Annotated in this window: 52 protein-coding genes and 1 pseudogene (2 of these 53 cut by a window edge); 46 read left to right on the top strand and 7 right to left on the bottom strand. The window is 39.7% G+C overall.

Annotation, left to right across the window (positions count from 1 at the left end; all coding sequences use genetic code 11):
• Positions 1-1,524: the 3' portion of a HAMP domain-containing sensor histidine kinase gene (locus DWY07_RS03395; RefSeq protein WP_117822202.1), read on the top strand. 129 nt of this gene lie to the left of the window's left edge; 1,524 of the gene's 1,653 nt are visible here — the last part of the coding sequence; the start codon falls outside the window, past its left edge; it ends in the stop codon at positions 1,522-1,524.
• A 150-nt stretch (positions 1,525-1,674) separates the two neighbouring features.
• Here the strand turns inward: DWY07_RS03395 and DWY07_RS03390 are convergent, their stop codons facing one another.
• Positions 1,675-3,003, bottom strand: a complete 1,329-nt coding sequence (locus DWY07_RS03390) for a sodium-dependent transporter (protein WP_117822201.1) — start codon at positions 3,001-3,003, stop codon at positions 1,675-1,677.
• 219 nt (positions 3,004-3,222) lie between these two features.
• On the opposite strand from DWY07_RS03390, the gene DWY07_RS03385 reads away from it, so the two are divergent.
• Genes DWY07_RS03385 through sufU form a run of 6 tightly spaced genes read left to right on the top strand, consistent with a single transcriptional unit; the run spans position 3,223 to position 8,580 of the window.
• The gene (locus tag DWY07_RS03385; protein ID WP_021943695.1) at positions 3,223-3,648 is read left to right on the top strand and encodes an Rrf2 family transcriptional regulator; all 426 of its coding nucleotides are present in this window, start codon (positions 3,223-3,225) and stop codon (positions 3,646-3,648) included.
• A gap of 23 nt (positions 3,649-3,671) precedes the next feature.
• Complete coding sequence (gene sufC, locus DWY07_RS03380; protein WP_008399954.1) at positions 3,672-4,433, top strand: Fe-S cluster assembly ATPase SufC; 762 nt, start codon at positions 3,672-3,674, stop codon at positions 4,431-4,433.
• Between the two features lie 25 nt (positions 4,434-4,458).
• Positions 4,459-5,865: a Fe-S cluster assembly protein SufB gene (gene sufB / locus DWY07_RS03375; protein WP_117822200.1), complete on the top strand. Its 1,407-nt coding sequence runs from the start codon at positions 4,459-4,461 to the stop codon at positions 5,863-5,865.
• Between the two features lie 13 nt (positions 5,866-5,878).
• Positions 5,879-6,970, top strand: coding sequence for a SufD family Fe-S cluster assembly protein (locus DWY07_RS03370; protein WP_117822199.1), 1,092 nt, complete (start codon positions 5,879-5,881; stop codon positions 6,968-6,970).
• Entirely contained in the window at positions 6,951-8,168 is a 1,218-nt protein-coding gene (locus tag DWY07_RS03365) for a SufS family cysteine desulfurase (protein ID WP_117822198.1), read from the top strand. The genes DWY07_RS03370 and DWY07_RS03365 overlap by 20 nt, the downstream gene beginning before the upstream one ends.
• Positions 8,158-8,580 carry a Fe-S cluster assembly sulfur transfer protein SufU gene (gene sufU, locus DWY07_RS03360; protein WP_008399947.1) on the top strand — a complete coding sequence of 141 codons (423 nt, stop codon included), beginning with the start codon at positions 8,158-8,160 and terminating at the stop codon, positions 8,578-8,580. Before DWY07_RS03365 ends, sufU begins: the two co-directional genes overlap by 11 nt.
• A gap of 335 nt (positions 8,581-8,915) precedes the next feature.
• Here sufU and DWY07_RS03355 read toward each other — a convergent pair whose 3' ends face one another.
• From DWY07_RS03355 to DWY07_RS03340, 4 genes are all read right to left on the bottom strand, one after another.
• Positions 8,916-9,740 (bottom strand): amino acid ABC transporter ATP-binding protein, encoded by an 825-nt coding sequence (locus DWY07_RS03355; protein WP_117808308.1) that lies wholly within the window; start codon positions 9,738-9,740, stop codon positions 8,916-8,918.
• Positions 9,724-10,434 (bottom strand): amino acid ABC transporter permease, encoded by a 711-nt coding sequence (locus DWY07_RS03350; RefSeq protein WP_117785562.1) that lies wholly within the window; start codon positions 10,432-10,434, stop codon positions 9,724-9,726. The genes DWY07_RS03355 and DWY07_RS03350 overlap by 17 nt, the downstream gene beginning before the upstream one ends.
• 145 nt (positions 10,435-10,579) lie before the next feature.
• Positions 10,580-11,452 carry a transporter substrate-binding domain-containing protein gene (locus DWY07_RS03345; RefSeq protein WP_044944546.1) on the bottom strand — a complete coding sequence of 291 codons (873 nt, stop codon included), beginning with the start codon at positions 11,450-11,452 and terminating at the stop codon, positions 10,580-10,582.
• A gap of 108 nt (positions 11,453-11,560) precedes the next feature.
• Positions 11,561-12,439: a YitT family protein gene (locus DWY07_RS03340; protein WP_044944542.1), complete on the bottom strand. Its 879-nt coding sequence runs from the start codon at positions 12,437-12,439 to the stop codon at positions 11,561-11,563.
• Positions 12,440-12,684: 245 nt separating this feature from the next.
• On the opposite strand from DWY07_RS03340, the gene DWY07_RS03335 reads away from it, so the two are divergent.
• The 23 genes and pseudogenes from DWY07_RS03335 to guaA all read left to right on the top strand — a co-directional run bounded on the left by DWY07_RS03335 (position 12,685) and on the right by guaA (position 37,849).
• Positions 12,685-13,908, top strand: a complete 1,224-nt coding sequence (locus tag DWY07_RS03335; protein ID WP_117822197.1) for an SLC13 family permease — start codon at positions 12,685-12,687, stop codon at positions 13,906-13,908.
• A 774-nt stretch (positions 13,909-14,682) separates the two neighbouring features.
• A complete protein-coding gene (locus tag DWY07_RS03330; protein WP_181983871.1) occupies positions 14,683-15,426 on the top strand; it encodes a LytTR family DNA-binding domain-containing protein in 744 nt (247 codons plus the stop codon).
• Between the two features lie 7 nt (positions 15,427-15,433).
• Positions 15,434-16,753 (top strand): GHKL domain-containing protein, encoded by a 1,320-nt coding sequence (locus DWY07_RS03325; protein WP_117822195.1) that lies wholly within the window; start codon positions 15,434-15,436, stop codon positions 16,751-16,753.
• Between the two features lie 250 nt (positions 16,754-17,003).
• Complete coding sequence (locus DWY07_RS03320) at positions 17,004-18,530, top strand: DNA methylase (RefSeq protein WP_117822194.1); 1,527 nt, start codon at positions 17,004-17,006, stop codon at positions 18,528-18,530.
• Between the two features lie 15 nt (positions 18,531-18,545).
• Entirely contained in the window at positions 18,546-18,980 is a 435-nt protein-coding gene (locus DWY07_RS03315) for a hypothetical protein (protein ID WP_117822193.1), read from the top strand.
• 150 nt (positions 18,981-19,130) lie between these two features.
• On the top strand, positions 19,131-20,018 hold the full coding sequence (locus DWY07_RS03310; protein ID WP_021945016.1) for a sulfide/dihydroorotate dehydrogenase-like FAD/NAD-binding protein: 888 nt from the start codon (positions 19,131-19,133) through the stop codon (positions 20,016-20,018).
• Positions 20,018-21,406, top strand: coding sequence for an NADPH-dependent glutamate synthase (gene gltA / locus DWY07_RS03305; RefSeq protein ID WP_117808316.1), 1,389 nt, complete (start codon positions 20,018-20,020; stop codon positions 21,404-21,406). The genes DWY07_RS03310 and gltA overlap by 1 nt, the downstream gene beginning before the upstream one ends.
• A gap of 144 nt (positions 21,407-21,550) precedes the next feature.
• Positions 21,551-21,811 (top strand): annotated as a pseudogene (locus DWY07_RS03300) (hydrolase); the annotation flags it as partial.
• A 221-nt stretch (positions 21,812-22,032) separates the two neighbouring features.
• On the top strand, positions 22,033-23,379 hold the full coding sequence (gene gdhA / locus DWY07_RS03295; protein WP_117822192.1) for an NADP-specific glutamate dehydrogenase: 1,347 nt from the start codon (positions 22,033-22,035) through the stop codon (positions 23,377-23,379).
• 257 nt (positions 23,380-23,636) lie between these two features.
• Entirely contained in the window at positions 23,637-24,302 is a 666-nt protein-coding gene (locus tag DWY07_RS03290) for a phage holin family protein (protein ID WP_117822191.1), read from the top strand.
• A 137-nt stretch (positions 24,303-24,439) separates the two neighbouring features.
• Entirely contained in the window at positions 24,440-24,874 is a 435-nt protein-coding gene (locus DWY07_RS03285) for a transcriptional repressor (protein WP_117808319.1), read from the top strand.
• 134 nt (positions 24,875-25,008) lie between these two features.
• Positions 25,009-26,133, top strand: a complete 1,125-nt coding sequence (locus tag DWY07_RS03280; protein ID WP_226801056.1) for a putative manganese transporter — start codon at positions 25,009-25,011, stop codon at positions 26,131-26,133.
• Positions 26,134-26,160: 27 nt separating this feature from the next.
• Positions 26,161-26,895, top strand: coding sequence for an SDR family NAD(P)-dependent oxidoreductase (locus DWY07_RS03275; protein WP_117822190.1), 735 nt, complete (start codon positions 26,161-26,163; stop codon positions 26,893-26,895).
• Positions 26,896-26,995: 100 nt separating this feature from the next.
• A complete protein-coding gene (locus tag DWY07_RS03270) occupies positions 26,996-27,238 on the top strand; it encodes a hypothetical protein (RefSeq protein ID WP_117808322.1) in 243 nt (80 codons plus the stop codon).
• A 350-nt stretch (positions 27,239-27,588) separates the two neighbouring features.
• Positions 27,589-28,146 carry a LytR C-terminal domain-containing protein gene (locus tag DWY07_RS03265; RefSeq protein WP_021943140.1) on the top strand — a complete coding sequence of 186 codons (558 nt, stop codon included), beginning with the start codon at positions 27,589-27,591 and terminating at the stop codon, positions 28,144-28,146.
• 159 nt (positions 28,147-28,305) lie between these two features.
• Positions 28,306-29,178, top strand: a complete 873-nt coding sequence (locus tag DWY07_RS03260) for a YitT family protein (RefSeq protein WP_117822189.1) — start codon at positions 28,306-28,308, stop codon at positions 29,176-29,178.
• Positions 29,179-29,375: 197 nt separating this feature from the next.
• Positions 29,376-30,488, top strand: a complete 1,113-nt coding sequence (gene ugpC / locus DWY07_RS03255) for a sn-glycerol-3-phosphate ABC transporter ATP-binding protein UgpC (RefSeq protein ID WP_021943138.1) — start codon at positions 29,376-29,378, stop codon at positions 30,486-30,488.
• A gap of 207 nt (positions 30,489-30,695) precedes the next feature.
• Positions 30,696-31,784 carry a helix-turn-helix domain-containing protein gene (locus tag DWY07_RS03250; RefSeq protein WP_021943137.1) on the top strand — a complete coding sequence of 363 codons (1,089 nt, stop codon included), beginning with the start codon at positions 30,696-30,698 and terminating at the stop codon, positions 31,782-31,784.
• Positions 31,785-31,912: 128 nt separating this feature from the next.
• Positions 31,913-32,599 (top strand): cell division ATP-binding protein FtsE, encoded by a 687-nt coding sequence (gene ftsE, locus DWY07_RS03245; RefSeq protein ID WP_021943136.1) that lies wholly within the window; start codon positions 31,913-31,915, stop codon positions 32,597-32,599.
• On the top strand, positions 32,589-33,497 hold the full coding sequence (ftsX, locus tag DWY07_RS03240) for a permease-like cell division protein FtsX (protein ID WP_117822188.1): 909 nt from the start codon (positions 32,589-32,591) through the stop codon (positions 33,495-33,497). Before ftsE ends, ftsX begins: the two co-directional genes overlap by 11 nt.
• Positions 33,498-33,510: 13 nt before the next feature.
• Positions 33,511-34,734: a M23 family metallopeptidase gene (locus DWY07_RS03235; RefSeq protein ID WP_021943134.1), complete on the top strand. Its 1,224-nt coding sequence runs from the start codon at positions 33,511-33,513 to the stop codon at positions 34,732-34,734.
• Between the two features lie 222 nt (positions 34,735-34,956).
• Entirely contained in the window at positions 34,957-36,225 is a 1,269-nt protein-coding gene (locus tag DWY07_RS03230; protein WP_226801055.1) for a S41 family peptidase, read from the top strand.
• Between the two features lie 82 nt (positions 36,226-36,307).
• The gene (guaA, locus tag DWY07_RS03225; protein ID WP_044944527.1) at positions 36,308-37,849 is read left to right on the top strand and encodes a glutamine-hydrolyzing GMP synthase; all 1,542 of its coding nucleotides are present in this window, start codon (positions 36,308-36,310) and stop codon (positions 37,847-37,849) included.
• Between the two features lie 292 nt (positions 37,850-38,141).
• Here guaA and DWY07_RS03220 read toward each other — a convergent pair whose 3' ends face one another.
• The gene (locus tag DWY07_RS03220; RefSeq protein WP_009247529.1) at positions 38,142-38,672 is read right to left on the bottom strand and encodes a helix-turn-helix transcriptional regulator; all 531 of its coding nucleotides are present in this window, start codon (positions 38,670-38,672) and stop codon (positions 38,142-38,144) included.
• A gap of 448 nt (positions 38,673-39,120) precedes the next feature.
• Here DWY07_RS03220 and DWY07_RS03215 point away from each other — a divergent pair, with 448 nt between their 5' ends.
• The 16 genes from DWY07_RS03215 (at position 39,121) to DWY07_RS03140 (ending at position 56,594) form a co-directional block, all read left to right on the top strand.
• Positions 39,121-39,309, top strand: a complete 189-nt coding sequence (locus DWY07_RS03215; RefSeq protein WP_009247528.1) for a transcriptional regulator — start codon at positions 39,121-39,123, stop codon at positions 39,307-39,309.
• Positions 39,310-40,401 carry a site-specific integrase gene (locus DWY07_RS03210; RefSeq protein WP_009247527.1) on the top strand — a complete coding sequence of 364 codons (1,092 nt, stop codon included), beginning with the start codon at positions 39,310-39,312 and terminating at the stop codon, positions 40,399-40,401.
• The gene (locus tag DWY07_RS03205; RefSeq protein WP_009247526.1) at positions 40,391-40,726 is read left to right on the top strand and encodes a hypothetical protein; all 336 of its coding nucleotides are present in this window, start codon (positions 40,391-40,393) and stop codon (positions 40,724-40,726) included. Before DWY07_RS03210 ends, DWY07_RS03205 begins: the two co-directional genes overlap by 11 nt.
• Positions 40,716-41,870 (top strand): AAA family ATPase, encoded by a 1,155-nt coding sequence (locus tag DWY07_RS03200; protein ID WP_009247525.1) that lies wholly within the window; start codon positions 40,716-40,718, stop codon positions 41,868-41,870. The genes DWY07_RS03205 and DWY07_RS03200 overlap by 11 nt, the downstream gene beginning before the upstream one ends.
• 355 nt (positions 41,871-42,225) lie before the next feature.
• Positions 42,226-43,365: a plasmid recombination protein gene (locus tag DWY07_RS03195; protein WP_019190307.1), complete on the top strand. Its 1,140-nt coding sequence runs from the start codon at positions 42,226-42,228 to the stop codon at positions 43,363-43,365.
• A gap of 26 nt (positions 43,366-43,391) precedes the next feature.
• Positions 43,392-43,769 (top strand): TnpV protein, encoded by a 378-nt coding sequence (locus tag DWY07_RS03190; protein ID WP_009247523.1) that lies wholly within the window; start codon positions 43,392-43,394, stop codon positions 43,767-43,769.
• A 453-nt stretch (positions 43,770-44,222) separates the two neighbouring features.
• Positions 44,223-45,767, top strand: a complete 1,545-nt coding sequence (locus DWY07_RS03185) for an ATP-binding cassette domain-containing protein (RefSeq protein ID WP_009247522.1) — start codon at positions 44,223-44,225, stop codon at positions 45,765-45,767.
• Positions 45,768-45,851: 84 nt separating this feature from the next.
• A complete protein-coding gene (locus DWY07_RS03180; RefSeq protein ID WP_009247521.1) occupies positions 45,852-46,349 on the top strand; it encodes an aminoglycoside nucleotidyltransferase in 498 nt (165 codons plus the stop codon).
• Between the two features lie 466 nt (positions 46,350-46,815).
• Positions 46,816-47,283, top strand: coding sequence for a hypothetical protein (locus tag DWY07_RS03175; protein WP_147340237.1), 468 nt, complete (start codon positions 46,816-46,818; stop codon positions 47,281-47,283).
• Between the two features lie 146 nt (positions 47,284-47,429).
• Positions 47,430-47,933: a hypothetical protein gene (locus tag DWY07_RS03170; RefSeq protein WP_147340236.1), complete on the top strand. Its 504-nt coding sequence runs from the start codon at positions 47,430-47,432 to the stop codon at positions 47,931-47,933.
• A gap of 171 nt (positions 47,934-48,104) precedes the next feature.
• The gene (locus tag DWY07_RS03165) at positions 48,105-49,352 is read left to right on the top strand and encodes a type I restriction endonuclease subunit R (protein ID WP_117822185.1); all 1,248 of its coding nucleotides are present in this window, start codon (positions 48,105-48,107) and stop codon (positions 49,350-49,352) included.
• A 30-nt stretch (positions 49,353-49,382) separates the two neighbouring features.
• On the top strand, positions 49,383-53,111 hold the full coding sequence (locus DWY07_RS03160) for a hypothetical protein (RefSeq protein WP_117822184.1): 3,729 nt from the start codon (positions 49,383-49,385) through the stop codon (positions 53,109-53,111).
• Positions 53,112-53,121: 10 nt separating this feature from the next.
• Complete coding sequence (locus tag DWY07_RS03155; protein ID WP_117822183.1) at positions 53,122-53,676, top strand: hypothetical protein; 555 nt, start codon at positions 53,122-53,124, stop codon at positions 53,674-53,676.
• Between the two features lie 223 nt (positions 53,677-53,899).
• A complete protein-coding gene (locus DWY07_RS03150; protein ID WP_117822182.1) occupies positions 53,900-54,283 on the top strand; it encodes a C-GCAxxG-C-C family protein in 384 nt (127 codons plus the stop codon).
• Positions 54,284-54,306: 23 nt separating this feature from the next.
• On the top strand, positions 54,307-56,019 hold the full coding sequence (locus DWY07_RS03145) for a hypothetical protein (protein WP_117822181.1): 1,713 nt from the start codon (positions 54,307-54,309) through the stop codon (positions 56,017-56,019).
• Between the two features lie 269 nt (positions 56,020-56,288).
• A complete protein-coding gene (locus DWY07_RS03140; protein WP_117822180.1) occupies positions 56,289-56,594 on the top strand; it encodes an HIRAN domain-containing protein in 306 nt (101 codons plus the stop codon).
• Positions 56,595-56,651: 57 nt separating this feature from the next.
• Here the strand turns inward: DWY07_RS03140 and DWY07_RS03135 are convergent, their stop codons facing one another.
• Positions 56,652-57,671: the 3' portion of an MATE family efflux transporter gene (locus tag DWY07_RS03135; protein ID WP_117822179.1), read on the bottom strand. 345 nt of this gene lie beyond the right edge of the window; the window shows 1,020 of its 1,365 coding nt (coding positions 346-1,365); its start codon lies beyond the right edge, outside the window; the stop codon is at positions 56,652-56,654.

Raw genomic sequence — 57,671 nt, 5'->3', positions numbered from 1 at the left:
ACATTTCAGAATAATATATCGAGCAATGTGCAGGCAGCAGAAAAGACGATCCGTCAGGCAGGCGTGAAATACTGGGATATTTATCAGACGGAGCTTGAAGAACAGAAAGACGCAGAGTACGAGTTCCAGACACCGTATAATCATTATATTGGAAATATGATATATTTGAATAATCTGGCAATGGCTGTGTTAAATGACAGCGAGGTGGTCAGTATGCAGGGATTTATTCATCTGTATCAGAAGGACGATGCCGGTAATCTGACCGAGATCACGGATCAGAAGGATAAGGTATTTCTTCAGATCAATGATACATCTGAGAACAAATATATGTTGTATTGTGATAATGATATATTTGGAACTGCTGTTCCTGAAATGAAGGATATGTCTGCGGATTTTTCATTCGATAAAATGAATGAGGTCTATGTGTCAGGAATGCAGTTTTATCCGGCTTCCTATACCTGTTTTGCAGATGGGGAGGAACAGGAAAGAACGGTATCAGAGATACCGGATGGTTATGTGAAGCTGGATCAGAGTTCGGAATTTACCATTCCGCATGGAGTCGTTGGCTGTATACCAACATCGTTAAAGGTTGATCGGTATACAGGTACGGATGATATCGTGAATGATTATCAGAATAATTCCAATTGGGAATATGTGGAAGATATAGAAAAATGTGCATACGGCACACATACAGTCTATGCATTTCCTATCAACAATGATAATACTGCTTTTGCGGTCATAGATTATCATTATAATATTGCAAAGTCATTGATGGGACATATGATCATTTACACATGGCTTGGAGTAGTGCTTGGAAGTGCATTGATCTCACTTGTGATCGCATATATAATGTACAGATCTTATAAATCAGCGTATGATATGGAGCAGTACAGACGAACAACTTCAAATGCGATGGCGCATGATCTCAAAAGCCCGCTTGCCGTTATTTCTCTGTATGCCGAGAATCTGAAATCAGGAAAGAATCCTGAGAAGAACCAGTATTATATGGAAGGGATATTAAATGAAGTAAAGGCAATGAATGAACAGGTTGCATCCATCCTTGATATGGCAAAGGCAGAGGATGTAAATACAGAGCTTCATAAGACTAAAGTTGATATTGGAAGCATCATAAATACGGCAGCAGAGGTATATGCGGAAACAATTAAAACTAAAAATATCAGGCTTGACATTCAGGGAAGCTGCCAGATCGATGCAGACGAGACTCTGATGTATCAGGCAGTTATGAATATGATGGATAATGCGGTTAAGTATGTTACAAAGGATGGAAAGATCACAGTTCAGATGAGCAATGAGAGCCTTTCCATTCAGAATACAAGCAAGCCGATTCCGGAAGATGTTTTAAAGAGTATCTGGAATCCATTTGTCAAAGGGGATAACAGCAGACATGGACACAAAGGAACCGGGCTTGGCTTATCCATCGTCAAAACCATCATGGATCGTCATGGATTTACCTGTGAGATGAAAAACGCAGGTGACGGTGTGAAAGTGAAAATTAGGTTTTAGTAGAAATAAGTTATTTATTTTATTTGAATAGGATACATTTTTATGATATCGCCATACCATATAAGTGTGGCAAGTCGCATTTCTGGGCTGGTCGAAAGGCCCAGATCCAATCAAAAGAACAGGCGGGGAAATTCCCCGCCGTTTTGTTTTTTAAAACGATATATGTTTAAACAAGGCAACCGCACATAGTACGATCGCAAGTGGTACATAGAGGTAGCGTCCGATGGAATACCAGAGTGTGCCACGATTCTTTTTGCTGCCGCAGTTAACAGCTTCGAGCAGTTCATCCTTCTTCATGACATAGAACCATGAGACAGCACCGATGGTTGCGCCGATCGGGATGATGTAGATAGAAACAATATCCATCCAAGGTCCCCATTTGGAGATCATTTCCATACCGATGCCACAGCCAAGGCATAACACGCCGATGATGATCAGGACTGCGGTACGGCTGAGCTTCGGAAACTGGTGTAAGAGTGATTCAGCAACCGCCTCAAACATATTCTGAAGAGAGCTTACACCGGCGAAGATCATTGCTATATACAGGATAATTGCAAATAACCGTCCGAGCGGAATATTCTGTAAGATGGTTGGCAGGGTAACAAAGAGAAGGCTTGGACCTGCTCCGACATCAACGCCATAAGAGAAACATGCCGGGATAATGACCAGTGCTGCGACAACGGCAGCGATCGTATCAAAGATCGCAGTATGTCTGGCAACTCCGACAACATCTTCATCCTTTGACAGATAAGCGCCATAGACGATCATGCCGCTCCCCGTAACTGACAGGGAGAAGAATGCCTGTCCCATTGCCCAGATCCAGATCATAGGATCAGCAAGCTTTGACCAGTCCGGTGTGAACATGAACTTATATCCTTCTGCTGCGCCCGGAAGCATAGCAACACGGACTGCAAGGATCAGAAAAATGATGAAGAATAACGGCATCATGATCTTATTTGTCTTTTCTATACTATGTGCACCGAAGAACAGAGTCAGAAGCGTTCCGGCTACCACGATAATGTGAAGCGGGATCACAGAGAACGGTTTGGATGAAAATGAATCAAACCAGACTGCTGTATCTTCATGCATTAAAGTTCCGATCAGAGAATCAAGGAAGGCTTTTAAAATATACGAAACGATGATCGCATAACCGATCGCGATACATAAGGAGCCTGCAAGTGGAAGCCAGCCGAGCAGTCCACCTGCAGTACCGGCTTTTTTACCTCTTGTTTCCCATGCATATTTATAAGCACCAAGTGTTCCTGTTCCGGCTCTTCGTCCGATCGCAAATTCGGTCGGAAGTGCCACATAGCTGAATATAAAGATAAAAAGCAGGTAGATCAGCAGAAATGCGCCGCCACCATTACTTCCCAATTTATTTGGAAATCCCCAGACATTTGCCATACCAACGGCAGAACCAACAGAAGCCAGAATGAATCCCCATCTGCTTCCAAAACTTTTCGTATTTTTATTACTCATAAACTAACCCTATCTATTTCTTTATTATATAGATGATTGCATAATTCAGATTTATGCATATTAGTAACTAATGCTTACGCAATTATCTATACGTGCCATACTGTTCCAGTTTAAAGGTTTACAGTCGAAAAAGCAACAAAAATATTATTCACCTATTGACATGGTAGGTGAATAGGAATATTATCTTTGTAGCATAATTTGGAAAGAGGGAGAAATACTATGGTCATCTCGTCAAAAGGACGGTATGCATTACGCGTTATGGTTTATCTGGCGGTAAATCATGATGGCAGTTTTATACCACTAAAAGAAATATCACAACACGAAGAGCTGTCACAGAAATATCTGGAAAGTATCACCCGGATGCTGTCAAAAGCACATCTGATCGAAGCGGCAAGCGGACATGGAGGTGGCTATCGTCTGACCAGAGAACCGGAGGAATACAGTGTGGGAGAGATCCTCAAACTGACCGAAGGAACCCTTGCACCGGTATCCTGCCTGAAGGATGATTCGGTACCGTGTGACCGGTCGGAATTATGTTATACATTACCGATCTGGCAAGGACTTGCCGATCTGATCAATAATTATTTTGATAATATGACACTTGCCGATGTGGCAGGAAAAGCCGGACAAACAGTGAAAGAATAGATGAATATACAGGAGGCACGAATATGTCAGAGAAACAGTTATTAAATGTAAAGAATTTATATGTAGATGTAGAGGAGAAGCAGATCCTTCACGGTGTAGATCTGTCAATCGGAAAAGGTGAGACGCACGTTCTCATGGGGCCAAACGGAACAGGTAAATCAACACTCGGCTATGCACTCATGGGAAATCCAAGATATACCATAAAGAGCGGAGAGATCTGGTTTCAGGGTAAAAATATTACAGAGGCTCCTGTCAATGAGCGTGCGAAAGCAGGAATCTTCCTGTCCTTCCAGAATCCACTTGAGGTTCCGGGTGTGACTTTAAGTTCATTTATCAGAAATGCATTGGAGCAGAAGACAGGAAAAAGACAGCGTTTATATGATTTCAAGAAAGAGCTGGAGCGTACAATGGAGATCCTTCAGATGGATCCATCCTATGCAGAGCGTGATCTGAATGTCGGATTTTCCGGTGGTGAGAAAAAGAAGGCAGAGATCTTACAGCTCCTGATGCTGAAGCCTTCACTTGCAATCCTTGATGAGACAGATTCCGGTCTGGACGTTGATGCTGTAAGAACAGTATCTGCCGGTATCGAAGAATACCAGAAGAATTGCAAGGGCAGTCTTCTGATCATTACCCATAGCACGAAGATTCTGGAGTCCTTATCTGTTGATCATACACATGTTATGGTAGAAGGTAAGATCATACAGACCGGTGATGCATCTCTGGTAGAGGAGATCAACCGGAATGGATTTGCAAAATATGAGAAGACAGAGCAGAATCAGTAGTCTTTGAAAGGAGCATCCGATAGATATGAAAGAAAAAACATATGTAGAAGACATAGACAGAAATATATATGACTTCAAAGATGATGAAAAAGATGCTTATAAGATCAAGGCAGGACTGACGCCTGAGATCGTTGAGCAGCTTTCGAAAGAGAAACATGATCCGGCATGGATGCAGACCTTCCGTCTGGAATCCCTGCAGATCTATAATAATATGGAAGTGCCGGACTGGGGACCATCGATTGAAGGTCTGAATATGGACAACATCGTAACCTATGTCAGACCAAATACAAATATGAAAGCAAAATGGTCTGATGTGCCGGAAGATATCAAAAATACATTTGAACGACTGGGCATCCCACAAGCAGAGAGAAAATCTCTTGCAGGTGTCGGAGCACAGTATGATTCCGAGCTGGTATACCACAATGTCCGTCAGGAGGTAGCTGAAAAGGGTGTTGTATATACCGATATGGAGAGTGCATTAAATGGCGAATATGCAGATATGGTAAGAAAGCATTTTATGAAGCTGGTTCGTCCCAATGACCACAAGTTCGCAGCTCTTCATGGTGCGGTATGGTCAGGCGGCTCCTTTGTATATGTACCAAAGGGTGTATCCGTAGAGATTCCGTTGCAGTCTTATTTCCGTCTGAATGCACCGGGAGCCGGACAGTTTGAACATACCCTTATTATCGTGGATGAGGGCGCGGATCTTCATTTCATTGAAGGCTGTTCTGCACCAAAATATAACGTGGCAAATCTCCATGCCGGATGCGTGGAATTATTTGTCGGTAAGAATGCGAAGCTTCGTTATTCGACGATCGAGAACTGGTCAAAGAATATGTATAACCTGAATACAAAACGTGCAGTTGTAGAAGAAGGCGGAACGATCGAATGGATTTCCGGTTCCTTCGGATCCCATGTATCCTACCTATATCCGATGAGTATCCTGAAAGGAAAGGGCGCGAAGATGGAATTTACCGGTATCACGTTTGCTGGAAAAGGACAGAATCTGGATACCGGAGCAAAGGTCGTTCACAGTGCACCGGATACCAGTTCCTACATTAATACAAGATCTATTTCAAAGGATGGAGGTATCAGTACTTTCCGTTCTTCCGTTGTAGTAGCAAAGGAAGCAGAGAATGCCAAGGCAGCAGTATCCTGTCAGTCGCTGATGCTGGATTCTATCTCAAGATCTGATACGATCCCGGCGATGGATATTCGTACCAGAAAGGCAAATGTAGGACATGAGGCACAGATCGGCAGTATCAGTGATGATGCGGTATTCTATCTGATGTCCCGTGGTATGAGTGAGGAAGATGCCAGAGCTTGTATCGTCAGCGGATTTGCGGACAACGTATCAAAGGAGCTTCCGCTGGAATATGCTTTGGAAATGAACAATCTGATCCGTCTGGAAATGAAGGGCAGTATAGGTTAGGAGGAAATGAGCAATGGACAAGAATACGATCAATATTAATAAACTTCCATCCAAAACATGGTACTGGCTTCATATGAATGATACAAAGGTTTCATGGAATCCTGATATAGCACCATGTAAGGTGACGGTAGAGGAAGCATTTGAGGATAAAGAGACAAACAGCCTGATATCCGGGGATGTGGCAGAATTTGCCACAGTTGAGAGTGGAGCAGGAAGAGAGGCAGATTCGATCTTTGCAGATGCGCAGACAGAAAAAACAGTTCTGACTGCTTCGGACAAAGACGCAAAGGCAACGATCCGTCTGGCTGTTGATGGAACGACAGCAGCATCTGCGGCAGGTGCATGTTATCTGACGGCAGAAGAAGGTACGAATACAACCATAATTGAGACATTTACAAAGAAAAGTGCGCAGGCAGGTTCACTGGCATATCGTACGATGATACAGGCAAAGAAAGACAGCCGTGTCCGTCTGGTACAGGTATTTATGCAGGATGAAGAACAGACCCTGTTAAACGATATCGGTTGTGTCTGCGATGAAAATGCAAAGTTCGATATCCTTCAGATCTTTATCGGAAAAGGTGATCTCTATAACGGAATCCGTACAGATCTTAAGGGTACAGGAGCAGATACACAGGTCGAGATCGGCTACCTTGGACAGAAGACGCAGAAGATCGATGTGAACCTGATCATAAATCATTTCGGTAAGAAGACAAATTGTGAGATTCAGGTGGACGGAACTTTAAAGGATGCAGCAGAGAAAGTATTTCGTGGAACGATCGATTTCAAGAACGGCGCATCCGAATCCACAGGTGCAGAGACAGAAAATGTACTCCTGCTTGGTGATGATGTGATCAATAAGACGATCCCGATCATTCTCTGTGCAGAGGAGGATGTAGAAGGTTCTCACGGTGCAACGATCGGCGAACTGGATGAGGAGACATTATTTTATTTTGAATCAAGAGGCATCGACAAGGAGACTGCGGAGGATATCATGACACGCGGCAAATTCGAGATGTTATATCGCCACATAGGAGACGAGCAGACACAGAAGCTGGTAGAAGCACAGCTTGCGGAGGTAATGGCAGATGATAGAGAAGAATTATAAAGAGGATTTTCCGTTATTACAGACAAATAAAACCATTTATATAGACAATGCGGCTACAGCACAGAAGCCGGCAGTTGTAATTGAAGCAGAGAAGCGTTTTTATGAAGAAAGCAATGCAAATCCGCTTCGTGGTTTCTATCCGCTGAGCCTTGCAGCAACAGAAGCATATGAAGATGCCAGAAAAGTTGTGCGTGATTTTATTCATGCAGATTCTGAAAAAGAAATCATCTTTACAAGAAATACAACAGAGAGTCTGAACCTTGTTGCATACAGCTATGCATGCAGTCATTTGAAAGCAGGAGATGAGATCGCAGTCAGCATCATGGAGCATCATAGCAACATTCTCCCATGGCAGATGGCAGCGAGAATGACAGGTGCAACGGTCCGGTATCTGAACTGTGAGAAGGACGGTACTTTGACAGATGAGACACTTGCAGCAGGAATCAATGAGAAGACAAAGCTTGTAGCGATCGGACAGGTATCCAATGTCCTCGGTTGTGTGAATCCGATCAAGAAGATTTCAAAGCTTGCACATGCGGTCGGCGCGGTTATTGTAGTAGATGCGGCACAGAGCGCACCGCATATGCCGATCGATGTCAAAGATCTGGATGCGGATTTTCTTGCATTTTCCGGTCATAAGCTGATGGGACCGATGGGTATCGGCGTGTTATATGGAAAAGAAGCATTACTGGAAGAGATGCCGCCATTTATGACAGGTGGCGAGATGATCCAGTCCGTAACGACAGAAGGAGCGGTATGGGCTGAGCTTCCGCATAAGTTCGAGGCAGGAACTGTAAATGCAGCCGGTGCAGCCGGACTTGCAGCCGCAATTTCATATATTAATAAGATTGGATTTGAGACAATCGAGCAGAGAGAACTGGAACTGACCCGACATGCGATGGAAGGACTTGCAAAGATTCCACATGTTCATGTGATCGGCTCAGAAGATCCTGCAAACCATACCGGTATTGTGGCATTTACGATCGACAATGTACACCCACATGATGTCAGTGAGATCATGGCATCAGATGGTATCAATGTTCGTGCCGGACACCATTGTGCACAGCCGTTGCTTACTTATCTGAAGGTGTATAATACAACAAGAGCCAGCTTTATGTTCTACAATACGATAGAAGAAGTCGATGCATTTGTAGAGAGTGTTGCAAATGTCAGAAGGAGAATGGGATATGGAGAATAGAAGTTTTTATAATGAGATCCTGACGGAGCACAATATCCGACCGGAATTCAAGCATGATCTTCCGGATGCGAACATTGTACTGGAAGGTGTAAACCCGAACTGTGGGGATGATATCTGGTTGAAATTAAAAGTAGAAAACGGAATTATCGAAGACGGAGCATTTGTCGGAGACGGCTGTGCAATCTCACAGGCGTCCGCAGATATCATGCTCGGCATGATTGTTGGCAAGACCGAGGAAGAAGCATTGAAGCTTGGGAAACTTTTCTTAAAGATGATACAGGGCGAAGCGACCGATGAAGAAATCGACGAACTCGAAGAAGCTTCCGCCTTAAAAGACATTTCCCATATGCCTGCCCGTGTAAAATGCGCAGTCCTTGGTTGGCATACCCTGGAGGAAGCATTAAAAAAATAAACGAAAAACAGCTACTGTCATATGTCAGACGACATAAATAGTAGCTGTTTTAAAGTTTTTAGTTATTCACGCTGTGTAACTTCGAACTAACCTCGGTGGAAGCCTCGCTAAGGTCTCAGTTATTCACGTCGGCCCTTGGCGATAATGAAATGTATTTACTATTGAGAAGTGGAAACAAAAATGGAAGAGGGTATTACTATTATGAAGTAAGCCTGCCTGAGCGCTGGTACTTAGGCTGCGTATTTTGCAGCCTTATGTACCACTGCGTCGAAGGTAGAGTGAAAACGTCTTACGTAATAATAGATAAATACCCTCTTCCATTTTTTGAGCACAGTCTATAATACTTTCGAAAGGAAATCCTTTAGTCGAGGATTCTTCGGATTGCCAAAGAATTCTTCCGGCGTTCCGGTTTCAAGAATCTGCCCCTCATCGATGAAGAGGACTTTATTGGCAACCTCCTTGGCGAAGCCCATCTCATGAGTAACCACGATCATGGTCATTCCTTCTTTTGCAAGATCCTTCATCAGGTCGAGAACTTCTCCAACCATTTCAGGATCAAGAGCAGAAGTCGGTTCATCGAATAAAATCACATCCGGATTCATAGCAAGTGCACGGATAATGGCAACTCGCTGTTTCTGACCACCGGATAAAGTAGAAGGATATACATCTGCTTTATCTTCCAGGCCGATCCGTTTCAAAAGCTCCTCAGCCTTTGCTCTTGCTTCGGCAACGATCTGAGCCTTTGTGGTTGTGATATTGATCTTCTCCTGCTTTTCCTTGCGGAACAGGTTCGTAAGCGGAAGCATACGATTATGACGCTTTGCTTTTTTTAGATCCTGACAACGCACCAGTACAGGAGCAAGCATGATATTCTGAATAACGGTTTTGTTGTTATACAGATTAAAATGCTGGAATACCATTCCCATATGACGACGGTGGATGTTGATATCAACCTTTGGGTCTGCAATATCGACACCATTGAAGATGATCTGACCGCCGGTAGGGTCTTCCATACAGTTTAAACAGCGAAGAAATGTACTCTTACCAGAACCTGATGGACCGATTACAACCATTATATCGCCTTTATCGATCGTGACATTGATGCCTCGTAAAACCTCATTGTCACCAAAGTGTTTTTCAAGATTAATGACGTCTATCACTCTTTCTCAGGCTCCTTTCCATAAGTTTGATACCAAGGCTGATCAGAAGCACCATCACAATGTAGATCAGTGCCATAACCAGATATGGGATCATGAATTCGTAGCTGTTACTACCAATATAGTTAAATGCTACATATAAGTCAGTAGCACCAACAAAGCTTACAACAGATGTTTCCTTGATCAAAGATATAAATTCATTTCCCAGAGTAGGTAGAATATTTTTGACTGCCTGCGGGATCACGATCTTGCGCATGGTAGTTGCAAAACTAAGTCCCATGGCACGACCACCCTCCATCTGTCCGGGATCAACAGAAAGGATACCGCTTCGCATGATTTCGGAAATATAAGCCCCACTGTTTAGACCGAATACAAGCATTGACACCTGTACACCGCTCATATGACCTCCTACGATAGGGAGCAGAACATAGTAAAACAGCAGTAACTGCACGACCATAGGAGTTCCACGGAAGAATCCGACATAGACGCTGCAGATTGCATCTAAAACTCGTGGCAGCCGTTTATATTTTGGAATGACGCGGACAGTTGCAATGATGGTTCCGATCAAAATACCGATGATCAGACCGGTTATGGCGATGATAACGGTATTCTTCAGACCTTCAACAACCTTTACATATCCTCTGTTATCAATGAATATTTCTATGAACTTTTGTATTTTACTTGAAATGTCTCCCATGAAATATCCTTTCAATATCTATCAGATAACAGGTAATTGTAAAATATAGATACACTGAATCAGCAGAACTGTTTTAGCAATTTACAATTACCTGTTACCATATATTTTCTTCACGCGAGAAACGCGTGATTCTTATAGCATATTTTTACTGCATAGCATTTAATGATTTTGTAATGGCAGCAGCAGGAGCAGAATCAATGATAACATAATTTAAGTTACCATTTAACAGATCCTGAACTGCAAGTGAACCGTTCTTATAACCGGTAGATGTCATCTTAAGACCAGCGAATCCCCAGTCATCATCACCTTCGCAGTAGAATTGTCCGGTTGTACCTGTCTGGAAACCGATCTTACTGCTTGAATCCTTAGCGTTAAGGATTGCATTTACATCATCGGCAGTCTTACATTCGTCAAATTCTGTGTTGTCTGATGGAACGATCAGCTTCTGGGAAGCCTTGTAGTAAGAATCTGAGAAAGCTACATATTCTTCACGATCCGGCTTGATTGTAAGACCGGCCATAGCGATATCACATTTCTGCTGACCAACGGAGAGACATACAGCATCGAAATCCATGTTCTGGATAACCAGCTCCTTACCGAGCTTGTCAGCAAGTGCTTTAGCGATCTCCATATCGATTCCGTAGTAGTTCTCACCCTTTGTATACTCAAATGGTTCGAATGCAGCGTTTGTTGCTACAACTAACTGATCCTTGCTTGAGTCTAATGTAGCTGATTCAACAGCAACAGGCTCGCCATCACCGAAGTAGTGGTTGCAGATCTCTTCAAATGTGCCATCTGAATTCATATCTGCGATAAATGTATTAACCTCCTTTAATAAGTCAGGCTGTGTTTTGTCAACGCCGAAAGCGTATTCCTCATCTGTGAGGTCGATCTCGATAACCTTAGCAGTCTTCTTATCAGAAGATTTGCTGTCGTCAGTTTTGCTTCCGCATGCTGTTAATGCAGTCATAGCCAGGGCTGCAGACATAGTAATTGCTAAAAATTTTTTAAGTTTCATTTTCATTACTTCCTTTCATTCTTTTCTGAATAAATATACCATTGTGTTTTGAAAAATGCAATTTATATATGCAAAAAAATGCTGAAAATTACAGGTTTTATGCAGGTTTTATAAATGCTTTTCGTATTTTCCGCCAATATGCATACCTTCTTTTACGACAACAAAGGCGTGTTCATCGATGTTTTTCAGTCCGCGGCGGAGATGAACACATTCATATTTGGAAAGGATCGTAACGATCATATAAGTTGTTTCTTCGGTATAACCACCACGCGCCTCCCACCAGGTTGCATCCCGGTGAAATTCGTTTACGATGTAATCAAGGATGGCTTCCGGTTCTTCTTTTGTATAGATCACGACTTCGGTATTGATATTCTGCGTATGTGCTTTGTCAGTCATCAGAGTACTGACAGCGGAATAGATAATGCTGTATACGGCTGTCGGGATACCAAAAAGGATTGCACAGATGCCGTAGACAACAGCATTGACTGTCAAAGATACCTTTCCCACGCTGAAATTTTTGTATTTCTTGGTAAAGAACATACCGACGATATCCATGCCGCCACTGGAGCCGCCGGAGCGTAAGGAGATACCGATGCCTGTACCGGCGAGAAGTCCACCCATGATGCTGGCAGTCAGGCTGTCATTGACCAGAGGTGTAGCCGGAATTGGAAATATACTTAGGAATATCGTCTGGCTGATCAGGCAGACCAGTGTCCGGCTGAAGAAACTTTTGCCGATTGAGATATATGCCATGATAAATAAAGGTATATTTAAGATAAAGTTGATAATACCTGCGATATCGGTTCCTGATGCAAGCGATGGAAATACTTGGATCAGTAAGGTTCGTATGATCTGGCTGATACCAAGGACACCGCCGTTATACAGACTGGCGGGGACGATAAAGAAGTTGATTCCGGCGGCAAATAAAACCATGCCGCCGATCGCAGCAGCATTTCTTTGCCAGAGTGTTTTGTCTTTGAGATTCATATGCATGCCCTCCCTTATTAATGCTTGTACAGCTTGTGTAGATTATGAGCTTCAACCTGTTGATACTATCAAGACAGGAACGCTTTTGTAAATATTTATATGTAGAGTATAAAATATTTCCGGTAAAAAAGCATCTAAAATATAAGGAAGACTTGATCATAAATTGCAGAATTACAGGTTGTGGGGCGGAAGTGAATGCAGTACAATAATGCAAGCAGAAAATATGTGTTAAGAGGATTAGAAGGATGAAAAAGATTTTATATTTTATAAAGAAGGAAACCGTGTTATCGATCGCGGTCGTGCTGGCAGTGATATCAGTATTTTTTGTAGTCCCTGACAGAGAATATATTTCGTATATTGATTTTCGGACACTGGCGATCCTGTTCTGCCTTATGAGTATCGTTGCCGGCTTGAGGAATATTGATGTGTTTGATAAATTAGCAGAACGGCTGTTAGCAAAGGTGCATGGGATCGGAGGAGTAACGGTAATCCTTGTATGCTTGTGTTTCTTTATGTCGATGTTTATAACAAATGATGTATCACTTATTACATTTGTGCCGTTTGCAATTATAATAATGAAGAAACTGAACCCGGACACTGATAGCAAATGGATGCTAAAAGTAATTGTCATGCAGACGATTGCGGCGAATCTTGGCAGTATGTTGACACCTCTTGGTAATCCTCAGAATCTGTATTTGTATGGAAAAGCAGGTATAGGTATTGCGGAGTTTTTAAAGATCATGCTGCCGTATACAGTCTGCGCATTTGCTTTGTTAATGGCATGGATCGGTCTGGCATCCATGGTTCGAAAAAGAAAGTTAAGTCATGATGGGAAGACAGAAATAAAGCAGAACAAAGGCTTAGATTCTGTTGAAGATAAAGCTTCAACGAAAAGACAGAAGGATTCGTTGAGTGCTTCCGGTTCAAAATGGGAGAAAAAGGATGCGGAATGGATTGAAAAATTTACAGCATATCTTATTCTGTTTGTCATAAGTCTGCTTGCGGTTTCACATATTCTTCCGTATGGTGTGCCTTTCGCGTTAGTATTTTTATATTTGCTTCTGCGTGACCGGAAAATTCTGACACAGGTTGATTATTCTCTGTTATGTATTTTTATCGCGTTATTTATATTCATCGGTAATCTTGGACGTATCCCGGCATTCAGTCAACTGCTTTCGGATATATTGACCGGACGGGAGGTGGTCACTTCGGTAATTGCAAGTCAGGTAATGAGTAATGTTCCGGCTGCGATTTTGTTATCCGGATTCACAGACCATATCCGGGAGCTGGTGATCGGAACCAATCTCGGGGGCCTTGGAACGTTGATAGCATCAATGGCAAGCCTGATCAGCTTCAAATATGTTGCAAAAGAGGATCGGTCATTTAGGGGCAGATATTTTCTGGAATTTACAGTTGCAAATGTTATTTTCCTTTTTATAATGATGATTCTTTATCGTTTACTTTCTTAACATAATCAAGTAGAACAACCGTGCTATGAGAGTAGTAGACATAGCGAACCAAACTGACAAAATTCTCAAGTGAGATAAAAACAGGAATATCGAACCTTTACGCAGGAGCGACAGAACTTCCGATAAATACGGGAGATACACAGTACAAGGCAGCAGTAAGGAATGATCCGAGACACATTTTTACTAAAGAAGATAAAATAACAAAATATAGTCATTGTTTATACATGATTTTTTGCTACAGAACAAAAAACGACAGTTCAGAACAAATAAATAGAAAATACCACTTTATCCCTTTAAACTGAAACCATCGTACGAAACAAACAACTGATGGCGCCTAAAGGGAAAGGGGAAATTCATGTTGTATGGACTTGATATCTTAGAGTGGTTAAAAAGATTTGTAGGTTGGGGAAAGTAAAAAAATATAGCACATATAAAAGTGTTTGTTCGGAAAAAATATGAAGCTATATTTGTATTCAATATATGCAGATAGAGGTGACTATTTATTATAGAATAAAGGGGTGTGCAAAGTATTTGCCGGAAAGGGATGTTCTATAATAAAAAGATGCACCTAAGAGATATAGCTAAGTATAAAAAACAATATAGACTGCGGCAGTTGATGGATGCATCAACTGGAAAAATAGTTCAGGAACTCCTGGGCTATTTTTTTTGACTATTTTTGTCTAAGAATGTCGAATAACAAAGTTATTATTGTAAAAAGAAAGAAAACAATTTATTATTTTATATAACTTAAGTATGAAGGGAAGGGGGCAAAAGATGAATATCGTCATTTGTGATGATGAAAGAAAAGTAATTGAAGATGTAGGATCGATATGCAGAGAATGTTTATCTCCGGATGTCAAATTATATGGATTCCAGTCGGCGGAGAGTTTATTGAAAAATCTTGATAAGATAGAGGGGGATATTGATCTCTTTATAGTAGATATAGAAATGCCGGGCAGGGATGGCTTATGGCTTAGAAAAGAGTTAGAACGATACAGGTATGGAAGCAGTATTATTTATCTGACAAGTCATGACGAGCTTGTGCAGGAAGCATTTGGAAGATATGTGATAGGATTTGTTGATAAAGTTAGTTTTTTGAATGATAAAAATAAGCTGGTTGATAAATTGAAACTTTTTGAACAAGAAGTCAGTAATCGCGAAGTTTTATGCATTAAGGGAGATCAAGAAAATTTATTTATTTGTAAAGACAAAATTATAACTATTACGGCAGAACATGTTTATTCTTATTTGGAATACGTGATAGATGAGAAACCAGATGGAAAATTTGAAACTGAGAGAAAATTGGTTCGTAAGTCATTAAGAGAATGGGAAAATGTACTAGGAACAGATTTTTTACGGATTAGTAAAAGTATAATTGTAAACATGGCATACATAAAAAGAATAAGTAAAAACATAGAATTAAAAATTGGAAAGAGTCTAAATATTCCTCGTTCGAATTTGAACAGATGTAAAGAGTTTTATTGGAATTATTGTCAAAAGAAAATGAAATGGGGTTAGTGTAGATATGTTGTTTTTAATTAATATGTTTGAAATTATTAAGTATTTTACAGTGTTTCTATTTATTTTTCGCGGAAAAATGTACAAAAACAATAGAATAATTTTTGGTATTTTGGCGTTGGCTCTTTTGCTGTTAATTCAAACTTTTGGTTTGAAAAGCGATAGTGCGATATTTTCAGTTTTTGCTATTCTTATCATTTTAGGAATAATAATTATAGGGAAATGGAAGAATAAAGTTATTTTATTTTTATTGACGTGGATTTTCATAAATTATTTGGATACGATATGTTATTTCCTGATGGGAATTGCAATAAAGAAAAATGCGATTTGGTATTATGCGTATAATCCAGGTGATTTAAAGTTACTTGAAAGTATATTTGCAGAGCTTATTATTATAATTGTAGCGATTATATGTAGAAAAAAGGCTATAGGAAATTGGTTTGAGAGAAAGCTCCAAATAGTTCAAAGTATGTTGTTAATTGGAGCAATGTTAGGATTTTATATTGTTTTAATTGCTTTCACTGTTTTTAGGACTTATGGAGAACCAAGTTATCAGAATAGACTTAATATTACACTTATATTTTTTATATTACTTACAATATCCTGCATCCTTGCCTTTTTCCTATATTCCAACCATTTGAAAAAAGAAAATGATCTGAAAACAAAGAATATTGAAGTTCAGGAAGAGAACGATGGTCTGCGGTTGGCGTTATATGCCAATATGGAAATGATGGATGATGATATGCGGCAATATCGTCATGATAATAGACATCATAGGGCGGTTCTTAGAGAATTGGCTTCTAAAGGAGACTTGGAGGAAATAAAAGATTACCTGGCACAGCTTTCGGAACAAGATGAAGATCTGAAGAAGAAAAATATGCTATATACCGGAAATTATATGGTGGATGCCATCATAAATGGAATTATTGCGAAAGAGGCTTATTCAGATGTTAAGTTCCATTGTGAAGGAAAGTTGCCACGAAAATTAATGATTCAGGATGTTGACTTGAGCGGACTGCTTTCGAATGGTTTGGAAAACGCAGCGGAAGCCTGTTTACATAGTAATGGTGATAAGTGCGTTCTGTTCAAAGCTGCAGGTTATGAGAACATGATTCATTTTGAGATTAAGAATACATATGATAGTACAAGATATAAAGCACTTTCAAAAGGAGATTTTGGAACAACAAAGAAGGATAGTGAATATCATGGATATGGAATAGAAAGTATGCGTCGTGTTGTAAAGAAATATGATGGTAAGCTGGAGTATATCGTAGAACCGGAGTGGGTGATTACAGATATATACTTACAGCAAAAAGATGAAATATAAGAAATTTGATTAGAAACAAAAAAGTCCTATGATCTGTTGCGTGATTGTGCAATTCGGTTGGCAGACCATAGGACTTTTTTGCTCCAATAATATCCCTGACATAGCACCCGAAACAGGTGGGACTTTATCTTTGTATCCGTATTTTCCCATTGAGAAAACCAATCATTTTACATATAATTGAAGCGTGGAATAAAATGAAGAACAACGGTTGGATGATGGTGGATAAAATATACGGAAGGAGCATAGATAAATGGAAGAAAATAAAACATATATAGCGATTGACCTGAAATCCTTCTATGCTTCCGTAGAATGTAGAGAACGGAACAGAGACCCCCTGACTACAAATCTGGTAGTGGCAGATCCGAGCCGGACAGAGAAAACGATCTGTCTGGCGGTATCCCCATCCCTTAAGGCATATGGAATACCGGGCAGGGCGAGACTATTTGAGGTTGTTCAGAAGGTGCGAGAAGCAAATAATATAAGAAGACGGAATATACCGGATCATCATTTTACCGGAGCATCGGATGACAGCACGAAGCTGGGGACAGACCCGACTCTTCAGCTGGATTATATTATTGCTCCGCCGCGCATGGCACTTTATATGGAATACAGTACACGGATTTATGACATTTATCTGAAATACATTGCGCCGGAGGATATTCATATTTATTCGGTCGATGAGGTATTTATGGATGTGACCGGCTATCTGAATACCTATCATATGACAGCCAGAGAACTAGCCATGATGATGATACGAGATGTGTTAAAGACGACCGGAATCACAGCGACGGCAGGAATCGGAACCAATCTGTATCTTTGTAAGATCGCGATGGATATCGTGGCGAAGCATATCGAACCGGATGAGGACGGAGTACGGATTGCGGAGCTGGATGAAATGGCATACCGCAGGAAGCTTTGGAGTCACAAGCCGATCACGGATTTCTGGCGTGTCGGTCAGGGATATGCGAAGAAATTAGCGGAATATGGGCTATACACAATGGGCGATGTGGCGAGATGCTCGGTCGGAAAGACAAATGAATTATATAATGAAGATTTATTGTATAAGTTATTTGGCATTAATGCAGAGCTGCTGATCGATCATGCATGGGGATATGAGCCTTGCACGATGGATCAGATCAAGGCATATAAGCCGGAGACGAACAGCATTTGCACCGGGCAGGTACTGCATTGTCCGTATGATTTTGATAAGACAAGGTTGGTTGTAAAGGAAATGACTGATCTTATGTCGCTTGATCTGGTGGATAAGGGACTTGTTACAGATCAGATCGTGCTTACGATCGGTTATGATATTGATAATCTGACAGATCCGGCGAGAAAGAAGAGATATAAAGGCGCTGTTACAACGGATCGTTATGGACGAAAGGTTCCGAAGCATGCACATGGAACGATCAATCTGAAGCGGCAGACCTCATCGACGCAGATGCTTATGGATGCGGTAATGGAACTGTATGACCGGATCGTCGACAAGGATCTTTTGATCCGGAGGATCAATATTACCGCGAATAAACTGGTGGATGAACATACTGTCACGAATGACGATGCGTATGAGCAGCTTGATTTTTTTACAGATTATGAAGCAGTAAAGGAACAAAGGGAAAAAGAGGAAGCAGATCTGGAACGAGAGCGCCATATGCAGGAAGCCATGCTCAGTATTAAGAAAAAATATGGAAAAAATGCGATCCTGAAGGGCATGAACCTGCAGGAGGGAGCAACGGCGAAAGACAGAAATGCACAGATTGGCGGACATAAGGCATAAAGAGGTATATATAATATGCAGGAGCAGAACAACCATAAATATGATGATATCATTCATTTGGAACACCCTGTTTCAAAGACACATCCGCAGATGGCACTCTATGACCGGGCGGCACAATTTGCGCCGTTTGCGGCATTGACAGGACATGCGGCGGCGATTCGTGAGACTGCCAGACGGACAGATGAGAAACGGGTGCTCAGTGATGAAGTATTGGAAGAACTGAATGAGAAACTAAACATTATTTCAGCTAATATAGGTACAGAACAGTTAGTGGATATTACCTATTTCGTACAGGATGAGAGAAAAGCCGGAGGAGAATATGTTACGCATTCCGGTATCGTTAAGCGAATTGATCTGTACAGAAGAGCAGTAATCATGGCAGATGCAACAATCATACCGATTGAAGATATCAGTCAGATAGAAAGCAATCTGTTTTCTGGTTTGGAGTAACGTAAAAATGATATGAAAAATGCCTGAAAATTACACCTTTACAGTATTTGTTAATAGATGCTATAATGGACTATATTGTGCGATTTCGGCAGTGTAGTATTCCTGAGTCTTGTGTGGAGAGTCGGGAAAAGAGAAAGGAAGGATAAAAACGTGTTTAAGATTGTTAGAACAGAAGCGTTGACAGATGCAATCTATCTTATGGACGTGGAAGCACCAAGAGTAGCAAAGAATTGTCTTCCGGGTCAGTTTGTAATCGTAAGAGGCTCAGAAGATGGAGAGAGAATTCCTCTTACAATCTGCGATTATTCAAGAGAAGCAGGCACGATCACTATCGTATTCCAGGTAGTAGGTGCAGCAACAGAGATGATGAAGAATTTAAAGGTTGGAGACAGCTTTACAGATTTTGTTGGACCGCTTGGCCGTCCGTCGGAATTAGTAGAAGAAGATTTAGAGACATTAAAGAATAAGAAGATCTTATTTGTAGCCGGTGGTGTAGGAACCGCACCTGTATATCCACAGGTAAAATGGTTACATGAGCATGGAGTAGCCGCTGATGTTATCATCGGTGGAAGATCCAAAGAGCTTATCATTCTGGAAGAGCAGATGAAGGCAGTTGCCGGAAATCTCTACATTACAACAGACGATGGTTCATATGGAAGCAAGGGCGTTGTTACAAATGAGATTCAGAAGCTTGTAGACGCAGGCAACAAATATGATGTATGCGTAGCAATCGGACCGATGATCATGATGAAGTTCGTTTGTAAGCTTACAAAAGAGCTTGAGATCCCTACAGTTGTCAGCCTGAACCCGATCATGGTAGACGGTACCGGTATGTGTGGTGCATGCCGAGTAACAGTTGGCGGCGAAGTAAAATTCGCATGTGTAGACGGACCTGAATTTGACGGACACCTTGTAAACTTCGAAGAAGCTATGGAGCGTCAGCAGATCTATAAGACACAGGAAGGCAGAGCATATCTTGCAGCCAAGGAAGGCGACACCCATCATGGTGGATGCGGACAGTGTGGAGGTGACAAATAATGGACGTTTTAAATAGAGTACCGGTTCGTGAACAGGAACCTGCGGTTCGTGCAAAGAATTTTGAAGAAGTATGTTACGGATATAATGAAGAAGAAGCAATGGCAGAAGCAGCAAGATGTATCGGCTGTAAGAATGCACAGTGTGTAAAGGGCTGTCCTGTTTCTATTGATATTCCTGGATTTATCGCTCATGTAAAGAAGGGCGAATTTGCAGAGGCATTCCAGGTGATCAGCAAATCATCAGCACTCCCTGCTGTATGTGGCCGTGTATGTCCACAGGAGACACAGTGTGAAGGTAAATGTATCAGAGGTATCAAGGGCGATCCTGTATCTATCGGTAAACTGGAGCGTTTCGTTGCTGACTGGGCAAGAGAGCATGGTATTAAGCCGGAACCGGCAGTAGAGAAGAATGGCAAGAAGGTTGCAGTTATCGGTTCCGGTCCATCCGGTCTTACCTGTGCAGGAGACCTTGCAAAGATGGGTTACGATGTAACAATCTTTGAAGCACTTCATGAGACAGGCGGCGTACTGGTTTATGGTATCCCTGAATTCCGTCTTCCAAAAGATGGCGTAGTAAAGAAAGAAATCGAAAATGTAAAATCCTTAGGTGTTAAGATTGAGACTGACGTTGTAGTTGGTAAATCTGTAACGATAGATGAATTAATGGAGGAGGAAGGCTTCTCAGCAGTATTTATCGGTTCCGGTGCAGGACTTCCTAAGTTCATGGGTATTCCGGGTGAGAATGCAAATGGTGTATTCTCAGCAAATGAGTACCTGACAAGAAGTAACCTGATGAAGGCTTATAAGGAAGGCTCTAACACACCTATCATGGTTGGTAAGAAGGTTGCCGTTGTCGGCGGTGGTAACGTAGCAATGGATGCTGCAAGAACAGCACTTCGACTTGGTGCTGAGACACATATTGTATATAGACGTAGTGAAGAAGAACTTCCTGCCAGAGTAGAAGAAGTACATCATGCAAAAGAAGAAGGAATCATTTTTGATCTCCTTACAAATCCAACTGAGATCCTTGAAGATGAAAAGGGCTGGGTTAAGGGCATGAAATGTGTTAAGATGGAACTTGGTGAGCCGGATGCATCCGGTAGAAGAAGACCGGTTGAGATTCCTGATTCTGAGTTCGTTATGGATGTGGATGCAGTTATCATGTCACTTGGTACTTCACCAAACCCACTGATCTCATCTACAACAAAGGGACTTGATACAAATAAGTGGAAATGTATTGTTGCTGATGAAGCAAACGGACAGACCACAAAGACAGGTGTATATGCCGGTGGTGATGCAGTTACCGGTGCAGCTACAGTTATCCTTGCTATGGGAGCTGGAAAGGCAGCAGCAAAGGGCATTGACGAGTACCTCAAAGGACTCAACTAATATATAGTCTTTGAAACAAAATAAAGGATGGTATTATCTATTATTCCACAAGACGTTTAATAGTAATACCATCCATTTATTTTTGGATTCAATACTCCGATTAAAATAATTGAGGTCTTTTGAGATCTGTTTTAATAAGAGATGGTGGTGTTTGCAGCAGATGAACTGACAGGCCTGATCTGGGCAGCGGCATTGATGCGTCCGTCAAAAAGTACAAAGGATATGGAACTGAAGTCACTGAAGAAGAAATATAAGAGCAAAGGATTTGCTGCAGGTTGTTCCAGAGAAGTGATCGAACGTGGTGCTGCACAGCTTAACTGGGAGCTTGAGAAGCTTCTGACCATGACATTACAGGCAATGGCAGCAACGGAGGATGAGATCAAGGCAGAGATGGAAGACCTGTAAATCCCGCTAATTTGCTAGCACTTTAGCGCATTGTAACTTAAGAAAATCCTGCTTTTTCATTAAAAAGATAAAAAAATTCATAAAAATCATATTTTTACTTGATAAATTCAAGTCTATTGTTTATAATCTTAAGTGGAAATTTTCTTAAAGAGAAAATACTACTCCAAATGAATTTCGCAGAGATGCGATTTACTTATAATTAATTTAAGGAGGATTTTAAGATGTCATACGTTGATGAAGTGCTGGAGATCGTAAAGAAGAAAAATGCTGACCAGCCAGAATTTTTACAGGCAGTAACAGAGGTTCTTGATTCACTTAGACCTTGTATCGATGCAAACGAGGAGCTCTACAGAAAGAATGCGATTCTTGAAAGAATCACAGAGCCGGACAGACAGATCATGTTCAGAGTACCTTGGGTAGATGACAATGGACAGGTTCAGGTAAACAGAGGTTTCCGTGTACAGTTTAACAATGCTATTGGACCATACAAGGGAGGATTAAGACTTCATCCTTCAGTTAATTTAGGTATTATCAAGTTCCTTGGATTTGAGCAGATCTTCAAGAACTCACTGACAACACTTCCAATCGGTGGTGGTAAAGGTGGCTCTGATTTCGATCCTAAGGGCAAATCAGATAGAGAGATTATGGCATTCTGCCAGAGCTTTATGACAGAGCTCAGCAAGTATATCGGAGCAGATGTTGATGTTCCTGCTGGTGATATCGGAACAGGCGGAAGAGAGATTGGTTTCATGTTCGGACAGTATAAGAGAATTCGTGGATCATTCGAAGGTGTTCTTACAGGTAAGGGACTTACATATGGTGGATCACTTGCTCGTACAGAAGCTACAGGATATGGTTTATTATACTTAACAAATGCATTATTAAAGGATCACGGTATTGATATCGCTGGTAAGACCTGTATCGTATCCGGTGCCGGTAATGTTGCGATCTACGCAATCCAGAAGGCACACCAGTTAGGCGCTAAGTGTGTAACATGTTCAGATTCAACAGGTTGGATCTATGATCCGGAAGGAATCGATGTTGACTTACTTAAGGAAGTTAAGGAAGTTAAGAGAGCACGTCTTACAGAGTATGCAGCAGCCAGACCAAGTGCTGAATACCATGAGAAGAAGAACGGCGAGCACGGTGTATGGAATGTTAAGGGTGATATCGCATTACCATGTGCTACTCAGAATGAATTAGACTTAGATGATGCCAAGGCATTAGTTGCAAATGGTGTTATCTCTGTAACAGAGGGTGCTAACATGCCTACAACATTAGAGGCTACTAAGTACTTACAGGAGAATGGCGTATTATTTGTAGGTGGTAAGGCTGCTAACGCTGGTGGTGTTGCTACGTCTGCACTCGAAATGAGCCAGAACTCAGAGAGACTTTCATGGACATTTGACGAAGTTGACGGCAAGTTAAAGGGAATCATGGAGACAATCTACGCTAACATCAGCGACGCTGCTAAGCGTTACGGTGTAGAAGGCGACTATGTTGCAGGTGCTAACATTGCCGGTTTCGAAAAGGTTGTAGAAGCTATGCTTGCTCAGGGCGTTTGCTAATCAAATGCCGGTCAAAATCTGACGATAATTATTATATAGTAAATGTTAATATAAGATCCCGGAATCGTGATATGCGGTTTCGGGGTTTTCTTTGCGAGAAAACAATTACAGAAAAGAAAATTCAATAACGCTTTATTTCGGAATATGCAGATAAAATCTATAATGATTTTATGGAAAGTTTTTGATTGAATCTATGGATATCTTTTCGTATAATGTAGATATTATATGCTTTTTACATAAAAAAGGAGGATGTTGATATGGGAAGAGATATTGTACTTGCAAAAATAAAAAAAGGTGGAATCACAGCGATTGTCGGCGGAGCGGTGTTAATGCTGATTTTCGGATTGATCACAATAGGTGTGATGTCAGATAATGCAGATGACGGAATGGGTATGATCATTTTATTTGGTTTATTTGCATTATTAGGAATTGTATTTATCATAATGGGGATTCGTAATATTGTAAGACCTGAAAAAACCGGCTATTTGAAAAATAACCCGCAGCTTTTGGAGATGGCCGACCAGTTATATTCGCATATAATATATGAAGACCAATATGTATTGATTTCTGATAAGGTGCTTGCAAATAAGAAACAGCCGACACAGATGACCTGGCTCTGGGATGTATATCTGATTTATCTGCATACTACATCGACGAACTTTATTCCAACCGGAAGTGAATATGTAATCGAAAATCGTTTTCCAAAGAACCGTGTTGCTATTAATGTACTGGCAAGAGGAAAAAAGAGTAAACAGGAGTTGTTGAATGTACTTGCACAGGCATGTCCAAATGCGAGATTTGGATATTCTGATGAGGGACTGGCATATCTTCAGTATATGAGAAATCAGGATCTTAGAAATATTCCGAATACACCTTATTATCAGGGGGTACCGGTGCAGATGCAGGACAATGTGCAGCAGTAATTAGAATATGCAGTAGGAAGATAAAGTATAGATAGAATGTGTAACAAAAGGCAGATACTGTGACAGTAGATCGATACTGCATAGAATAACAGTTTACATAGTGGAGACTTAAGAACAGATAGAAAGCAGGAATTGAGATGGAACGTAAACATGAATATCAGACAAAGAGCAGACAGATGATCCTTGATTATCTGATCCGGAATAAAGATCGTGCCGTTCATGTGTCGGATATTATACAGCATATGGATCAGGAAGAGTGTTCGGTAAATAAGACAACTGTATACCGATATCTGGATAAGCTGGTTGCAGAGAAGACACTGATGAAATATGTGGCTGATAAGGGCGAAAAAGCAGGATATCAGTATGTAGAACAGCCATCCAGATGTCAGAAGCATCTACATCTGCAATGCTCCGAATGTGGAAAGGTCATCCATCTGGACTGTGATTTCATGAAAGAGATATCAGAGCACATTTTGTCTGATCATGGGTTCACACTTTGCTGCAAGGATTCCATTTTATATGGTGTCTGCGACAAATGCAGTAAGAAAGAAAAGAAAGAAATAGAAAAATAAAACCAGATAACAGGAATTTCCATGCTGAAAATTGAATATTTCTGATAATAGGAGTTGACATTGGGGAAAATAATGCTATAATCTGATAATGCAACTTGGTTGCAAATTATATTTTTAGGAATGAGATGGATAGTATGGAATTGTTATTTGATTCGTTTTCAGATGCACTGATCGATAGTGTAAAATTAATACCATTTTTATTAGTGACATATCTGCTGATGGAATGGTTGGAGCAGAGAACAGAAGAAAAGCAGAAGCAATATATGCAGTCTGCCGGTGCGTTTGGTCCGTTGGCAGGTGGAGCACTTGGAATCGTTCCACAGTGTGGATTTTCCTGTGTGGCAGCGAACCTTTACAGTGGTGGTGTGATTACAGCAGGAGTTTTGCTTGCAGTATTTATGTCAACCTCTGATGAGATGCTCCCGATCTTTATTTCGCATACAGTAAATGCCGGTACAATTATTCGTATCCTGCTTACAAAAATGTGCATTGCGGTCGTTACAGGTTATGCAGTCGATCTTGCAAATAAATATATTCGCAGAAGATATCTGGCAGGAAGAAAAACGAAGCGTACAGCGTCTTCAAAAAACGATAATTCTAAAATTACAGACAGTGCAGATGAATCAAAGCATTCTGGATATTCCGTTCAGGCAGCACAGACAGTCAATGCAGAATGTACACATAATAAAGATACTCATACACATAATGGAAAAAGTGTGCATGTGCATGATGAAAAAATTATTCATACCGACGATGAAAAAAGTACACACACACATCATGGACATATCCACTATGATGGTACAGACATAGAAGAAAAACATATCCATGATCTGTGCGAGCAGGAACACTGCAACTGCGAGGACGGAATCTGGATGTCGGCATTAAAGCACACCTTGAAGATTACGGTATTTATCCTGGCGGTATCCTTTGTGTTAAATATTATTATCGGTATCGCAGGGGAAGATGCGATTGGAAGACTTCTTGGTGATGTACCGTTCCTTGGAGAAGCAATGGCGGCACTGATTGGACTGATACCAAACTGCGCACCATCTGTTATTATTACGGAGCTTTATCTGGATGGTATGCTCAGTGCCGGAGCAATGATGTCAGGCCTGCTTGTCAGCGCAGGCGTAGGACTTCTGGTATTGTTCCGTATGAACCGCCACAGATTGAAAGAAAACATTATGGTCGTTGGAACCTTGTATGTTACCAGTGTGTGCTGGGGGTTGTTGATCAATCTGTTGGGTATCACATTTTAAATAGAAAGAACAGCGAGAACAGAAAGAATGGAGCAGAAAACAGCAATAGTTATCGGGGCATCAACAGGAATTGGTGCAGCAACGGCGGAAGCCCTTGCACAACAATATAAAAAAATAGCCATAACGTCATTTCGTCATCCGGAAAAGCTGAAAGAGGTTCAACAGAAGATACTTGCGCAGGGCACAGATTGTTATGCAGAGACCGGTGATGCCGGAGATTTTATATTTGTGAAGCAGTTTATAGAACATGTAACCGAACAGTTTGGGGAGAAGATTGATCTGTTGGTCAATAATGCCGGAATTTCTTATGTCGGACTGCTGACGGATATGGATGAAATGGACTGGAAAAGGATTATAGATACGAATATAACGTCAGTATTTAACACATGCCGGCAGGTTGTGCCATACATGGTGCATGCACATAAGGGACGTATTATCAACATTTCATCTGTATGGGGCAATGTTGGAGCCTCCTGTGAGGTAGCGTATTCAGCGACCAAAGGTGCGGTCAATGCATTCACAAAGGCACTTGCGAAGGAACTTGCACCAAGCGGCATAGCGGTAAATGCCATCGCATTTGGTGCAATTGATACTGCGATGAATGGACATCTGTCATTGGAAGAAAAAACCGTTCTGGAAGAGGAGATTCCGTTTGGCAGGATGGCTACAGAGAAAGAAGCCGCAGATTTTATCGTAACGACAGCAAATGCCGGCAGCTATCTGACCGGTCAGGTCCTGACCTTTGATGGTGGCTGGCAGTAGTCTGGTAAACGTTTGCATTTTCCCTAATTTTCTATTGAAAAATTGTTCATATTGCTATAAAATAATCTATGCAAAGTTGCGCAGATATGGGGTAGAGATTATGGGAATAAAGTTTATTAAAAAGAAAAAGAGTGAGGTTGCTGCGGCAAATACATTGGCAGATCTGAGAACGACAGTAGATAAAGATGGCAATGTTGAGATCGTTTCGAAGAATTTTACAATGACAACTAGTCAGCAGCCGAAGAAGGAAGCAGAGGCTTCGGAGTGGACATGTTGGGGCTGCGGACATGTAAACAGTGGAGAAGTTTGTGAGGTCTGTGGGAAAAAACGGGTACAGAAGTGAAAATATATGGAATCGGTTGATTTTTAAAACAGAGAGTATAGATGTGAAAAAGGATTCTTGTATGAAAACATATGAGGATTCTTTTTTATGTCTGGGAAATGGACAAAATACAGGATTGTATATTATATTGGTCTATCATTTGCCGCGGATAAATAAGAAATTGGAAATGCAGGTTGAAATTTAAAAGTACGTTTGGTATACTCATTAGGTGATTTTTAGGTATAATGAAGAATCATAGAAAAGTAATTTTTTTTTGGTGCATTTGTGATGCATGGAACTGGTAGGCTGTTTTAAGAACAATCGGATGTTCCTAGGATGCATTATAGTATATATTAAATGGAGGCCAGAAAATGGGAAAAAAAGTATTGAGATTATTTCTGGAAACAATGCTCAGAGCACTTGTAATTATTCTTGCAATCGGAATAGTTATTATGGGAGCACTGCTTATAAAGACCTTAGTAAAGAATAATTCTCTGAAAGACAGTAAGAAAACAACAAACGGAAAAGAAATTGTAACAGAAGCAGGAGATGAAAATGATCCTACCTTCAAGAATGGAGATGGAGAAAACAGTGGATCAGATGACTCAGACGAATCAGGTTCTGTTGCTTCCACAGATGCGAAGATCCTTGTTATCAATGCGACAGGAACAAGTGGCGTTGCCGGTGCATGGAAGACAGCATTAGAAGGCAAGGGCTATACTTCTGTAGAAGTTGGTACGTATACACAGTCTGCAATTGCAACCTCAAAGGTATGTGTATCGGGTTCATATGATGGAGCAGATCTTGCTGCTGAATTAACTTCGCCGGAGATGTCAACGGTAGATTCCGTAAGCGCATCTGATTGTGATGTATCAATTGATGGATATGATATTATCGTTATTATAGGAACTAGCGATATTAAAAATTAAACAGAACAACTGGAAGAACATGTATTTGTACAGGTTGCCCAAACAAAAAACAGGTATTGTCACAGAAGTGTGACAGTACCTGTTTTTTGTTTTAGATGCACATGACTACACTGGAATAAATCGGACATACTATAAAAAACTGTATGAAAGGCGGTTTATATGAAAAGTATTGGCGAAGTGATAGAAACATATGCATTGCTTACGGTGGCAGCATTTCTGATGTCGCTTGGGGTTGTCTGGATTTTTAACAGTGAACAGATCGTGCCGGGTGGTGTGACAGGAATTGGAATTATAATTGAGAATTTGACAAAAGGGATGGGAAACGGAGAAACAGGCATACCGGTCTGGCTGAGTAATCTGGTGATCAATATACCTCTTTTTATCTGCGGATATTTTCTATTGGAAAAGAAGAGCATGATAAGAACAGCATATACAACAGCCGTTTCAACAGTATTCATGGCGGCTATTCCCACATTTCCGCTTGCAACACAGGATAAGCTGCTGAATATGATCCTTGGCGGTGTTATGTTTGGCTGTGCTTATGGGCTGATGTTCCGGCAGAATGCTTCCTCCGGCGGTGTTGATCTGATGGCATTGATCCTGAATCATCTGCGGCATGATATAGGAGCACCATTATTTCTTGGCGGGATCGATCTGGCGATCGTTGTGGCAGGCGGACTGGCATTTGGATTTGAAAATATGCTGTATGCAGTTATTGCGATTGCGATATCGACAAAATTATCCGATGTGATCGTGCAGGGACTACGGCATGGAAAACTGGTATATATTATTTCTTCCCATTGTGAAGAGATCAAAGCCTGTATCATGAATGAGATTGGAAGAGGTGTGACGGTATTAAATACCAGAGGCGGTTACACGAATGAAGGGCGTGTAATGATTATTTCTGTTTTGTCAAGTAGGCAATTAGTAGAATTAAAAGATAAAATAAGGACAATTGATGAAAATTCTTTTCTCATTGTAGGGCAGGTTACGGAGGTTTTTGGTGAAGGTTTCACAAAATTCTCGTCTTAAATCTTCTTAAATCGATGCGAAAATCGTCAAAATGTTAGTTTTTTTGCGGTCGTATACAAAACAAACAAAACATTAAAATTTTTTTTGGGCAATAATCATATGGTTTAAAGAAGGGGAATGTTGTAAAATGACACTATGTTCAGAACGAATGAATAAATAAAACAATACTATATAATATTTACGGAGGTATTTGCAGAATGGCAAGTTTATCACTTAAGAACATCTATAAGGTATATCCTAACGGATTCAATGCTGTTAAGGATTTCAACCTTGAAATTGAAGATAAGGAGTTCATCATTTTCGTTGGACCTTCAGGATGTGGTAAGTCAACAACTCTTAGAATGATCGCAGGTCTTGAGGATATCAGCTCAGGTGAGTTATGGATCGGCGACAAGCTTGTAAATGACGTAGAGCCTAAGGACAGAGATATCGCAATGGTATTCCAGAACTACGCTCTGTATCCACATATGTCAGTATATGACAACATGGCATTCGGACTTAAGTTAAGAAAAGTTCCAAAGGAGAAGATCGACAAGGCTGTTCATGAAGCTGCTAAGATCCTTGACATTGAGCACTTACTTGACAGAAAGCCAAAGGCTTTATCAGGTGGTCAGAGACAGCGTGTAGCTATGGGTCGTGCAATTGTTCGTGAGCCTAAGGTATTCCTTATGGATGAGCCACTTTCAAACCTTGATGCGAAACTTCGTGTACAGATGCGTGTTGAGATTTCCAAGTTACATCAGAGATTACAGACAACCATCATTTACGTTACACATGACCAGACAGAGGCTATGACACTTGGTACAAGAATCGTAGTTATGAAGGATGGTATCATTCAGCAGGTAGATACACCACAGAACTTATACGATAAGCCATGTAACTTATTCGTAGCTGGTTTCATGGGTATGCCACCTATGAACTTCATTGATTGTAAGGTAGTTAAGTCTGGATCAGACATTCTCTTAATGTTCGGTTCACACTCAATCAAAGTTCCAGACAGCAAGGCTGAGAGACTTATCGCACTTGATGCAGTTGATAAGGAAGTTGTTCTTGGTATCCGTCCAGAAGATATCCACGATGAGCAGCTCTTCATCGAGTCTTCACCAGAAAGCGTTATTGATGCAAGAATCAATATCTATGAAATGTTAGGTGCAGAAGTTTACTTATACTTCACAATCGATCAGTTCGATATCACAGCAAGAGTTAATGCTCGTACAACAGCAAGACCTGGTGATACAGTTCAGTTCGCATTTGACTTAAGCAAGATTCATATCTTTGATAAGGAAACAGAGGAAATCTTAGTAAGCTAATAGATGCTACATACTTAATATTTATAAACAAAGAGGGAAAATGCAGAAAATTCTGCATTTTCTCTTTTTTTTTTTTGAAATATGTTTTAGAATAGGGACAGTAGTGTATTTTGTTATTCGTATGCTTTCCGGGAGGTTTATCCGTCGGGCAGAATGGATAAGGAAAGAATACAGAATCCGAATATAAGAATAAGGAGTGTAGAATATATGATATCGAACCAGATACTTCAGGATACGATTGATGGATTAAAGAATATTACAAGAACCGATTTATGTGTTCTTGATACAGAAGGTAAAATACTTGCATCAACATTTAAGGATGTCGATGACTGCGAAGAGGCAGTGCTTGCGTTTGTGGATTCCCCGGCAGAGAGTCAGGCAATTCGTGATTACCAGTTCTTCAAGGTATTTGACGATAACCAGTTAGAGCATATCTTACTTGCAAAAGGTGAGACAGATGATACCTATATGGTAGGTAAGATCGCAGCATTCCAGATCCAGAATCTGTTAGTTGCATACAAGGAGCGTTTTGATAAGGATAACTTTATCAAGAATCTTCTGCTGGATAATCTGCTTCTTGTTGATATTTACAACCGGGCAAAGAAACTGCATATCGATACAGATGTCAGAAGAATCGTATTTATCATTGAAACCAAGAATGAGAAGGATACCAATGCACTTGAGACGGTTCGTAATATCTTTTCAACAAAGACAAAGGATTTTATCACTGCTGTAGATGAGAAGAATATTATTCTTGTAAAGGAAGTAAAGCAGACAGAGTCCTATGATGATATGAATAAGATTGCAAAGGTTGTTGTAGATATGCTGAATACAGAGGTTATGTCTTCTGTTCATGTATCTTATGGTACGATCGTAAATGAGATTAAGGAAGTATCCCGTTCTTATAAAGAAGCAAAGATGGCACTGGATGTAGGAAAGATCTTCTACGAGAACCAGAATATCATCGCATACAGCAATCTGGGAATCGGACGTCTGATCTATCAGCTTCCACTTCCGCTTTGTAAGATGTTTATTCGTGAGATTTTCGATGGCAAGTCACCGGATGAATTCGACGAAGAAACACTTACGACGATTGATAAGTTCTTTGAGAACAGTCTGAATGTATCAGAGACATCCAGACAGTTATACATTCACAGAAATACTCTGGTTTATCGTCTGGATAAGCTTCAGAAGAGTACAGGCCTGGATCTTCGTGTATTTGAGGATGCGATCACATTTAAGATCGCGCTGATGGTTGTAAAATACATGAAGTATATGGAGTCATTAGATTATTAAAGGTAAAAGCTGGTCTCTTTGTAATATATTGTATGCATGATTTACACATATATTTCACATTTAGTTGCTATACTTGCAAATGCAAAGAGAGAGAAAGTACAGACAGTTAAAGTTGAAAGGAAACCATTATGATAGAGTTAGAGAATGTTACTATGACCTACCCGGGTGGTATGACGGCTCTGAAGAATGTTAATATCAATATAGAAAAAGGCGAGTTTGTCTTTATCGTTGGAAGCAGTGGATCTGGTAAAACGACATTGATCAAGCTCTTATTAAAGGAACTAGATCCGACATCCGGTTCTATCCGTGTAGCGGGATATAATTATAAAACGATCAAAAAGAAGAATATCCCAAAGGTCAGAAGAAAGATTGGAGTTGTATTCCAGAACTTCCGACTGTTAAAGGATCGTACCATCTATGAGAATGTCGCATTTGCACAGAGAGTTATACAGACTCCTGCAAGATATATCAGAAGACGAGTACCTGCTATGCTGACGCTGGTAGGACTTGCTGATAAGTACAAGTCATATCCAAAGGAGTTATCCGGTGGTGAACAGCAGAGAGTTGCCATGGCAAGAGCTTTGGTAAATAATCCTGAGATCATCCTTGCCGATGAGCCAACCGGTAACCTGGATCCGAAGAACTCAGAGGATATTATGGAGCTGCTGGACGATATCAATAAACGTGGAACGACAGTTGTTGTAGTTACACATAATAAGGATATCGTAAATGAGATGCGAAAGAGAGTAATCACACTGAAGAAGGGTGTGGTTATCAGCGATGAAAAACAAGGTGGTTATATAGATGAAGATTAGTACATTCTTTTATATCCTGAAACAGGGATTTACAAACATCAGAAGAAATATATTGTTCTCCCTTGCATCCATCGGTACAATTATTTCGTGTTTGTTTATATTTGGTATTGTATATGCAGTTGTTGTTAACTTCCAGTCCGGAATGCAGGATCTGGAGAACAACGTAACGATATCTATCTTTTTTGATGAAGATATTCCGGATGAAACGGTTCAGTTGATCGGAGAGCAGATCCGTGTTCTCGATTATGTGAACACAATGGATTTTATCAGTGCAGATGAAGCATTTGATAAATTCTGTGAGCAGAACTATGATGATCCGGAGGCAGCAAAAGCAGCTTTTGGTGATGACAATCCGTTAAAGAATTCTGCTTCTTATGAGGTAACATTGAAGGATGTATCCAAACAGGCTGAATTTGTAGCATTTGCAAAGGGACTGGACGGTGTAAGAAATGTCAGAAGCTCAGAGGTAACGGCTGATAGTATTTCGACATTATCATCACTGGTCGGTTATGCTTCCGTCGGTATCGTTGTGATACTGATGCTGGTATCTATCTTCCTGATCAGTAATACGATCACGATCGGTATTACCGTTCGTAAGGAAGAAATTGCGATCATGAAGCTGATCGGTGCAACAAACTTTTTTGTACGTGCACCGTTCATAATAGAAGGTATTATTATCGGAGCAGTCGGTTCTGTTATTCCGCTTTATCTGTTATATATTATGTATCAGAAGATTCTAGAATATGTGGCAGGACGATTTGCAGTTCTGACATCAGTATTTGCATTTGTAAGCAAAGAGGAACTGTTCCGTACGATGGTACCGGTAGGCTTAATACTTGGTATAGGTGTAGGTTTGTTTGGTAGTTTGATCACTACCAGAAAACATTTGAAGGTTTAAGGGAGGTTTTATTTTGAAGAAATTTCAGATCCCATTGATGAAGAAATTCAAAAAGACAGCAATTGTTGTCGTATGTGCAGTTGCACTTGCGGCAATACCGCCGGTTTCCAATGTCTCAGCAACTACCATGCAGGAGGCACAGGACAGCAAGAATGAAGCTGAGGGAAATAAAAAAGATGCACAGAATGTGCTGGATGGCCTGCAGGAGAGACAGAACCAGTTGATCAGTGATGTTGAAGTGCTTGATAAACAGGTTTCTGATATTCAGACAAAGATCACTGCAAAAGAGGAAGAAGAAAATCAGTTGAATACTGAGATCGATGATACAAAGAAAAAGCTTGCAGAAGCCCAGGTTGATGAAGATAATCAGTATGCAGCAATGATGAAGCGTATTCAGTATCTTTATGAAAACGGAGAGGTAGAATACATAGACACACTGATGTCATCTGCTTCCTTTACAGATATGTTGAATAAATCAGAATATGTTGAGCAGATTTCAAGCTATGACCAGAAACAGTTAAATGCATTGATTCAGACCAGACAGGATATTCAGGATTACGAAGCAACACTGGAAAAAGACCTGAAAGAGGTTGAGAGTGTTAAGGCTGATCTTGAAACTGAAAAAGATAATCTGAATACAACAATTACAGAGAAGAATAATAAGATCGCAGAGTATTCCAAGGATATTGACGCTCAGACAGCTATGGTTGAACAGTATCAGAAAGAGATTGATGCAGCAGATGCAGAGATGGCAGCCATTCAGAAGCGACTGGATGAGCAGCGTGCAGCACAGCAGCAGAGTGGCGGCAGCAGCGGCAGCAGTGAGCCACAGTACTATACACCAAGCGGTGGTTCTTACATGTGGCCTGCTACACAGGGAAGCCGGATCAGTTCTTACTTCGGACCAAGATCTTCACCTACAGCAGGTGCAAGTTCGAACCATAAGGGAATTGATATTCCATGTCCAACCGGTAGTGATATTGTTGCATCAGCAGCAGGTACAGTTGTTGTATCACAATACAGCTCATCTGCGGGATACTACATCATGATCGATCATGGAAATGGTGTATCGACAGTATATATGCATAATTCCCAGTTGGTTGTCAGTGTAGGACAGAGTGTTGAACAGGGACAAGTAATTGCCAAGGCAGGAAGTACCGGATACAGTACGGGTTCCCATTGCCATTTTGGAGTTATGATCAATGGATCTTATGTAAATCCACTGGATTACCTGTAAAAAGACAGAAAGCTGGGATTCATACATGTATGATAACCAGTCAGAATTGTAAGATTTTACAGAATTACACATAGGATAAAACGACAGACAGATCGGGTGAAAGCTGGATTTGTCTGTTGTCGTTTATAAAAGGAAATTTTCGGGAGATATTCAAAAGGCTAACGTGATACAGATGAATATGAATGATTATTTCTAAGAATATGAAAGGATGCAGAATGTGCGATGCGCATTGCAAAAGGTAAAATGAAGCATAATTTTAAGAAATGGATTCTTGGTGCGGCAGTTATAGCCGGATGTGCGGGAATGATGGGATGCTCCTTTACGAAGGACAATACAAAAAGCGGCGATTTGAATACGGATGCCGGAAAACGGCATGATAATCTGGAATACAATGGTTCAGTCGTGGATGAAGATACACTGGAGAAGCTTGCAAGTCTGGAGACGATCATTGATCAGTCGTATTATTTTGACACATCGGATGAGGATATGCAGAATGGTCTGTATGCCGGGCTGATCGAGGCATTGGATGATCCATATGCAAAATATTATACCCCAGAGGAATTTGCAAAATTGCAGGAAGACAGTTCCGGAGAATATGCGGGCATCGGTGTTGTTGTGAGACAGGATGAAGATACTGGATATGCAATCGCAGTCAGCATTACAGAAGATTCCCCGGCATCAGAAGCTGATATTAAGCCGGATGATCTGATCTGTAAGATCGATGATTATGAGATTCAGGAATCTGATGATCTGGACTATCTGGTTACAAAGATCCGTGGAGAAGAAGGTACGGATGTCACTCTTGAGATCTACAGACCAAGCGAACGGAAGTACCATACAGTAACCCTTACAAGAAGAAAACTGGAAAACAGTACAGTTTCTTATTATATGGCAGATACAGATAAGAAGATCGGCTATGTCCGTGTAACACAGTTTGTTGCGAATACAGGTGATTTGTTCAGAAAAGCAGTAGAAGATCTGAAATCACAGGGAATGACAGCGCTGATGATCGATCTCCGTTCCGATCCGGGTGGAATGTTATCAACGGTTGTTGATATGTGTGATTATCTGCTTCCTGCCGGTAAGATCGTATATCAGGAAGATAAGAATGGAAATGTCTTATCAACGTATGAGTCTACGGATGAAGAGCAGCTAGATCTACCGATGGTAGTGCTCGTAAACGGAGAAAGTGCAAGCGCATCCGAGATCATGACAGCGGCATTAAAAGAATATGGCGTAGCAACGATTGTTGGCGAGAACACATATGGAAAGGGAATCGTACAGTCGGTTATTCCGCTTTCTGATGGCTCAGCAATAAAGCTTACAACTGCCAAATATTTCACACCAAATGGAAATGATATTCACAAGAAGGGTGTAGCACCGGACATCGAAGTAGAACTTCCGGAGGATTATGTTTCCGATGATTTCCAGGGCGAGAAAGATACACAGTATCAGAAGGGGCTGGAAGTCTTGCGCGGGAACGTAAAATAGAGTAGGATTAGGTGTAGAAAATAGAGTAATTACATGGTATAATCAAAAATAACGTGTTAAGAAAAATAAAGGAGAAACTTTCATGAATAAGGAATTGATTATCGTACTGGACTTTGGTGGACAGTACAATCAGCTTATTGCACGAAGGGTCAGAGAATGTAATGTTTATGCAGAAGTACATCCGTACACTATGAGCATTGACGAGATCAAGAAGATGAACCCGAAAGGCATTATTTTCACTGGTGGACCGAATAGTGTATACAAGGCTGATTCACCAAGTTACAGCAAGGAAATTTTTGAACTGGGTATTCCAATCCTTGGAATCTGTTATGGTTCACAGTTGATGGCACATGTACTCGGTGGCAAGGTAGCAACTGCTCCGGTCAGTGAATATGGCAGAACTGAGGTAACAGTGGATAAGAATTCCATTTTGTTTAAAGATGTAAATAAATCAACGATCTGCTGGATGAGTCATACCGACTATATCGCAGAAGCACCGGAAGGATTTGTATCAACTGCAACGACTCCAAACTGTCCATTTGCGGCAATGGAAAATGCAGAGAAGAATTTATATGCAACACAGTTCCATCCAGAGGTTATGCACACAGAAGAGGGAATGAAGATGCTTCGTGCATTTGTCATGGATGTATGTAAATGCTCCGGTGACTGGAAGATGGATTCTTTCGTTGAAGATACGATCAAGAGTCTGCGTGAGAAGATTGGAAATGGCAAGGTGCTCTGTGCATTATCCGGTGGTGTAGATTCGTCGGTTGCAGCCGTTCTGTTATCCAAGGCAGTTGGTAAGCAGCTTACCTGTGTATTTGTCGATCAGGGACTTCTTCGTAAGAACGAGGGTGATGAGGTCGAGGCAGTATTTGGTCCGGACGGTCCATATGATCTGAACTTCATCCGTGTAAATGCGCAGGATCGTTTCTACCAGAAACTTGCAGGAGTTGTTGAACCGGAAGCAAAACGTAAGATCATCGGTGAAGAATTTATTCGTGTATTTGAGGAAGAAGCAAAGAAGATCGGTGCTGTCGACTTCTTAGTACAGGGAACAATTTATCCTGACGTGATCGAATCCGGTCTTGGAAAATCTGCAACGATCAAGAGCCACCACAACGTAGGCGGACTTCCGGATTATGTTGATTTTAAAGAAATCGTTGAACCGCTTCGTCTCCTGTTCAAGGACGAGGTTCGTAAAGCTGGTCGTGAGCTTGGCATCCCAGAGTATCTGGTAAGCCGTCAGCCATTCCCAGGTCCGGGTCTTGGAATCCGTATCGTTGGGGAAGTAACTGCTGAGAAGGTTAAGATCGTTCAGGATGCTGACTATATCTACCGTGAGGAGATTGCAAAAGCAGGTCTTGATAAAGGACTTGGACAGTATTTTGCAGCTCTTACCAACATGCGTTCTGTTGGTGTTATGGGCGATGAACGTACCTACGACTATGCAGTTGCACTTCGGGCCGTATGCACCAGCGATTTCATGACTGCTGACTGCGCGGATATTCCGTTTGAAGTATTGCAGAGAGTAATGACAAGAATTATTAATGAAGTGAAGGGTGTCAATCGAGTAATGTATGATCTGACGAGTAAGCCACCTGGAACGATTGAGTTTGAATAAATCGAGTTGCTTAAAAAAGCCAGTGTTTATGCGGGTTTCAGCGATTTCGATTAGTCTTTTGATAACAAATTGATAACAGTCATAGCAAGTGCCATTATTCTTGTTATCCAGTGGTTTATGGGTAACGGAACAATTAACAGGTGGCTTGCAGACTAAAGTTCGGAGCTTGGCTCTGAACAAATTCCATATTATAAACTAAGCCCTTAGCTGTGGTTAATAACCATAGTTAAGGGCTTTTTTGTCGTTGCCAAAGCATCTGTAGGGAGCTGCCAGTGGCAGGTCCTGTAGGTGCTTATTTATCTTTCAAGTGGTCTTTGAATGCTTCCACGAGAGCGTCACTTAATTCCTGTGATGGAACTTTTGCCCAACGCTGTGTGGTGTCGAACTCTGGATAATGGTAACGCCAGTTATCGTATTCTTCTCTGTTGATTTCTTCGGAAGATAGCTTGTCTGCCTGTTCTTTCCAAGCATACAGCATTTTGAGGAGTTCATATGCTTCTCTGCCTTTGTCCTTGTTGACCTTTAAGCATACCTCTCCGTCTGCTTCACTGACAGTAAGACCGTAAATATCTTCAAGGGTAAACAGAGTGTGCATAAGACCGATATAGCTGTCTATGTCAGGAACATCAAGAGCCTGTGGAGAAACATCAAGCACCTGTGCCAATGCATTTGTAAGGTCTGCTTTCGGTTTGCGTGTACCAGTTTCGTACTGTGCCAAACGCACATCAGCACTCTTTTCTGGAAAACCGATTGCTGTACCGAGATACTTTTGTGTCATACCACGCATTAGTCTGAAAAAATGTATTCTTTCGCTGATAGCCATAATGATACGCTCCTTTTATATTTAGTGAAATAAGTATAGCAGAAATGTTTAGTGGAAGTCAAGAAAAACCGAAACAAAAATGTTTAATATTTTCTTTGCAACCACTTGACAATAGCAAATATGTTTAGTAAAATAAATTACGAATTAAACAAATATGCTTAATGCGACAACTGAATGACCGTCCGAAAAGCCAAACCGCCAAGACCTCGTCGGAGCAAGTTCCGTATCGTTCGCTTGTGTGCAAGCACAAAAGCTCATTCGCTGCACTGCTCCTCCTCTTCCCCAAAAGTCTCCGACTTTTCGGGAACCCCTATACGAGCGAGCGCCTGATGTACTGCGGTGCATTGGGACAGCACAGCGCCTGCCGACAAGCAGGAGTGCCTGTTGGAACTTTAACACGGAGAAAGCGGCAAGCAAAAAATTATTTTAAGAAAGGAAGAAAAAGGATATGGAAAACAGATTTATCCGAGCCGAAGATGTGGCTCAGGAACTAAACGTATCAAAACCTTATGCATATAAACTCATCAGACAATTAAATGAGGAATTGAAAGCAAAGGGCTTTATTACGATTGCAGGGCGTGTAAATCGCCAGTATTTTTACGAAAGGCTCTACGGAGCAGGAAAGGGGGAAATGTAAATGCCGGTATTTAAGAATGAAGATAACGGTACTTGGTATGTGATGGCAAGGTATGTGAACTGGAAAGGGGAACGCAAGCAGAAATGCAAGCGTGGCTTTGCTACCAAACGAGAAGCACAGGAATGGGAAAGAATGTTCAAATTGCAGACTTCTTCAGACCTTGATATGAGTTTTGAAGCCTTTACGGAGCTTTATATCAATGATGTGAAGAACCGTTTGAAGGAAAACACGTGGCTTACCAAAGAGCATATCATACGCACAAAGATACTTCCGTATTTCGGGAAACTGAAAATCAGCGAGATTTCCACAAAGGAGATTATTACTTGGCAGAATGAAATGCTTGCCTATCGTGATGAGAAGAAAAAGCCTTATTCACAGACGTATCTGAAAACGCTGCACAATCAGTTGTCCGCCATTTTCAATCACGCTGTCCGCTACTATGAACTGCGTTCCAATCCTGCGGCAAAGGTGGGAAATATGGGACGTGAGGAACACAAGGAAATGCTGTTCTGGACAAAGGAAGAATACAAGAAATTCTCTTTTGAGATGATGGACAAGCCTGTTTCCTTTTATGCGTTTGAAATGCTTTACTGGTGCGGTATCCGAGAGGGCGAGCTGTTAGCTTTGACTCCGGCAGATTTCAACTTTGATAAGGAAACAGTCACAATCAATAAATCCTATCAGCGTTTGAAAGGGCAGGATGTGATTACTTCTCCGAAAACGAAAAAGAGCAACCGCACGATTAAAATGCCGAAGTTTCTGTGTGAGGAAATGAAAGAATATCTCGGTATGCTTTACGGATTGAAGAAGAAAGACCGTATCTTTACGGTGACGAAAAGCTATCTTCATCACGAGATGGACAGAGGGGCAAAGGCGGCAGGCGTGAAGCGTATCCGCATTCACGATCTCCGTCACAGCCACATTTCACTCTTGATTGATATGGGCTTTTCTGCGGTGGCGATTGCTGACCGAGTTGGTCACGAAAGTATTGATATTACTTATCAGTACGCACACCTCTTTCCGTCAAAGCAGATTGAGATGGCAGAAAAATTAGATGATTTAGGGAAAGGAGATTTTGAAAATGTCAGCTAAGAACAGAGATAACAAAAATCGTTGGAGGAATATCACAGTAGGGTTTCGAGTATCGCCCGAAGAAAACGAACTCATTAACAGAGCTGTAGCTCTATCAGGATTGCCAAAACAGGAGTATTGTTACCGCCGTTGCTTAAATCAGGATGTGGTGGTACAGGGCAATCCGAGAGTGTATAAGGCGTTGAAAACGGAATTTGCCACAGTCCTTGCGGAACTGAAAAGGATTGAAGCAGGAAAAGGTGTGGATGATGAACTGCTGAGTGTAATAGAACTGATTTCCATTATTCTCGGCGGTTTGAAAGGAGAGGATGCGAATGGAGAATAAAAAAGAAATGACTATTCCAAATGTATCTGCGGCAACAGATGCGGAACAGTCACTTTCCAAATGTACTGACAATAGTATAGTCAATCAGGATACGGATTTCAAGGGGTACGAGCAATCTTTTGAAGAAATGCAAAGGGAAATACTCAGACAGTTAGACCCTTCCTATCTGAAAACAGTATCAATGACAACGCTGTATGATACGGTGTTTGAGGTTCAGACACCACTTATCGACGGTCTGCTCCAAAGGGGAACTTACCTTTTCGTAGGTTCCCCGAAAGTGGGAAAGAGCTTTATGATGGCACAGCTTGCCTATCATATCAGCACAGGCACACCGCTTTGGGAGTATAAGGTGCGTAAGGCAACGGTGCTTTATTTTGCCCTTGAAGATGATTACCCACGTTTGCAGAAGCGATTGTTTCAGATGTTCGGTGCAAAGGAGACAGGCAATCTGTATTTCGCAACGGAATGTAAAACGGTCAATGGCGGACTGGAAGAACAGATAAGAGGGTTTATGAGGGAACACCCAGACACAGGCTTGATTATCATAGACACCTTAAAGCGTGTGCGTGAAGCAGGCGGAGCAGATTACAGCTACGCAAGTGATTATGATGTTGTGGCAAGGCTGAAAGCGTTGGCAGACAGTTACAAGGTTTCAATGCTTATTGTTCATCATACACGCAAACAAAAATCGGAAGATATATTCGATATGATTTCAGGCACGAATGGTCTGATGGGTGCGGCAGACGGTGCATTTGTTCTCAGTAAGGACAAGCGTACTTCCAACAATGCCACACTTGATGTTGCTGGCAGAGACCAGCAGGATATGAAAATCCATCTTGTAAGGGACAGCGAGCGATTGGTGTGGAACTTTGCAAAATCGGAAACGGAGATGTGGAAAGAACCGCCCGAACCTCTGCTTGAGAAGATAGCGGATACGCTCTTTTCGGAAAGTGACAGATGGGAAGGAACTGCTTCGGAACTTTGCGAAAGGCTTGCGGTGGATATAAAGCCGAATGTACTTTCTTTAAGGCTCAGTATCAACGCAAGCAGGCTGTTTCGTGATTACGGTATCCGTTATCAGAACAGCCGCACACACGACGGAAGAAAGGTTTCACTTTGGAAAGAAACCGAGCAGACGGCGTGACAAACGGTGTCAAAGGTGTCAATGTTTTTGAGAGCAGCACGCTGTGAAAAACATTGTCACCATCGTCACACTTTGACACCGGATAAAGTTTAGGGGAGTGTGCAGAGAGTGCCTTTTCAAAGGCGGCTCTTTGGTCTCGCCTGCTGGCTCGGTCGGTTCGCAGGCGTGTGTGCCACCGGCACACGCTCACCCCTCGGAGAGCCTTCGGAGAACGCAAAACCTGTTTACAGGTCGCATTTTTGATGGGTGTACCCGTCAAAAGTGCTTTTGCGTTACTTTTGACAAAAGTAACAAAACCTGAGAATGTTGAAATTTACAGATGGGAGATGAAAAAATGCAGAGAACGATAAGTGCAATGGTCGGTAAAGGCTCGGTCAATCACAATAGCCGAAAGTTCCGAGCAGAAAATGTAGACGGAACTCGTACTCATCTCAATATCGACTACTGCAATGAAAATATAAAGACAGTTTATCACGAATTGTTTGATGAAGCATTGGAAAGATACAATGCCAAGCAGATAAGGTCAGACCGAAAGATAAAAGATTATTATGAAAAAATCCGAAGTTCCAAGCAGGAAAAACCGTTCCACGAAATCATTTTACAGGTGGGCGGTAAGGGAAATATGAACGCCGATACGGAAAACGGAGAACTGGCAAAGCAGATTTTAGATGAATACTATCAGGGTTTTCAGGAGCGAAATCCACAGCTTCGGGTGTTCTCGGCTCATCTGCATATGGATGAAGCTACACCACATCTGCACATAGATTTTGTACCTTTTACCACAGGCAGCAAGCGTGGACTTGATACAAGAGTGTCACTAAAGCAGGCTCTTGCAACGCAAGGTTTTAAGGGCGGCAGTCGTGGCGATACGGAGTGGTCGCAATGGATACAGTCCGAAAAAGAACAGCTTGCGGCGGTGATGGAACGTTATGGGATTGAGTGGGAACATTTAGGCACACACGAAAAACATCTTTCTGTTTTGGATTATAAAAAGCAGGAAAGAGAAAAAGAAGTGGCGGCATTAGGTGCGAAAATCGAGCAGAAACAGATTGAATTTGATGTGTTGTCGGAACGAGTATTGAACTATGATAAGGCAAAAGACGAGCTGTCAAATCTTGAAATAGAGCTTGATACTGCACCGAAATATCAGTTGCCAGAACCAGAGAAATTTATGACTGCAAAGGCATATAAAACCAAAATGGCAGAGCCGGTTGTAAGGAAATTGAAGCAACTTGTCAAAACGGTGCTTGCCCGCTGCTTTGAGGGGTGGGACAACTATCATAGGCTGAATACAGCGAATGCACAGTTATACCGCACCAATCAGCGTTTGGAGAAAGTCAATGAAAGATTGACCGAAGAAAACAAAATCCTAAAAGCAGAAAATAAAGATTACAGCCTGCTCCGTAAGGTTTTTGGTCGCAAACAGATAGATGATTTGTTGGAGCAGGCAAGAACAGTTAAAGGTCGCAAGCGTGATAATACACGATCACGATAGACAAAAATCACAGGAGGAAAAGGAAAATGACAAAGACAATTTTTGAAGAAATGGGCGGAACTTATAGACAGGTGGGTGATTATTTATTGCCGAACATCACAGTACCAGCCGAAGAAGAAATAGAGCCGATTGGTTTATGGGGGAAACGACATGCAAGGCATTTAAAGGAACACTATAAAGTGTTATATATGAACCTGCTGACAAGCGGAAAGCTGCATAGTTATCTTGCAGAAGTCGATAAGCAAGCAGAGGATATGTTTCTTCGACTGGTAAAGGAATATGCCGACAGACAAGATGTGACGGAACAATTAAAGAAAGATAATCCCTACGAATGGATTGGAAGAATGAATAATATTCAGGCTTGTGTGAGGGAAGTTGTAGGAACGGAGTTGATTTACACATAAGCGTTTTACGGTATGGTGCTCCTGCGTTTGCTGGAGTGCTGTGGTTGTGGTTGTAAAGAGGTTGTGAAAGATTGAATTTCGTAATGGTTGGATGTATAATTAGGAAGTGAAAATTTTAATTTGCACTTCCATAAGGTGAAATGTATTGACACAAAAAATACAGTATGATAGTATTGCCATTAGAAGAAAGAAAGGCACATTTTGTGTAAGGTGAGGAAATGATTAATAGATAATTTGATTTAAGTAAGACACATATAGTTATTGAGCCTGTAGAGAATAGGTTTGTTTTGTGTACGCTTAAGTTGGATTATCGCAAGAGGCATTTCCTTTGTTTTCCTTTTGGAAAAGAAATAAGGGGCTATTTAGCGAGTCTATTTTTGCGTATGCAAAAAAGACTCGTTTTTGTGTGTTCAAAATAATAATTGGCTCAGACTTCGAAAAGGAGAAACTTTAATGTTGCAGATAAAAAAATTAAATTTAACACATAAAAAAGACCTGAGAATAATTCTTAATGATTTCAACCTTGTGCTAAATGATGGAGATAAGGCAGTTATTATTGGAGAAGAGGGAAATGGGAAATCGACATTAATGAAGTGGATATACAATCCGTCGCTTGTAGAAAACTATATAGAAGCAGATGGGGAAAGGATAATGGGACACGAACGTCTTGGTTATCTTCCGCAGGAGATGCTCGATGAAGATAAGGAAAAAACAATATACGAATATTTTTCTGAAGAGGAAATATTCTGGGAGAAAACGCCTAAAGAATTGTCTGTTATTGCGGGAAAATTTGGAATGAAAAATGATTTTTTCTACAGTAACCAGACAATGGGTAGTCTTTCAGGAGGCGAAAAAGTCAAGACACAACTTATGAGGCTTTTCATTCGCGATGTTTCTGTGCTGTTGTTGGACGAACCTTCCAATGACATCGACATTGCGACGCTTACATTACTGGAAAAAATCATAAATGACTGGAAGCACATTGTGCTTTTTATTTCACACGATGAAACGCTGATAGAGCGTACTGCCAACATGGTGATACATATCGAGCAGATTATACGAAAAACAAAGGCGAGATATACCGTGGCAAAGCTTCCCTATAGACGCTATGTGGAAGAACGGCTTCATAAATTTGAAATCCAAAAACAGCGGGCACTGAGTGACCGTAGGGAGAAAAAGATTCGCGATGAAAAATATCAAAGAGTTATGCAGAGTGTACAAGGTGCATTAAGAAGTTGTACCAGACAAGCACCGTCTGTTGCCAAAAACTTAAAGGACAAAATGCATACGGTTAAGGCAATGGAACGAAGATTTGAAAAAGAAGATGAAAATATGACTCAGATGCCGGAACAGGAAGAAGCAATCTTTGTCAAATTAGGGGATGAAAACTCACACATTCCCGCAGGAAAAACGGTCATAGAATATGAACTTTCAAAGCTTGTGACTCCGGATGGCAAAAGAATTTTAGCAGAAGGAATTCATTTAAAAATAAAAGGTTCAGAAAAAATCTGTATGATAGGAGCCAACGGGGCAGGAAAAACGACTCTTCTAAAAAAGATAGCGGAAGAACTCCTAAATCGGAATGACATTAAAGCAGAATATATGCCTCAAACTTATGAAGACCTGCTGGATTTGGATGTTACACCGGTTGATTACCTTGATAAAACAGGAGATAAAGAAGAGCGTACAAGAATTAGAACATACCTTGGTTCACTTAAATACACACCAGATGAAATGGAGCATCCGATTCGGGAGTTATCAGGCGGACAAAAGGCGAAAGTGCTTCTCTTGAGGATGAGCTTAAGTGGTGCAAATGTTCTTATTCTGGATGAACCGACAAGAAATTTTTCACCATTGTCCGGTCCGGTAATAAGAAAAATGCTCCGAGAATTTCCGGGGGCTGTCATTAGCATTTCTCACGATAGAAAGTATATTGAAGAGGTGTGCGATAAAATATATCAGCTAAATCCTAATGGATTACAGCTAATTGGTGATTGATAACAAAAAGGATGAAAGACTGACAAATTTCAGGCTTTTAGTGAGTTGGAAAGCATACAAAGATTTGAATTTGGAGGATAGATTATGGTACGTACAGAAGATGCATGTGAAATTATAAAATATGCTTTGCAAAACGAAATTAAAGTATATTTAGATGGCGGATGGGGTGTTGATGCACTTCTTAAAAGAGAATCAAGAATACACAATGATATTGATTTGTTTGTTGAACTGAAACATTATCATGATTATATTTATGTGATTAAGCAGCATGGATTTGAGGAAGTAAATACTGATTATACAACGGATGGTCATACTGTCTGGAAAGATGATAAACAAAGAATCATTGATTTACATTGTTTTGAATTTACAGATGACGGAATTGTTTATGAGGGAGATATATTTCCATCAAAAACTTTTTCCGGTATTGGAAAAGTTGGAGATATAACTGTTTCTTGTATTGAACCATTGAGTCAGGTAATGCTTCATTTGGGATATGAACACGATAAAAATGATGTGCATGATGTGATGCTGTTGTGTGAAACATTTCAAATAGCAATACCAGATGAATATAAGGAAAAGTAAAATTTCAGTTTTGTGTTGAATCTCTAAGCAAAATAGCTTATAATTTGACATGCTACATATAGTTATTATCCACAGTTATCGAGTAGGTGTTATCAATGCCGATAACAAAATGATAACATTAGCTCGTATAGGCAGGATAATATGGATATATCAAATAATCAAAAGAACGAGAAACATTACAGAGAATAATTCCTAAACAAAAAGCGTTAGTCTTTGTAGAGTTTGAGTAGTAAACAGAGCCCCATAAATGGCTTAACTAAGCCATTTGTGGGGCTTTAGCCTTTTTGATGGGGATTATTTGGGGATATTTGGTGACTGTTAGATGGGTAGGTTTAAGTTTTACAAGGGTTGTTTATAGAGTGATAAAAGTGTGAAGCTAGATTAAAAGTATTGACATAGTATATCTTGGTGATAATTGTAATTTTGTGATAAAATAAATTGAATAAATTAAGGAGAAAGTTCAGACTTGACATTAATGGATAAAAAAGCTGTAATAACTAAACTTAATCAGATGTTACCCCCGTTTAATAGATTTGGAGCTATGGTAAATTCAAATTCAGTGTTATCAGGAAATGATAAAGAGGAATTGTATTCCATAGTTTGGAATTTAGAAAACAATATAATTACTTATAATGTGGCGTTGAATAAGACTGTGGCGATTGTTAATAGTTATCCGCAATTTGGTAACTACAATAAAAATGCAATTTCAAATACGCCAATACTATTAACTTATTCACGTATGCCATTATTGATAAAACAGGTGCTATTTTATATTTATTACCTGAGAAAATTAAGTGACCATCAAATGACTATTAATTCATTTATCAGGGATATGGCATCCGTTGGATTGGTTAAAACCAAAAAATTTCTTAATGTAGCTGGTATTACACCTAATGCATATTACAGTAGGATTATATGTGGATACGTTAATTAGATTTATTAAAGCTACACAGGAGAATTGTTGGAAACGATTTGTCATGCAAAATGCAGATAATCCGGAAAGAAAATTTTGTCTTGCATTTAATAATGCGTGTGATGCTGATGGTCTTATCTATGTATTAAGACATGGTTTTAAACATCGTGGAATTACATTCAAGGTATAAAAAGAAATCAATAGACTTGAGGGATGCTTTAAATAATGGAATTCGTATTATTGTAACTACATTGCAGAAGTTTCCTGTAATCTATACCGAAGTTGATAAAAGTGAAAAGAAAAATTATGCGATTATTGTGGATGAAGCACATTCTTCTCAGACTGGTAGCTCAGCACTGAAATTAAAAACAGCTCTTGCAGATACAGAGGAAGCATTACGAGAATATGCGGAGATTGAGGGAATTGCTGAAGATGAAGTTGATAAAAATGATAAGGTAGTGCAGGAAATGATAACACATGGAAAACACAAGAATTTATCATTCTTTGCATTTACAGCAACACCCAAAGGACAAACTCTTGAGATGTTTGGTACACCAGCATCTGATGGCGAAGAAGGCTTTTATCCATTTCATATTTATAGTATGAGACAGGCAATTGAAGAAGGATTTATTTTGGATGTATTACAGAATTATATGACATATAGTACTTGATTTAAGATTGCAAAGAAAACAGATGAAAATCCAGAACTGCCAGAGAGTAGGGCAACAAAAGCAATAAAAAAATATGAAAAGCTACATCCGTATAATATCAGTCAGAAAGCTGAAATTATAGTAGAGACTTTCCAAGACACTACCCGTTATAAGATTGGTGGAAAAGGGAAGATGATGGTTGTTACAGATTCCAGATTGGCAGCGGTAAGATATTTTTATGAACTAAAAAAATACATAGCCAATCATCACTATGACAATATGGATGTATTAGTTGCATTTTCAGGAAGTGTAGAAGATGGCGATGAGGAATATACAGAGACGGGATTAAATGTGAGACGTGATGGAAGTCATATATCTGAATCACAGACAAAAACCGAGTTCCATGATAATTTCAATATTCTTGTAGTCGCTGAAAAGTATCAGACTGGTTTTGATGAGCCATTGCTACATACAATGATTGTTGACAAAAAACTTAAGAAAGTAAAAGCAGTGCAGACACTTTCAAGACTTAATCGAACATGTCCAGGCAAGGTAGATACATTTATACTCGATTTTGCAAATACGAAGGAAGAGATATTGGATGCATTCCGGCCGTTCTATCAGGAGACAAGCTTGGAACAGGAAGTAAATGTTGACCTGATGTATCAAACACAACGAGAGTTACGTGATTATGCTATTTACAATGATAATGACATTATTGGATTCATTGAGGTATGGAATAGACCTGGTGCGCAAAAGAAGAATTCTATGGGGCAGATGACCAGTGTTTTAAAACCAGTAGCTGATAGATATAACCTTAAAAATCCAGAAGAACGCTATCTGTTTAGAAGACAAGCGAGAAGTCTTGTAAAATGGTACAGCTATATATCGCAGGTGGTTCGTATATTTGACAGAGAGATGCATCATGAGTATTTATTCCTTAGATATTTGATAGATATTATTCCAGCGGAAAAAGAGGAGGATGTAGATCTTGATGGCAAATTGGAACTTGAATATTACAAGATAAAAAAGACATTTGAAGGAGTCATACAACTTGAAAATATGGATGGTCAATACGAAACTGTTACAGATAAAGGAAAACAGGGATTAAAGAAAAAGAGCACTTTGGATGAAATTCTCGAAAAAGTGAATGAAAAATTCAAGGGCGATTTCACGGATGCGGATAGAGTTATGCTTGGAGCTCTTCATGATAAATTAGCAAAAGACGAGAAACTTGCTAATTCAGCACGCACAACAGATCCACTTATCTTCATGCAGACTATCTTCCCCAATGCTTTTGGAACTGTTGCAATGGATAGTTATATGGAGTCTCAGGAGAGCTACCAGTCTTTGTTTGAAGATAAAGCTAAATATGATGCAATTATGAATGCATTGGCTGGGGTTATATATCGAGAGATGAGAGAACCGGTGAAAAAATAGCAGAGCATACGATGCCCGGAAAGGATAAAAATGAAAGAATTGAATCTAAAAGAAAAAATACAAAATTTAATTTCTGGGCAACAGAAAAATGGCTGCCCGGAGGGGAAGTTTGGATACAGGGACTTAACACCAGAATCAGATACAAAGAATAGTGAAGAATATATACGAGCACTTCATTGGGCGATAAAGAATAAAGAGGTAAAAAATATAGCATTATCAGGTCCGTATGGGGCGGGAAAAAGTAGTGTTATAAAAACGTATCTGGAAAAATATCCTAAGACAAAATATTTGTCCATATCATTGGCAGCATTTTCAACGCCAACAAAATCAGTAAATGGAGAAGATGATAACACATCTTCATTAGCTGATGATTGGACTTTAGATGACGTTGATGAAAATGTAATAGAGGAAGGGATTCTTAAACAACTTTTTTACAGAGTGGATGTGGGCAAAATTCCACAAAGCCGATATAGAAAGATTAAGAAATTATCCTATTGGAAAATGTTTTTCTCGCTATTGATGTTAACTGTCGTAGCATCAGTTGTTTATTTTGAAATTAATCCGAATGTTTTGGAAGACTTTAAAAATACAGTCATTAATAATGGAGCTTTTTTTCACCTTAATCAATGGTCATCGTATGCTGTATTTATAGTAACAATCTTTGTTGTATTGTTATTGATTACAACAGTTCTTAAATATGTGATGTCAAATTTCAGAGTTGCTAATATTAACTTGGGTGATAAGGCAAGTATATCTAAGAAAGAAGAAAAGGAATCAATCTTTGATAAGTCGTTAGATGAAATTGTCTATTTCTTTGAAAGTACAACTTATGATACTGTTTTTATTGAGGATTTGGACAGGTTCAACCAACCTAATATTTTTATAAAACTACGTGAATTAAATACGGTCATAAATAATTATGATAATATTAAACGCAAAGTTGTATTTATATATGCGATAAAAGATGATATGTTCAAAGACGAGGAGCGAACCAAGTTTTTTGATTTCATTGTTCCAGTGATTCCTTATATCAATGCAACAAACTCTGGGGAAATATTAAGAGGATTGTTAAAATTTGAAAAAGGTGCAGATGGTGTATATAAAAGCAAAAATTATGATATATCTGATCGCTATATATGGAAGATTTCGCCTTTTGTACAAGATATGAGAGTGTTGACTAATATATGCAATGAATTTCTTGTATATAAGAGAACATTAAAAACGACGAAACTTAAAGATGAAGAAATGTTTTCGATGATTACATTTAAAAATCTATATCCGAAAGAATTTGCTGAATTACAGGCTGAGAGAGGAATAGTTAAGCAGGCTTTTCAGGAGAAAGGAACTTATGTCAATGCCGAAAAGGAAAAACTTGAAGAGCTAATAGTACCTAAAAGAAAAATTCTAGAAAATGTACATAACGATATTCTTTTCGGGTTGCGAGAAATTAAGCATGCGTTTTTGGGATTTTTATCATATGACAATGGAACATATTATCCAATAAAAAATTTGCAGATAAATAATGGAAGTAAATATTCTTATGGAGAAATACTTAAAGGGGATTTTGATTTAACTAAATTTGAGAACATTAACCAGCTAATTATTGGATATTATGAATCTAATGGTTATTATGAGCAATCGCATACTGTAAGTAATATCAAACAAAAAATGGCATCAGAGGGTAGCAAATATTTAAAGCGTATGAATGATTTGCAATTCAGCGAAGGCCCTAAAAAGCAAGAATTGATTTTAGAAATACAAAATTTGGAAGTGACGATTGCCAAAATAGATGGATACTCATTAAAAGAGTTGATTGCTGAGTTTGGAGAGGATTTTCTTCCGGAAGGAATAAGTGAATATGGATTTTTAAAGTTTTTACTTATAAATGGATATATAAACGAGAGTTATGCAGATTATATTAATTATTTCCATCCCAATAGTATTACGAAGGATGAGAATGATTATTTACGTAGCATTCGTATGCGCAATAGAGCAAAGAACTTCGCATTTGAAATAAAAAATTTGCAGCAGGTGAGTGATCGTATTTATGATGCTGAGTATAGGCAGACAGAGACATTAAATTATATACTTACGGATTTTATGCTTATCCAATGTTCAGAGAAAACTAATAAAAAGTATTATTTTGATGGTTTCGAATTGGACAAAGGAGTGGAACATTATCAATTTACAAAAGAATATATTGAGAGAGGTCAAAATGTTAATGAGTTTGTAAGTGAATTGTGTAAATACTACCGCCATATGTGGAAAAATATTGCGCAGGATGTTTCTTTGTTGGATGAGACTAAATATAAATATTTGTCGTTAATTTTAAATAATGCAACTATGGATCAAATTGTAATAATGGATGAAGTAGATCGCTCGAATTGCATAAAAAATTTTATCGTTGAAGATGAAAAATCATTAGCATGCTTAAATGGAGTATCAGCGGATGTACTAATCGAAGTAATATCAAGACAGGCGATAGTATTCAGAAAAATTAATAATGTAGGTGCAGACGCGAAAGTATTAAATTATATATACCAAAACGATATGTATGAGTTAAATAATTCTATGGTTTCATCGGTAATAAATTTTTATCATTCGGATTTGGCAGATGGGCTTAAGAACGCACATTATACAACTATTCTAAATGCTGAAATTAATGTCTTAAATAAAAGGATTTGGGATAATTTTGAAGATTATATTAATCATTTTGTATTGGGAATAGATGAGAATAATTCTGAGGAAATAAGTGCGGTAGAAGATATCATAGAACGTTTGGCAAATACAAATATTGAACTTGTCATAGCTGTATTGGATAAGGAAAAAGTAAACTGGGACAACCTGGATGAATGTTGTGAGAATAATGTTGAAAAAGAAAAAAGGAAAGAAATTTGGAATTATTTACTTGAAAATAGCCGTATTTCTTCCACTTGGAAGAATTTCGAATCTTATTATAATGAATTTGGTATTACCACTGAACTGTCAGTCTGGGTTAATGAAAACTGTAGTGACATTGTAAAGTCAGAGAAGACAGATAAGATAGACAATGATTGTATAAAGAATATTATCACTAATTCAGAAATTACAGTACAAACAGTGGAACAAATAGCAGATAATTATAAATGTGATGAAGAAATTGAGTTTGATGTATCAAAACTTCCGGTGGACAAAATAAATTTATTAATCAGAAAGCATTATATAAGATATACCGTATCAAAGATTGAAAAGATTAGAAGTCTTGCAAAAGATAGTTTTGGAGTATATTGTAAAGAATATATTGATGACTTTGTAAATGATTTGCCATCTATTCCACTGAACGAAAGAGAAATTGTTATGTTACTGAATGATACGACTATTGATAAAAAGTACAAGCGTGGAATATTGGAAAAAATATCTGCAAGTAGTATGACTGAAAATCTGGCAAAGACTATTGCCAATAATCAATTTAATGTAGATAAGGCATATGTTGAATATGCATGGAAAAATTTGGATAACGCAGGAAGACATATGTTGCTTGTAAATCATTTGCAAGTGTATAGTATTGCAGAAATTTCGAGATTATTAACGGATCTTGGGGGTGAGTGGAGTAAGCTTAGTGATAATAAATCCAGACATAAGGAAGAAATTTCAATTGATGTAAATGGTCATAATGAAAAATTATTATCACAACTACAAAGGAAAGGTTTTATTACAAGTTACCCTGAAAAGAAGGATAGAGAAAAGAGTTTCTTTGAAGTTTGGGTAAAACAACAATAGGAGGTTGGAATTGAGGATTACAGTTGAATTTGAAACAAAACCAAATGCAAATACTAATATCATGCAGCCCCCAAATATTGATTTTCAAAATGTATCCGGTAATCTGATACAAGAGACAAAGAAATTTATGATATCACTTGAAAGTAATGCAGAAGATGTTATAGAAGTGCTTCGTAGCATATGGGAGCTGTCATCTTTGTATGATGGATATTTCTATAAGCCATGCAAATATAATGTTGATGGTATTGATGTGAATGTTGAAAAGTTATATTTTCTCTCATTTTATAAGACTGGTAAAACATGGAGAAAATGTGCAAGTACTTTAGTGGGCATAGATAAAGATTTTTCAGAAAAGAGAGTATTGGATTATAATGAATTTAGAAATAAGGGCAGAACATCTGGAGAGATGTTTAAATCGTTGATTAATTCATATTTCTACATACATTCTGAGGCATATGAAACAATAAATGTTAATCATAGGTTGTCGTTGCTATTAAATATATGCGATGGCTTTGTTATAAATACATCCGGTCCCAAATGGTGGAGTGAAAAAGATTTTTTTTAGATTTTGAGGAGCAGATCATTACCTGCGATATGGATGCAGATTGTATAGTTTCTGAAAATGATGAAAAAGTATTTGCGATGGTATTTGTATCTTGTATAATAAGTTTACAATGATATTTTTAATTCAGCAGATAATTTTTACCGAAAAGCATGCTGCTCATAAAAACAATGACAAATGGGTATTTTTATATCCGAATCTACAAATGATAATCAGGAGGTTTTTTATGGATAAACACATAGAAAAAGCAATGCAGTTAAGAAATAATGAGAGGTGTCCGAACTGTGCGGAAACGATAATGATGACCTATGCAGAGGAGCTTGGTTTGTCGGAGAGCCAGATGAAGGCACTTGGTACAAATTTTGGTGGAGGAATGAAGTCAGGCAGTACATGTGGAGCTGTGACAGGAGCACTGATGGTACTCGGAGCATTGGGAATCTCAGATCCTCATATTGTAGGAGAGTTCCAGAGAAAAATGAAAGAGAATCATAATGGTATGATTAATTGCTTTGATCTGTTAAGGGCAAATGCACAGGCGGGTGGTCAGAAGAAACCGCACTGTGACGGCATGATCAAAGAAGCCATTGGACTGATAGAAGAATATAGGTAATACCCTGAGAGGAGAAACGTTATATGAGAGGAAAAAGAGGACTTTTACTAGCCGTAGTTATTTTATTAGTATTCGGTATATTTGCATTTCAGGGAGCTGATATAGAGACTTATGCAAAAGGTACAACTTCGAAATGGACGGTAACTACGAGTAAAAAAACTTATGCTTATACAGGAAAGAAAATTAAACCTAAAGTTACAGTAAAGTATAAGGGGAAGAAATTAAAACCGAAGAATTATAAGATTACATATCCTAAAAATCCGGTCAAACCGGGTAAATATAAAATCAAAGTAACCTTAAAAGGCAAATATAAAGGTAAAAAAATAAAAGGAAGTAAGACGATAGAATATAGTGTAGCACTTCCTACTATAAAAGGTTTGAAAAGCACATTTTACAGAAATGATACTTATGGTGATACGTTAGATTTCGATTGGAATATGAATAGTGCTACTATGAAAATGGATGGGTATGAGCTTGAGGTAAGAAACAATGGAACCATAGGGGATAAGGTAACGAAAAAAAAGATAGAAACTTATTATAGCGGCTTCTATCTATATGTCAGTGAATATGGAATAACATATACATTCCGCATACGTACCTATAAAAAAATAGGCGGAAAAACATATTATTCCAAGTGGTCGAAGGTAACGAAAAAGATACCGATACCTGATTATCATATGACGACTAAAACAGTAAACGGAATAGATCTTGCTTACAAAACGGATGAGTTTCCTTTTTTTAAATATACAGATTATGCGAATTATAATGATGAAGCATACAAAATCTCAAAGGATTTTGCACAGTGCTATTTCCCGATTTTTATTAAACAGAAGTTGAAAAACGATGTTGTAATTCATACAGAGTATAATGGAAAATGTGGATTTAACAGCTTTTCAAATACACAATATATCCCAGATAGAAAAAATGTCCAGGTAGCGACAAACATATCGGTGGTATATTATGATGAAATGCCGGTGCGAGACAAAATGCAGCAGACGCTTTATAAGCAAGGATATATTGGGTATATACTTGTAAATGTAAGCTGTCTGCTAGATAAAAAACAATCCGTAGATGTGTATTTTGGTGATACGAAGGTTGTAACATTGGTGTCGAACGGATTTTCAAATTCTGTAGAATTTAACCGTAAAAAGTATTGGGAATATGATCCGTTTTTAGAGCCTGTGTATAACTATGATAGAGAGGTGCGTTTGAAAGGTATTTTAAAAGATGTTGCCCAATGCGCACCCGATATGACAGATTATGAAACATATACAGCACTTAATTATTGGATCGGTAGTCATAGTTATTCAGAGTATACATGCTGGGGTGCGTCAACGGTAGCAAATGCCATGACAGAACTTGGTTATCCCTATATAATATTGTCCTGTTCATATGATGGGGAAAATGGTTTTTATAATGATTATAGCCGGTATTATTCTGCTGCAAGTAAAAAGCCGCATAATGTAAGTGGAGGACATGTGGTGACACTGATTTTTATGGGGCAGGGTAAGTTTGTAGAATGTGAGGTTCAGGGGTATGCATCGGACAGTTCAGAATTTAAGTTTGATCCTACAGGCTGGCATAAACCAACTTATAGTACATTAACTTCTGCATCATGTAAGTTCGCTTTGAATGAATATAATACGATCGAAGAGTTAATGAAGGGTGATTATTATGTAGATATCAACAAGTATGATCCATATGACTGGCATACATGGTCCACTCATTTAGAGTAAAATGCAAAGTCGCCAGATACCTGTAGAAATGCAGGTGTCTGGCGACTTTGCAGTATTAAATAATATATTGTGGATGAAAAGAAATTTTCGGATGTACATTTATTTGGACATGATAGTTGCTAATATAAAGCCATGAAGACAGGGACATTCATAAGCAACAAGATATAATGAACGCAAAATTATTTGCTCGCAAGGATGTTGATTTTGCGGAATGCATTGAGTGAGCTATGCTCACGATATAATATATGATCAGAAAGGAGTCGGTATATATGAAGGATATGTATTTTACAATTACAGGATGTAATCATTATCTGGGAAATGAATTTATGGAAAAGGGTATGAAGGTGAAATTGAAAAAGGAACCGGACAATGAGTTTGATTCAGAAGCAATTATGGTGCAGATCAAAGGCATTGGTAAATGTGGTTATGTTGCAAACAGTCCATTCACTGTCAAGGGTGAGTCTTCAAGTGCCGGCCGGTTGTATGACAGGATCGGTAAAACAGCCAAGGGCAAGATTATCGCAGTTATAGATGGCGGTGCAATTTGTAAGATTGTGGAGGATGGAATAAAATAATTTATGAGCAAAAGGCAGCTAATCAGAACTACCAAAGAAGCTATTATTTCATAGTCCCTAAAGTGCTGATTTCTGTCTTCTCTCCACCTTCTTCATATGTCTTACATACACGATAAACAGTGCGCATCCGGTAAATATCCATGAAGCCGCATATACATTCAGCAGCCAGTCAAATGTTGACCGCAGACGGAAGACTGTTCCAAGCCAGATCAAGCGGAAAACAACCGTTCCTAAGATGGTGAAGATTGCAGGTTCCACTGATTTGCCCATACCTCGGAGAGCGGCACTTTCAACCTCGTAAGTAGTGGTCAGACCTTCCAGTGAGCAGACATGATACATACGGATCAAAGCGTAGGCAGCGACTGCTGTACTTTCTGTGTAGATTCCGACGAAAAAGTCACTCCATACGATGAAGATAACTGCGAGAATCTCTGTGAAGACAATGCCAAACAGCATATTTAACCAGAACACCTTCTTGCAGCGTTTGATGTTCCCTGCGCCATAGTTCTGGCTGGTGAAGGTGACCGTTGCCTGTGCAAATGCATTTGCAATGTCATAGGTAAAATATTCAAAATTAAGCGCAAGAGAAGAACCTGCAATCGCAAATTTGCCAAATGAATTAATACCACTCTGGATAAAAACATTCGAGATCGAGAAAATGGTTCCCTGGATACCGGATGGAATACCGATTTGAAGGATCTTGCGCAGATACGGGCGCACAATCTTCATCCGGTTGAACCGGAATGCAAATTCATCATCTCTGCGGTAAAGGTATACCATGACCATAACAGCACTGATAATATTAGAGATTACAGTGGAAATGGCAACACCGGCAACACCCAGATGAAAGCAGATGACGAGGATCAGATTCAGGATGACATTTACGATACCGGAGATGATAAGATAGAACATTGGTCGTCTGGTATCACCGAAGCTTCGCAGAATGGCAGCTCCAAAATTATAAACGGTCATAAACGGAATGCTTAAGAAATAGATGCGGATATATAACAGTGCTTCGGCAAGAACACCGGACGGAGTACCGGATAATTCCAGAATGATCCGGGCAGAGGCAAAGCC

It is taken from the genome of Clostridium sp. AF23-6LB, assembly GCF_003461085.1.
Lineage (GTDB): Bacteria > Bacillota > Clostridia > Lachnospirales > Lachnospiraceae > Coprococcus > Coprococcus ammoniilyticus.
This window is presented reverse-complemented; position numbering and strand designations above follow the sequence as displayed.

Excerpts from the sequence above, each read along its gene's own strand:
- DWY07_RS03390 (WP_117822201.1), bottom strand. The coding sequence starts at position 3,003 with ATGAGTAATAAAAATACGAAAAGTTTTGGAAGCAGATGGGGATTCATT.
- DWY07_RS03385 (WP_021943695.1), top strand. The coding sequence starts at position 3,223 with ATGGTCATCTCGTCAAAAGGACGGTATGCATTACGCGTTATGGTTTAT.
- sufC (WP_008399954.1), top strand. The coding sequence starts at position 3,672 with ATGTCAGAGAAACAGTTATTAAATGTAAAGAATTTATATGTAGATGTA.
- sufB (WP_117822200.1), top strand. The coding sequence starts at position 4,459 with ATGAAAGAAAAAACATATGTAGAAGACATAGACAGAAATATATATGAC.
- DWY07_RS03370 (WP_117822199.1), top strand. The coding sequence starts at position 5,879 with ATGGACAAGAATACGATCAATATTAATAAACTTCCATCCAAAACATGG.
- DWY07_RS03365 (WP_117822198.1), top strand. The coding sequence starts at position 6,951 with ATGATAGAGAAGAATTATAAAGAGGATTTTCCGTTATTACAGACAAAT.
- sufU (WP_008399947.1), top strand. The coding sequence starts at position 8,158 with ATGGAGAATAGAAGTTTTTATAATGAGATCCTGACGGAGCACAATATC.
- DWY07_RS03350 (WP_117785562.1), bottom strand. The coding sequence starts at position 10,434 with ATGGGAGACATTTCAAGTAAAATACAAAAGTTCATAGAAATATTCATT.
- DWY07_RS03345 (WP_044944546.1), bottom strand. The coding sequence starts at position 11,452 with ATGAAACTTAAAAAATTTTTAGCAATTACTATGTCTGCAGCCCTGGCT.
- DWY07_RS03340 (WP_044944542.1), bottom strand. The coding sequence starts at position 12,439 with ATGAATCTCAAAGACAAAACACTCTGGCAAAGAAATGCTGCTGCGATC.
- DWY07_RS03335 (WP_117822197.1), top strand. The coding sequence starts at position 12,685 with ATGAAAAAGATTTTATATTTTATAAAGAAGGAAACCGTGTTATCGATC.
- DWY07_RS03330 (WP_181983871.1), top strand. The coding sequence starts at position 14,683 with ATGAATATCGTCATTTGTGATGATGAAAGAAAAGTAATTGAAGATGTA.
- DWY07_RS03325 (WP_117822195.1), top strand. The coding sequence starts at position 15,434 with ATGTTGTTTTTAATTAATATGTTTGAAATTATTAAGTATTTTACAGTG.
- DWY07_RS03320 (WP_117822194.1), top strand. The coding sequence starts at position 17,004 with ATGGAAGAAAATAAAACATATATAGCGATTGACCTGAAATCCTTCTAT.
- DWY07_RS03315 (WP_117822193.1), top strand. The coding sequence starts at position 18,546 with ATGCAGGAGCAGAACAACCATAAATATGATGATATCATTCATTTGGAA.
- gltA (WP_117808316.1), top strand. The coding sequence starts at position 20,018 with ATGGACGTTTTAAATAGAGTACCGGTTCGTGAACAGGAACCTGCGGTT.
- gdhA (WP_117822192.1), top strand. The coding sequence starts at position 22,033 with ATGTCATACGTTGATGAAGTGCTGGAGATCGTAAAGAAGAAAAATGCT.
- DWY07_RS03290 (WP_117822191.1), top strand. The coding sequence starts at position 23,637 with ATGGGAAGAGATATTGTACTTGCAAAAATAAAAAAAGGTGGAATCACA.
- DWY07_RS03285 (WP_117808319.1), top strand. The coding sequence starts at position 24,440 with ATGGAACGTAAACATGAATATCAGACAAAGAGCAGACAGATGATCCTT.
- DWY07_RS03280 (WP_226801056.1), top strand. The coding sequence starts at position 25,009 with ATGGAATTGTTATTTGATTCGTTTTCAGATGCACTGATCGATAGTGTA.
- DWY07_RS03275 (WP_117822190.1), top strand. The coding sequence starts at position 26,161 with ATGGAGCAGAAAACAGCAATAGTTATCGGGGCATCAACAGGAATTGGT.
- DWY07_RS03270 (WP_117808322.1), top strand. The coding sequence starts at position 26,996 with ATGGGAATAAAGTTTATTAAAAAGAAAAAGAGTGAGGTTGCTGCGGCA.
- DWY07_RS03265 (WP_021943140.1), top strand. The coding sequence starts at position 27,589 with ATGGGAAAAAAAGTATTGAGATTATTTCTGGAAACAATGCTCAGAGCA.
- DWY07_RS03260 (WP_117822189.1), top strand. The coding sequence starts at position 28,306 with ATGAAAAGTATTGGCGAAGTGATAGAAACATATGCATTGCTTACGGTG.
- ugpC (WP_021943138.1), top strand. The coding sequence starts at position 29,376 with ATGGCAAGTTTATCACTTAAGAACATCTATAAGGTATATCCTAACGGA.
- DWY07_RS03250 (WP_021943137.1), top strand. The coding sequence starts at position 30,696 with ATGATATCGAACCAGATACTTCAGGATACGATTGATGGATTAAAGAAT.
- ftsE (WP_021943136.1), top strand. The coding sequence starts at position 31,913 with ATGATAGAGTTAGAGAATGTTACTATGACCTACCCGGGTGGTATGACG.
- ftsX (WP_117822188.1), top strand. The coding sequence starts at position 32,589 with ATGAAGATTAGTACATTCTTTTATATCCTGAAACAGGGATTTACAAAC.
- DWY07_RS03230 (WP_226801055.1), top strand. The coding sequence starts at position 34,957 with ATGCGCATTGCAAAAGGTAAAATGAAGCATAATTTTAAGAAATGGATT.
- guaA (WP_044944527.1), top strand. The coding sequence starts at position 36,308 with ATGAATAAGGAATTGATTATCGTACTGGACTTTGGTGGACAGTACAAT.
- DWY07_RS03220 (WP_009247529.1), bottom strand. The coding sequence starts at position 38,672 with ATGGCTATCAGCGAAAGAATACATTTTTTCAGACTAATGCGTGGTATG.
- DWY07_RS03215 (WP_009247528.1), top strand. The coding sequence starts at position 39,121 with ATGGAAAACAGATTTATCCGAGCCGAAGATGTGGCTCAGGAACTAAAC.
- DWY07_RS03210 (WP_009247527.1), top strand. The coding sequence starts at position 39,310 with ATGCCGGTATTTAAGAATGAAGATAACGGTACTTGGTATGTGATGGCA.
- DWY07_RS03205 (WP_009247526.1), top strand. The coding sequence starts at position 40,391 with ATGTCAGCTAAGAACAGAGATAACAAAAATCGTTGGAGGAATATCACA.
- DWY07_RS03200 (WP_009247525.1), top strand. The coding sequence starts at position 40,716 with ATGGAGAATAAAAAAGAAATGACTATTCCAAATGTATCTGCGGCAACA.
- DWY07_RS03195 (WP_019190307.1), top strand. The coding sequence starts at position 42,226 with ATGGTCGGTAAAGGCTCGGTCAATCACAATAGCCGAAAGTTCCGAGCA.
- DWY07_RS03190 (WP_009247523.1), top strand. The coding sequence starts at position 43,392 with ATGACAAAGACAATTTTTGAAGAAATGGGCGGAACTTATAGACAGGTG.
- DWY07_RS03185 (WP_009247522.1), top strand. The coding sequence starts at position 44,223 with ATGTTGCAGATAAAAAAATTAAATTTAACACATAAAAAAGACCTGAGA.
- DWY07_RS03180 (WP_009247521.1), top strand. The coding sequence starts at position 45,852 with ATGGTACGTACAGAAGATGCATGTGAAATTATAAAATATGCTTTGCAA.
- DWY07_RS03165 (WP_117822185.1), top strand. The coding sequence starts at position 48,105 with ATGATGGTTGTTACAGATTCCAGATTGGCAGCGGTAAGATATTTTTAT.
- DWY07_RS03160 (WP_117822184.1), top strand. The coding sequence starts at position 49,383 with ATGAAAGAATTGAATCTAAAAGAAAAAATACAAAATTTAATTTCTGGG.
- DWY07_RS03150 (WP_117822182.1), top strand. The coding sequence starts at position 53,900 with ATGGATAAACACATAGAAAAAGCAATGCAGTTAAGAAATAATGAGAGG.
- DWY07_RS03145 (WP_117822181.1), top strand. The coding sequence starts at position 54,307 with ATGAGAGGAAAAAGAGGACTTTTACTAGCCGTAGTTATTTTATTAGTA.
- DWY07_RS03140 (WP_117822180.1), top strand. The coding sequence starts at position 56,289 with ATGAAGGATATGTATTTTACAATTACAGGATGTAATCATTATCTGGGA.